A 55,304-nucleotide genomic window follows, 5' to 3' on the forward strand; every position below is an offset into this window, starting at 1 on the left:
CGCCGGTGATCACCGTTTCCTTCTCGACGTCCACGGAGGCGGGGATCGGTGCGCTCTGGTCGGGCGCGGCGCAGCTGTCAGCAACACTCATGGTCAATCTTCTCCCTCTCAGGCCTGGCCGGGCTCGTCGCCCACGGCGACGGGGACGCCGACCAGCGAGCCGTACTCGGTCCACGATCCGTCGTAGTTGCGCACGTCGTCGTGGCCCAGGATCTCCTTCAGGACGAACCAGGTGTGCGAGGAGCGCTCGCCGATGCGGCAGTACGCGATGGTGGCCTTGCCGTTGTCGAGGCCGGCCGCGCCGTAGAGCTCGCTCAGCTCGTCGTCGGACTTGAAGGTGCCGTCCTCGTTCGCGGCCTTGCTCCACGGCACGGACAGCGCGGTCGGGATGTGGCCCGGGCGCTGCGCCTGCTCCTGCGGGAGGTGGGCCGGGGCGAGGAGGCGGCCGGCGAACTCGTCGGGCGAGCGCACGTCGACCAGGTTCTCGACGCCGATCGCCTTGACCACGTCGTCGCGGAAGGCGCGGATCGACAGGTCCTGGTCGTGGGCGGCGGTGTAGGAGGTGGCCGCGCGGCTCACCTCGTCCTTGCTCAGCGGGCGGGCGTCGAGCTCCCACTTCTTGCGGCCGCCGTCGAGCAGCTTGACGTCGCCGTGGCCGTAGAGCTTGAAGTACCAGTACGCGTACGCGGCGAACCAGTTGTTGTTGCCGCCGTAGAGGATGACGGTGTCGTCGTTGCCGATGCCCTTGCTGGACAGCAGCGCCTCGAACTGGGCCTTGTTGACGAAGTCCCGGCGCACCGGGTCCTGCAGCTCGGTCTTCCAGTTGATCTTGACGGCACCCGGGATGTGGCCGCCGTCGTAGGCGGTGGTGTCCTCGTCGACCTCGACGAACACGACGCCGGGCGCTTCGAGGTTCTGCTCGGCCCAGTCGGCCGTGACCAGGGCGGATTCGCGACTCATGGGTGTTCTCTCTCCCAGAAACGTTGTGGTGGGTTCGAGTCGCCACACGGGCAGGGGAAGCCGCGCGCGACCCGAGGGGACGGATCACGGGTTTCGGCGATGGGTCCGTGCGGACCGGTGTTCGCTCGCCGGACAGACCCATCGGTCTGGGGCGCCGCTGCCTCGAGCCGTTACAAGAGCACGCTGCAGGGCCGCACCATCAAGGGCGGCAACACAGGCACGTGGCCACGCGGCACAGGTCGACCGCGCGCCGACGGGTGAGCAGCATGCTCATGGTCTGGCAGCCTAGCATCGCCGAGCGTGGCCGCCCAGGGTCCGCTCGGTCACTGACCGGTGAGCTTGACGTCCGCCGCGGACGCGTTGACCTGCAGCCCGGCGTCGGTGGTCCGGACCGAGTTCACCACCAGGTTGTACGGCAGGCCGGGCAACTTCACCGTGACCTGGAGCCGGTTCTGGTACTGCTTGATGAAGTTGTTGACCTGCGGCGGCAGGTTGCCCTGGTCGGTGGTGACCGACTCCAGCTTGAGCCGGACCTTGCCGGTCTCCACGATCATGCTGCCCTTGGCGATGAGCGTCACGTGGATGTTCTGGTACTGCAGCGGTACCCGCATCTCGATCTGGTTGTTCACGACCCGCAGGTCCACCTGCGAGGGGTCGATCGAGGACGGCAGCCCCGCCACCTCCAGCAGCGGCCGCACGTTGTCCCAGCTCATCGACGCGTTGCCGACCACCTCGCCGGCCACGACGTCGCCCCGGCCGTTGAGCAGGTCCTGCGCGTCGGCCTTGACCGAGCGCGCCTCGACGGTCAGCGTGTCGAGCTTGACGTTGTTCACCTGCGGCCGGGTGAGCGAGATGGTGATCTTCTTGTATTCCCCGGCGAGCACCTGGGTGAGGAACGGGAACCCGTCGATGGAGACCTGCGGATCGCCGTCGTAGTGCACGTCGTTGGCCGCGAGCTGCGTGCGCGTCTCCTGCGTGATGCGATCCGCGGCGGCGTTCGCCGCGATCCGGTCGACGACGAAGAACGCGCCGATCAGGACAACGGCCAGGACGACCAGCGTGATGCCGATCTTGGCCCCTCGACTCGCCGCCACGGCGCTCCCTCCGGTTTCGGTTCCTGCCCGTCGTACCCAAGCATCAGGATTTCCTATCGCGGCAACCACCCGGCCCCGGGCACCGCATTGTGGCGCGAACCCGGGGGAGAAAGGGCCGGGATCAAAGAAGTAGGAACGTGCTGGCGACGTAGGCGGCGGGGGCGGCGAAGGCGATCGCGCCGATCGGGCCCTGGATGTGGCGGGCCAGCCAGAGGGCCGGTTCGTCGCCGTCGATGATGCGGCTGGCCTCGGCGTAGCCCACCGACAGGTCGATCATCACCGCGACGATGGCCGTGGCGAGACCCGCCAGGGCGCTCGGCAGCGGGCTCAGGCCGTCGAGGTAGTTGCCGATGGCGCCGGCCGCGGCGGTGCCCACCATCGCGCCCAGGACCACCCCGGCCCCGCCGCGGGGGACCTGCGGCGCGATGCGGGGCAGGGCGGCGATGGCGTCGGTGAAGCGGGCGACGAACAGCGCCAGTCCGGCCGCCGCCAGGCAGGCCACGATCGCCTGGGTACCGTGTGGGATGCGGCCGAGGACGATCAGGCTCGCGAACGCGACCACGCCGAGCGTGACCAGCAGCGACGAGCCCAGCGACTCGGTCACCCGCTGCCGGCCGGCCGGGCGGGTGAGCTGGCCGACCACGCCGACGATGAAGCCGGCCGCGGTGAGGTAGGCCAGCGGGGCCAGCGACGCCGGGCGGGTCAGCACCGCGGCGACGTCGGTGCCCACGGCCACCGCGATGCCCACGAGGCCGACCACCCGCGGCGCCGGCGGGCGGCTCGCGATCGTCCACACGCCGACGAAGAGGGCCTGGACGCCGAAGATGATGATGGCGTACGACCCGTGGGTGGTCTGGGCGCCGACGATGAGCGCGATCGCCACCAGGGCCGCGAAGCCGGCCACGGCGAGCGACACGAACCGGCGCACCGGCGGCATCGGCCCCGTGTCGCCGGTGACCTCGGTGTCGTCGTCCGCGCCGCCGTCGGGCTGAGCGCCGTCGGGCTGGTGCGGCCCGTTGCCGCGGTGCCCGGCCCGCCCGTTGTCACCCTGCCCGGCGTCATCCCGGCGAAGTGCATCCTCCCGGCGGCCCGCCCGGCCATTCTCCTCGCGGCGGCGGCGACGGGAGGCCGGCTCGGTGGCCGGGGGCCAGGAGCCGAAGTCCTCGGCGGGCGGCGGGGTTGCGGGCACGCACCGATCGTGCCAGAACCGGACCGATCCGCCCCGCGCGGGGAGGACGGACCGGGCTCACCCGCACGAATTGCCCCCCGCGCGCGAATATCATGATGACGGAAACGGTGGGGTGTGGCTCAGCCGACTGTCTCGAACTGCGGTTCGACCGGTCGCAAAACGTGAATACTCCGATATCCTCGTGCGGGATACACCCATAACCTCCCGTCAGAGTTGCCGGGACGACATCGAGCCGCCGCCCTGCGCAAGGGCGCTACCGCGCCCCACTGACCAGGTGCGCCGCGGCCCACGGAGGTGACTCGTGGAGATTCTGCTGCTGACTGCGGCTCCAGCGGGCCAGGTTGTGCTGCCGGGCCTGGACCTGCTGCCTCACACCGTGCGCACCGCCCCCCGCGACGTCCGCACACTCGTCAGCGGGCCGAGCCCCGACGCGGTTGTGGTCGACGCGCGCACCGAGCTCGCCGACGCGCGTGCCACCTGCCGCATGCTGCACGCCACCGGCCTGGGTGTTCCGCTGCTGGCCGTGGTCACCGAGGCGGGCCTGGTGGCCCTGCACGCCGACTGGGGCCTCGACGACGTCATCCTCGCCACCGCCGGCCCGGCCGAGATCGAGGCCCGGCTGCGCCTGGCCGTCGGCCGGCTCAACTCGGCCGCGGCGGCGAGCGGCGGCATGATCAAGGCCGGCGAGCTGTCCATCGACCCCGACACCTACGCCGCCAAGCTCAAGGGCCGCCCGCTCGACCTCACCTACAAGGAGTTCGAGCTGCTGAAGTTCCTGGCCCAGCACCCCGGCCGGGTCTTCACGCGCGACCAGCTACTGCGCGAGGTGTGGGGCTACGACTACTTCGGCGGCACCCGCACGGTCGACGTCCACGTGCGGCGGCTGCGGGCGAAGCTCGGCTCGGAGTATGAGTCGATGATCGGCACGGTCCGTCAGGTGGGCTACAAGTTCGTCGTCCCGCCGGCCCGGCCGCTGCACGATTCGGAGCCCGTAAGGGTCTGACGACCGTTCGTAAGTTACCGCAAGTCTCGGTACATTGATCGAATGACCGTGCATCGCGCCGAGCAGCTCTCTCCCGACCAGGTCGAGCAGGTGCTCGCGCTGATGCGTGCGGCGGGCGACACCGACGGCGTCGCGCCGCTGTCCGAGCACGTGGTCCTGCACCTGCGGCACGGGGGCGAGACCCCGGCCGTGCATCTGCTCGTCCATGACGCGGCGGGGCAGATCGTGGGGTACGCCCACGTCGACACGACGGACGCCGTCGAGGGCGCCTCGGCCGAGCTGGTGGTGCACCCGCTGCACCGCCGCCGGGGGCTGGGCCGCGAGCTGGCGACGGCCGCGATGGCGGTCGCCGACGAGCGCTCCGCGGGCCGGCTGCGGGTGTGGGCGCACGGCGATCATCCCTCCGCCTCGGCGCTGGCCATCCGGCTGGGCTTCGACCGCGTCCGGGTGCTGCTGCAGTTGCGCCGCTCGCTGCTCGCGCCGCTGGACGAGGTGGTGCTGCCGGACGGGGTGCGGCTGCGCGCGTTCCGGCCCGGCGCCGACGACGAGGCGTGGCTCGCGCTCAACGCCGCGGCCTTCGCCGACCACCCCGAGCAGGGCAAGTGGACGCTCGACGACCTGCACCTGCGGCTGGAGGAGCCGTGGTTCGAGGCGGCCGGGTTCCTGCTCGCCGAGGGGGCCGGCGGCCGGCTGCTGGGCTTCCACTGGACCAAGGTCCACGGGGAGCGAACCGCCGACCCGCACGACGGTGAGGAGCCGCGTGTACACGAGGCGATCGGCGAGGTGTACGTTCTCGGGGTGGCCCCCGGCGCGCACGGCGGCGGCCTCGGCCGGGCGCTGACCCTGGCCGGGCTACGACACCTGCGCAACCGCGGGTTGTCGCAGGTCATGCTGTATGTCGACGAGAGCAACACCCGGGCTGTGCAGCTCTACCAGCGCCTGGGATTCGTCCGCTGGTCCAACGACGTGTCGTTCCAGCGCGCCCTTTAGGGGCGAATCCGGACACCACGGATCACCGTTGGGCAGTTCACCCAATGGCCAACTCGCCTCCGACCAGGCGTCATGCGCAGCCCCTGACCTGTTCACCCTGCGTTCACCCCTCTCCAGAGGCCCGGTTACCTCACCCTCCTAGCGTCCCTTGGAGTCGACCACCTGCGTCGGCCTTCCCGACACCTCCCCAGGCAACGGAAGTCGGTCTTATCCCCGACGAAGGGACCGCAGTGAACCTCAAGCGGCACGGCCTCATCGCCGGCATCGCGCTCACCGCGACGCTCGCTCTCGCCGCGTGCGGCTCGGACAACGAAACCTCGAGCTCGCCCACGGGTGGCACCGGCGGCAGTGCTGCGGCCGGCCCCACGTGTGCGACCGGATCGCTTACCGCTCAGGGCTCGTCCGCGCAGAAGAACGCGATGGACGAGTGGATCAAGGGTTACCAGGGCAGCTGCTCCGGCGCCAAGATTGACTACCAGGGCACCGGCTCCGGCGCCGGCATCACCGCCTTCCAGGGCGGCACCGCCGACTTCGCCGGCTCGGACTCCTCGCTGAAGGCGGGCGACGAGTCCACCAAGGCCGCCACCCGCTGCGGCGGCGCCCCGGCGCTCAACCTGCCGATGGTGACCGGTCCGATCGCGATCGCCTACAACATCGACGGCGTCAAGGACCTGCAGCTCAAGCCCGAGACCCTGGCGAAGATCTTCAGCGGCGCCATCACCAAGTGGGACGCCCCCGAGATCAAGGCCGACAACCCGAGCGCCACGCTGCCGTCGTCGGTGATCCTGGCCGTGCACCGCTCGGACTCCTCCGGCACCACCGAGAACTTCACCGGTTACCTGACCTCGACCGCGGCCAGCGCCTGGACCGCGGGCAAGGACAAGGTCTGGAAGGCCCAGGGTGGCCAGGCCGAGAAGGGCTCCGACGGTGTCGCCGCCGCCCTGAAGAAGTCCCCGGGCTCGATCGGCTACGTCGAGTGGTCGTTCGCCAAGGCCAACTCGCTGCCCACCGCCAAGATCTACAACGGCTCCGGTGAGTACACCGCGCTGACCGCCGAGGCGGCCGGCAAGACCATCGCGGGCGCCAAGGTCACCGGCACCGGCGACGACCTGGCCCTGTCGATCGACTACGCCACCAAGGAGGCCGGCGCCTACCCGGTCGTCCTGGTGACCTACGAGATCGTCTGCAGCAAGGGCACCCCGGCCGACAAGCTCCCGCTCGTCAAGGGCTTCCTCGGCTACACGGTCAGCGCCGCCGGCCAGGCCTCGCTGGAGAAGCTGGGCTACGCCCCGCTGCCGGAGACGGTCCGCGCCAAGGTCGAGACCTCGATCAAGAACCTGGCCTGACGGGAAGACTCGTTGAGCCAGCAGACTCTGCCTGCCACCTCCGCCGGTCAGCCCGGCGGAGGTGGCGGTCTTCCGCCGCGCAAGCGGTTCAGCGGGGACATGTTCTTCCGCGGGACCGCGACGGCCGCCGGCTCGATGGTGCTCGTCATCATCGCCGCGATCGCCATCTTCCTGATCGTCAAGGCCATCCCCGCCATCAACAAGGACACGGCGAACTTCTTCACCTACAAGGAGTGGTTCACCGACGGTGACTCGCCGAAGTTCGGCATCGCCGCGACGGTGTTCGGCACGATCCTGACCGCGGCGCTGGCGCTGATCATCGCGGTGCCGGTCGCGCTGGGCATCGCGCTGTGCCTGTCGCACTACGCGCACCGGCGGGTGGCCACCACCCTCGGCTTCGTCATCGACCTGCTCGCGGCGGTGCCAAGCGTCGTGTTCGGTCTCTGGGGCCGCGACTACTTCTACGACCCGATCACCAACCTGTCGAAGTGGCTGCACGACGTGTTCGGCTGGCTGCCGATCTTCGGCAGCGAGGGTCCCTACGGCAAGTCGGTCCTGCTCGGCTCCGTCGTGCTGGCGATCATGGTCCTGCCGATCGTGACGTCGCTGTCCCGCGAGGTCTTCCTGCAGACCCCGCCGGAGAACCAGGAGGCGGCGCTCGCGCTCGGCTCGACCAAGTGGGAGATGATCCGCACCTCGGTGATCCCCTACGGCCGCGCCGGCATCATCGCCTCGGTCATGCTGGGCCTGGGCCGCGCGCTCGGCGAGACCATCGCCCTCGCGCTGACCCTGGGCAGCGTCTTCGCGATCAACTTCGACTTCCTCGGGCCGGGCGGCATCACGATCGCCTCGAACATCGCCAACCGGTTCGGTGAGGCCAACGACGTCGGCCGTGGCGCGCTCATCGCCTCCGGCCTGGTGCTGTTCGTCATCACCCTGATCGTCAACATGGGCGCCCGCGCGATCGTCTACCGGCGCCGCGAGTTCGTCGGAGGCGCCGCGTAATGGCCGTCGAATCTCCTGCCCGCCTGGGCGTGACCGACGCTCACCAGCTGCGGACCAAGTCGCTGCCGGCATGGGGCCCCTGGGCCTCCGCGGTGGTGGCGATCGCCGTGTCGTTCGTGCTGATCAAGCTCACCGGCGCGGGCGGGTGGGTGCTCACCGGCGTCGTGGCGGCGATCCTGTTCGTGGCGTTCATGGGCATCGCGGCGAGCGTCGTGGAGGGTGGACGGTCGGCGCGCAACCGCATGGCGACCGTGCTCATCTACGGCGCGTTCATCCTGGCCCTGCTGCCGCTGCTGTCGGTGGTCTGGACACTGCTCACCAAGGGCAGCGAGCGTCTGGACCTCAACTTCTTCCAGACGTCGATGAACAACATCGGCGCGTTCGACGAGAACGGCGGCGCGTACCACGCCATCGTGGGCACGCTGGAGCAGGCGGGCATCGCCACGCTCATCACGGTGCCGCTGGGCATCCTCGGTGCGATCTACATCGTGGAGTACGGCCGCGGCCTGCTGGCCAACCTGATCCGCTTCTTCGTCGACGTCATGACGGGTATCCCGTCGATCGTCGCCGGTCTGTTCGTGCTGTCGTTCTGGGTGTTCACCATCACCCCGCTGTGGAACCACGGCCGGGCGGCCTACTCCGGCTTCGCGGCGGCGCTGTCGCTGAGCGTCCTGATGCTGCCGACCGTGGTGCGCTCCTGCGAGGAGATGCTGCGGCTGGTGCCCGGGGCGCTACGCGAGGGCTCCTACGCGCTCGGGGTGCCGAAGTGGAAGACGATCACCCGGATCGTGTTGCCCACCGCGTTGCCCGGCATCGTCACCGGTGTCATGCTCGCTGTGGCGCGCGCCGCCGGGGAGACCGCGCCGGTCCTGCTCGTCGCCGGCGGCCTCAACTCGATCAACTTCAACGTGTTCAGCGGCAACCAGTCCTCGCTGTCCCTGTTCATCTTCGAGCAGGCCGGCGTCGCCTCGGAGTTCGCGCCCGGGCGTGCCTGGACGGCGGCCCTCACCCTGGTCGTGCTCGTCCTCGTCCTCACCGTCGCGGCGAAGCTGCTCGCCCGCCGCAACAAGCTCGCCCGATAACTACTGGAGCGCCCCCAATGGCAAAACGCATCGAAGCCCACGGCGTCACCTCGTATTACGGGTCGTTCAAGGCGATCGACTCGGTGTCGATGACGATCGAGCCCAAGTCGGTGACGGCCCTCATCGGTCCGTCGGGCTGCGGCAAGTCCACGTTCCTGCGGTCCATCAACCGGATGCACGAGGTCCTGCCCAACGCGCGGATCGAGGGCAAGCTCCTCATCGACGGGCAGAACATCTACGACCGCGACGTCGACGTCACGGCCGTGCGCCGCATGATCGGCATGGTCTTCCAGCGGCCCAACCCGTTCCCGACGATGTCGATCTTCGAGAACGTCGTCGCCGGCCTGCGCCTCAACGGCGTGCGCAAGAAGTCGGTGCTGGAGGAGGTCGCGGAGAAGGCGCTGCGCAGCGCCAACCTCTGGAACGAGGTCAAGGACCGGCTGGGCCGCCCCGGCGCGGGCCTGTCCGGCGGTCAGCAGCAGCGGCTGTGCATCGCCCGGACGATCGCCGTCGAGCCGCAGGTCGTGCTGATGGACGAGCCCTGCTCGGCCCTCGACCCGATCTCGACCCTGGCGATCGAGGACCTGATCACCGAGCTGAAGAACCAGTTCACGATCGTGATCGTGACGCACAACATGCAGCAGGCGGCCCGCGTCTCGGACCGCACCGGGTTCTTCTCGATCGACAAGACCGGTGAGCCGGGCCGGCTCATCGAGTACGACGACACCGCGAAGATCTTCACCAACCCCTCGGTCAAGAAGACCGAGGACTACATCACGGGCCGCTTCGGTTAGGACGCGGTCGGGCGGATGGCGTCGGCCGGATTGCGGGCCGGCGCCGCCGCCAGGACCCCGTCGATGCCGCCCGTCTCGGCCAGCTCCCGCAGCGTGTGCCTGGTCGGCGGCATCATCGTGAAGCGCCCGTCGGCCGCCGCGGCCGGCGCGCACCACACGGTGTCGTCGGCCTCGCCGCCCACGTCCCGGGGCACCTGGCCCTCGGGCAGCAGGGCCACGAAGAAGTAGGTGTCGAAGCGCCGCGGCTCGAACTCCGGCGTGATCCAGCGCGACCACGGCACCAGCAGGTCGGTGCGCAGCACCAGCCCGCTCCGGCTGAGGAACTCGGCGAAGCCCAGCTCCCGCGCGATCAGCGCCAGCCGCGCCTCCTCCCAGTCCGGCCCGCTCACGTCGCCGACCACGGTGGCCGGGTCCGGCCCGGCCAGCAGCACGCCGGACTCCTCGAAGACCTCCCGCACCGCGGCGCAGACCACCGAGCGGGCCACCGACTCCGCCAGCCCCAGCCGCGCCGCCCACTCCTGCGGCGACGGCCCGGCCCAGCCGGGATGCACGGCCGCGTCGCGCGGGTCGACGCCGCCGCCGGGGAAGGCATACATCGACGCGGCGAACGCCATCGTCGCGACCCGGCGGATCAGATACGCCTCGAACGGCTCCCGCAGCAGCACGACCGTGCTGGCCAGCCGGGGCGTGGCCGGCACGCCGCCCTCCGCGGCGAAGCGCCGGGCCAGTTCGGACAGCGCCGGCGGCAGGTGAAACTCGACCATGGCCCCACGTTACGGCGTGGCCTCATGACCGGCGCGGCCGTGGGTGCGGCGGCGCTCCTTCATCTCCGCCTCGAACAGGTGCCGCCGGCCGCCGGCCACCTGCTCCCGCGCGGCCCGGTCGAGCTCGCGGAACAGCGCGTAGTACCCGTCGTCGAAGTCCTCGACCAGCTGGAACGTCCACCGGCCGGCGACCACGTTGCGGCCGAGCAGTTCGGTCTCGACCCGGCCGGCCAGCTCGGTGTGGCCGGCCTCGCGCAGCAGGGCCACGGCGTCGTCCAGCATCAGGTCGGCGTGCCCGATCAGCTGGTGCAGGTCGTAGAGGCGGCCGCGGGCCCGCTCGACCGTCTCCAGGGCCTCGCTGAGCTTGCCCAGCGCCTCGACCGACTTGTCCGATACGCCGGCCGGGCGGCGGTGCGCGGCGTCGGGGCCGTCACTGGTTGTGCTTGCCATGCTCCTAAGCTACGGGCATGAGTGATCGCATCCGCTGGGGCATCCTGTCGACGGGCAACATCGCGGCCGCCTTCGCGGAGGACCTCCGGCTCCTGCCGGATGCGGAGCTGGCGGCGGTCGGATCCCGCAGTACCGAAGCCGCGGAGACCTTTGCGGCGAAGCACGGCGCGGCGCGGGCGCACGGCTCCTGGCGGGCCCTGGTCGAGGACCCGGACGTCGATGCGATCTACGTCGCCACCCCGCACACCGCGCACTACGAGGCCGCCATGCTCGCGCTGCGGGCCGGCAAGGCGACGCTGTGCGAGAAACCGTTCACGCTCGCCGTCGGCGAGGCCGAGGAACTGGTCGAGACCGCGCGGTCCGGCGGCGTGTTCCTCATGGAGGCCATGTGGATGCGCTGCATCCCGGCGGTCCGGCGGATGATCGAGCTGGCCGGTGACGGCGCCATCGGCGAGGTCGTCTCGGTGCACGCCGACTTCGGCATGCAGGGTCCGTTCCCGGAGACCTCGCGGCTGCGCGACCGGCGGCTCGGCGGCGGCGCCCTCTACGACGTCGGGATCTACCCGGTGACCTTTGCCGATCTGTTCCTGGGCCGGCCGAGCTCGGTGCAGGCGTGGGCGCGGATGAGCGCGGGCGGGGTGGACGAGAACACCGGGATGCTGTTCGGCTACGACAGCGGAGCCGTGGCCGCCCTGACCTGCTCCCTGCTGGGCGACAGCGCCCGCCGCGCCACCGTCACCGGCACGCTGGGGCGCATGGAGGTGGCGCGCGACTTCTTCCACCCGGCGGGATTCACGCTCTGGCGCGGCGAGTCGGCCGAGCACATCGACCTGCCCTTCGAGGGGCGCGGATACCAGTTCGAGGCCGCGGAGGTACACCGCTGCCTGCGTGAAGGTCTGCCGGAGAGCCCGCTCGTCCCGCTGTCCGACACGCTGGCCATTCTGCGGATCCTTCACGAAATTTCCGGGAAAATCGGACTTGACTATTCCAGCTGAGGGCTGAACGGGGCGGACCGACCGTCGCGGCGTTACTACCCTCCGGCGTATGGCTCAGGACCTCCGGGTGGACCCGGACGCGCTGATCGTCCTCGCCGACGCCTGCCTCACCGCGGCCGACGACCTCGGCGAGCACTACCGCACGGCCTTCGGCGACCTGCTGCCGCCGGTCGCCGCCTTCGGCAACACGGTCGCGTCGGCCCGCACGGCGCGCGCCGCCGAGCTGGCCCACGCCGCCGCGGGCGACGCGGTCTGCGGCCACGTCCAGGTGCTGGAGGGCGACGCCGACCGGCTGTTGCAGGCCGCGTTCGCCTACCGCGCCGCCGACCGGGCCGCCGACCAGCGGATGGGCGGCTCTCGCCGCCCAGCCCTGTGATGGGCGCCGAGGCCGCCCCGGTCGCGGTCGACGACCTGTGGGAGCTGGCCGCCCGGCCCGGGGTGCTCGGGCGGGCGGCGCTGGCGTGGCGGGCCGTGGCCGTCGACGCCCGGATCGCCCTCGATGCCTTCGACCGGGCCGCGGCGCCGGTGGTGGGCGGCGACTGGGAGGGCGAGGCCGCCGAGGGCTACCGCGCCCACGCCGGGCGGCTGGGCGAGAGCCTGGAGCAGGCCGCGCGGGCCGCGGAGGAGACGGCGACGGCCCTGGACGGGGCGGCGGCGCTGCTGCGCGCCGGGCAGGATCAGCTCGACACCGCGTGGGAGCGGGTGGCCGCCGCCGTGCCGGGCCGGCGGGGCGGCGGGGCGGTGACGTTCCGCCCGACCGACGCGGCGCAGGCCGCGGCGGTGCGGGCGGCGATCGCCGCGGCGGCGGCGATCCGGGAGGACGTCGAGCGCGGGCTGGCCCGCTACGAGGGGCTGCTCGGCGCGCGCCAGTCCGACTGGGAGCTGCTGGGCAGCGAGTGGGCGGCGGTGGCCACCGGGCGGATCCCCGCCTGGACCCCGCCCGCGGAGGCCGGCGGGATCGACGCGCGGCTGGTCGGCGGGCTGTTTGTGGTGCAGACCGGGGCCGGGGCGGACGAGGTGGTGGTCGGCGACGGCCACGTGGTCGTGGACGGCGAGCGCATCGCGATCCCGGCCGGGGCGCGGCTCGTGCTGCGCACCGGGGCCGGCGACGACACCGTGCGCGCCGACGCCGGCCCGGGCGGCGCGGGCGTGACCGTGCTGGCCGGGGACGGGAGCGACCGGCTGTTCGGCGGTGCGGGCGACGACGTGCTCATCGCCGGCGCCGGCCTGGACGCGGTGGTCGCCGGCGGCGGAGACGACCGGGTGAGCCTGGGCGCGACGGCGAAGGCCGGCGGCGTCGAGCGGGCCGACCTCGGCGACGGCGACGACCGGCTCTGGGGCAGCCTCGGCGACGAGGCCGACGCCGGCGGTGCGGGCGACGACCTGCTCTTCGCCGGTGCCGGCGCGGACCACCTGGCCGGCGGAGCGGGCGCCGACACGCTCGGCGGCGGGGCGGGCCGCGACTACCTCGACGGCGGGGCCGGCGACGACCGGCTCGACGGCGGCGGGGGCACGGACACCCTCTACGGCCTCGGCGGGGCCGACGCGCTGCGCGGCGGCGACGGCGCGGACTACCTCGAGGGCGGCGCCGGCGACGACCGGCTCGACGGCGGGACGGGCGCCGACGTGGTGTCCGGCGGGCGCGGCGACGACGCGATCGACGGCGGCTCCGGCGACGACACGCTGTATTCCGGCGAGGGCCGCGACGCGGTGACCGGCGGCGCCGGCGTGGACCGGCTGCTCGGGCAGGCGGCCGACACCGCGACCGGGGTCGAGCGGCTGACCGCGGCGCCGGCCGGCGGGGATCTCGCCGGGTTCGTGACGGTCGAGGGCGATCCGGCGTACCAGGCCCGGGTGCGGGCCGACCTGGAGCTGCTGGCCGCCTCGCCGGACGGCCGGCGGATGCTGGAGGAGCTGCGCGCCTCCGGCGAGCCGCTGCGGATCGTGCCGACCGGGGAGAACAACGGCTGGGCCAACCCGGGCGACGGGCAGCCGTTCATCCGGTACAACCCCGAATACGACACGATGCTCACCGACACCCCGCCCGTGGTGGTGCTCTTCCACGAGCTGGCGCACGCCTGGGACTTTGTGCACGACACGTCGGCCGGCGGCACGTACGACGGCGGCAGCGGCTCCGACCACTTCGCCGACGGCTCCGCCGTCCCCAACACCGAGCGGCAGGCGGCGGGGCTGCCCATCGACGACGACGGCGACCCGGCCACGCCGGAGCGGATCGACCCCGACCACCCGCTGGAGCTCACCGAGAACGGGCTGCGCGCGGAGATGGGCCTGCGGCACCGGGACCGCTACGCCTACGACTGAGGCCCTACCGGAACAGCGGGCGGGCCGGCAGGTAGGCCAGGATCGCGATCAGGGCGGCGCCGGGGAAGGTGAGCACCCACGCGATCACGATGTTGCCGGCCACCTGCCAGCGCACCGCGGAGAGCCGCTTCGTCGCGCCGACGCCCATGATGGCCGAGGTGATGGTGTGCGTGGTGGAGATCGGCAGGCCCAGCTGCGAGGTGGTGAACAGCACGCCGGCGGCGACCGTCTCGGCGGCGAAGCCCTGCGGCGGGTCCAGGTCGATCACCCGGCGGCCCAGGGTGCGGATGATCCGCCAGCCGCCGGAGTACGTGCCCAGCGCGAGCACCGTCGAGGAGGCCAGGAACACCCACTCCGGGATGTGCGTGCGGTCGTGCTGGTAGCCGCCCGCGTAGAGGGCGAGCACCACGATGCCCATCGTCTTGGCCGCGTCCTGCATGCCGTGGCCGAGCGACATCGCGGCCGCCGAGACGGTCTGCGCGCGGCGGAAGCGGCGGTTGAGCCGCTGGGGGCTGCCGCGGCGGAAGGCCCACACGATGGCGAGCATGAACAGGCCGCCGAGGACGAAGCCGACCAGTGGCGAGGCGACCATGGGCACCAGCACCTTGTCGGCGATGCCGGACCACAGCACCTTGGCGTCGGCGCCGAACCAGGCGGCGGCCAGCGCCGCGCCGACCAGGCCGCCGAAGAGCGCGTGCGTCGACGAGGACGGCAGCCCGAAGTACCACGTCAGGAGATTCCAGGCGATCGCGCCGAGCACAGCCGCGAACACGAGGCCCAGCCCCGGCAGGCCGGTGGGCGGGTCGATGATGCCGCCGCCGACGGTGGCGGCGACCTGGCCGCCCAGGTGGGCGCCGGCGAAGTTGCCGATCGCGGCCATGATGAGCCCGGCCCGGGGACTCAGCGCCCGGGTCGACACCGAGGTGGCGATCGCGTTGGCGGCGTCGTGGAAGCCGTTGGTGAAGTCGAAGACCAGTGCTGCTGCGATGACGGCGAGGACGGCGGCGAGCTGCGCGCTGATGGCTACGACTCCTTGACCACGATGGTCTCGATCGTATTGGCCACGTGCTCGAACGCGTCGCAGGCCGCCTCCAGCTCGTCAACGACCTCCTTCATCTTCAGCACCGTCAGGGCGTCGTACTCGCCGGAGAACAGCCGCACCAGCGCCATCCGGTAGGCGCTGTCGCCCTCGTTCTCCAGCCGGTTGCACTCCACCCAGTACTGCTCGAGGTCCTTCATCGACTTCAGCCGCGGCATGGCCTCGGCGGTGAGGCGGGACTGCTGGTCGAGCACCTTGACGATCTCGTGGATCTCGCGGGGCAGCGACGGCAGCTTGGTGAGGCCGTAGAGATACAGCAGGCTCCCGACCGCCTCCAGGTGGTCCATCACGTCGTCGAGCAGGGAGCCGAGCCGGTAGATGTCCTCGCGGTCGAAGGGCGTGATGAAGCTCGAGTTGATTTTCTTGTACAGCTCGTGCGTGATCGCGTCGCTGTCGTGCTCGACCTCGACCAGCCGCTCGCTCACGCTCGCCACGTCGACGCCCGGCAGGGCCAGCTCGGACAGCAGGTCGGTGCCCTTGACCAGATTCTGCGCGGCGCGGCTGAACAGCTCGTAGAACGAATCGTCGCTGGGACGCAGCCTCAACCGCACGTCGACCTCGAAACGTCAAGTAGCCCGGGAAACCCTTAAACCGAAAATCCTAAGGCCCAGGGATCGGCTTCACCGAACTGTGACCGGTGTGACATTCGGCGATTCATCTACCGTTAACCCAAGATTCAGTTCAGCCCGGGCGATCGTTGCGTGGCGTACTGGACCGGTACCGCCCGGTGTTTGTGCGTGCGCCGGACCGGCCGGCGCAGGAACCGGGCCAGCGGCCCGCGGTGCCGGCTGGCGATCACGTCGACCTCGGCCGCCCGCAGCTCGCGCCAGAAGACGTCGCGCACCCGGCGCGGCGACTCGGGCACGTCGGCGAAGCGGACCCGCCGGCCGTCCGCGTGCGCGGCCCGCACCAGCGAGCGCAGGATGTGCCGCGCCTCGGCCGGGAACTCGGGCCACTCCTCGCGGGCGTCGAAGCCGAGCCGGGCGGCCAGCGGCGCGCTGACCATCGGCGCCACGCCGACCGGCAGCCCGCCCGGCTCCAGGTCGCTGAAGCGGCCCTCGAGGAAGGCATGGCGCTCGTAGGCGCCCAGCAGGTCGGCGCGCGACCAGTGCGCCCCGGTGAGCACCACCGTGATCGCGCCCGGGATCACCCGGCCGCCGAGGAACGTGGTCAGGATGGCCGCGTGCGGGCGCAGCAGCTCGTCGAGGGTTTCGTACTCCCGGCCGGTCGGGCGCACCTCGCCGGTCTCCGGGTCGGGCTCGGGCTCGGCGCGCACCATGAGCAGGAACGGCTCGGCCCGCCGGGGGTGCACCCGGCCCAGCCGGTTGCCGGCCACGCGGGTGGCCAGCGGCGTCAGCACCGCCTGGTCGAAGGTGGGCGCCGGCTCGCCGGGCGGCATGGCACAGGTCAGCCGCAGTGTGGGCGCGGTGGTGTCGGCGTCGATCCGCACGCCGACCTCGACCCCGGCGAAGCCGGCGCGGGCCGCGGTGGCGGCCGGGTCGGTGGGGCCGTCGAGGGCGACGAGCAGGCCGCCCGCCAGGTAGGGCCGGCCCCGGCGGGCCCGGGCCGCGGCGATCGCGCCCAGCGTCCCGCACGTCGCCAGGCCCGCGAGTCCGGTGGCGACGGTCGCCAGGGCGCTGTCCATGGATAAATGGTACTTAAGGTGTATTTCCCGCGCTGGTCGAATCGGCTACGCAACCTGGTCCAGCCATTGGTGGTACACCGAGCCGAACGGCTCCCGCCGGTCGCCGACGGCCGCCAGCAGCCACGCGGCGCTCGCCTCCGCCTCCGCGATCACGTCGGCCGGGTAGCCGTAGCGGACCTGGTGCGCGGCGAACTCGTCCTCGTCGAGCAGCTCGGCCCCGCCGCCGCGGCGCCGGCGCACGTCCAGGTCGAGGTCGATCGCGGTGACCTCGGTCTCGCTCGGCCAGTGCGGGATCGACGTGATGTCGCAATAGATCTCGGTGCGGTGCGGGTGGGCGTTGAAGCACGCCGTCCACCACGCGCGCCGCGGGAAGAGCAGCACGTGGGGCGCCTCGACCGGCCCCGTCCGGGTGGTTCCGCGGAAGACCGGCGTGCCCGTGCCGGCGCCCAGCCAGATGCCGTGCTCGTCCTCGCCGAGCAGGTCGGTCTCGTAGTTCCAGTGCAGGGAACCGTCGAACTTGCGGTACACCACGCGGACGCGCTTCATGGGCACACGGTACCGACGGGGGCGTGGCCGCCGGATTCTGTCGTACGCAGGGGGTAGCGTGCTCGGACGTGACAGCCTCCCCTCAGGCCCGCCGCGCCCGGCCGCAAGTGATCGATCTCCTCGCCGCCGCCGTCGGCGCCGTGCCCGACGGCGCCGAGCGCCCCGGCCAGCAGGAGATGGCGACCGCGATCGAGACCGCGGCCGAGCGCGAGGAGCACCTGCTCGTGCAGGCGGGCACCGGCACCGGCAAGTCGCTGGCGTATCTGGTGCCGTCCCTGCTGGTCGAGGGCCCGGTCGTGATCTCCACCGCGACGCTGGCGCTGCAGTCCCAGCTCGTCGACCACGACCTGCCGCGCCTCGCCGAGGCGGTCGAGCCGCTGCTGGGCCGCCGGCCGACCTACGCGGTGCTCAAGGGCCGGCACCATTACGTCTGCCTGGCCCGGCTGGAGGGCACCTCGGCCGACGAGCCCGAGGACGCGCTGTTCGACGTCGGCGAGGCGAAGCCGACCAAGTGGCTCGGCGAGGCGGGCCGGCTCGGCAAGCAGGTCGACCGGCTGCGCGACTGGGCGATGGAGACCGAGACCGGCGACCGCGACGAGCTCGACCCCGGCGTCGACGACGCGGCCTGGAAGCTGGTCTCGATGCCGGCCCGGGAGTGCGTCGGGGCGCAGCGCTGCCCGTATGGCGCGGAGTGCTTCGCCGAGGCGAGCCGCACCCGGGCCCGCGAGGCCGACATCGTGGTCACCAACCACAGCCTGCTCGCCGTCGACATGCTCACCGGGCGGCAGATCATCCCGCCGCACGAGCTGCTCGTCGTCGACGAGGCGCACGAGCTCGCCGACCGGGTCAGCTCCGCGTCGCAGGCCGAGCTGACCCCCGACCTGCTGGAGCGGGCCGCCCGCCGGTGCCGGCCGTATGTCGACGACGAGGTCGCCGACCGGCTCATGGAGGCCGGCGACACGCTCACCGTCGCCCTCGCCGACGCCCCGGCCGGCCGAGTCGTCGGCGACCTGCCCGACGTGCTGGCCGAGGCGCTGACCCTGCTCGACGCCGGCGGGCGCAAGGCGGTCGAGGCGATCGGCGAGGTCCGGGCCGACGACGCCGACCCGGTCCGCAAGCAGCAGGCCCGCACGATGGTCACCGACCTGACCAAGGTCGCGCAGCGGATGATCGCCAACGCCGAGCACGACGTCACCTGGGTCGAGCGCGACGATCGAGGCCGCCGCGCGGTCGTCATCGCCCCGCTCTCCGTCGCCGGCACGCTGAGCTCCCACCTGTTCAGCGAGCGCACGGTCGTGGCCACCTCGGCGACGCTGGCCCTCGGCGGCCAGTTCGACACCGTGGCCCGCTCCCTCGGCCTGCCGGTCGCCGTCGAGCGCCCCGCCGCCGCGGCGAGCCCCGCCGAGGAGGCCCGCGCCGCGGTCGTGCGGGCCGACGAGGCCCGCGACACGGCCGGCCTGGCCTGGAGCTCGCTCGACGTCGGCTCCCCGTTCGACTACGCCAAGCAGGGCATCCTGTATGTCGCCGCGCACCTGCCGAAGCCGCAGACCTCGGGGTTGTCCGAGCCGGCCGCCAACGAGATGGTCGAGCTCGTGCAGGCGCTCGGCGGCCGCACCCTCGGGCTGTTCTCCTCGCGCAAGGCGGCCGAGCGGGCCGCCGAGGTGCTGCGCGCCCGCACGCCCGGCATCACGATCCTGCTGCAGGGCGAGGAGTCGCTGCCGATCCTGGTCCGCAAGTTCCGCAACGATCGCACCAGCTGCCTGCTCGGGGTCATGTCCCTGTGGCAGGGCGTCGACGTGCCCGGCGACGCCTGCCAGCTCGTCGTCATCGACCGGCTGCCGTTCCCGCGCCCCGACGAGCCGCTGTCGGCGGCCCGCTCCGACGCGGTGCAGGCGGCGGGCGGCTCCGGCTTCGCCGCGGTGAGCGTGCCGATCGCCGCCGTCCGGCTGGCCCAGGGGGTCGGCCGGCTGATCCGTTCCCGGGCCGACCGGGGCGTGGTGGCGGTTCTCGACTCGCGCCTGGAGCACGCCACCAGCTACGGCCCGTTCCTGCGCAAGTCGCTGCCCCCGTTCTGGTATACCACCAAGCCCGACGTCGCCCGCGGCGCCCTACGCCGCCTGGCCTCCTCGTAGCTTCCGCGGCAGGGTCAGGACCACGCCGAGCAGCAGCAGGCCGCACGCGACCTGCTCGAGCTTCAGCCACAGTGGAAACAGCCCGGGGATCGCCACGATGACCGTGATCGCGATCACCATGACGATGGCGAAGATCCGCAGCCGGCGCGCCTGGCCCCGGGCCGCCAGCACGTTGGTGACCACGGCGCTGGCGGCGACGATCGTGGCCCGGACCCACACCGCGTCGGTGACCACGCCCGGATGGTGGCGCAGCGCGACGATGACGGCCAGGGTCGCCAGGCTCAGCACCAGGTAGCCGGCGGCGAGCAGTCGTGGGGTTCGCATCATGGCCGCCAGCCTGCTTGCCGGCGCCGCCCCCGCGCATCGGCGCCCGGGTAGAGGCGCGGCTCCAACCCCGGTTGGATGCGGGCGCCCGCCCGGTGCGGGTTCAATGGCCGGTGTGACCTCTCCCGCGCTCGCCACGCTGGACGCGGTCCGGGCGCAGCGGACCGCCGTCGCGCGCTGGCTGCGGCCGCTGGTCCCGCTCGTCATGGCCGCCGTGGTCTGGGCCGCCTGGACCGCGCGGCCCCACCCGGCGCTCACCGGCGCCGGCCGCCCGGTCCTGCTCGCCCTGATCGCCTTCGTGCTGGCCGGTCTCGGCGCGCTGGCCGGCTCGACCCGCGGCGGTCCCGTGCACGCGGTCTGCGTCGCCGCGCTGCTGGCCGCCTCGGCCGCCCTGGTCTGGCTCCAGCCCGACGGCGTCGGCGTGGCCGGCATCTTCATCGGCGTCTCCTTCCTGGCCGGCCTGCTGCGCGGCCACCTGTGGATCCCGATCACGGTGATCGCCCTGGTGCTGCTCGCCGTCGCGATCACGACCGCCCGGCACGACTCCCTCGTGAGCGGCCTGCTCGACGCGGTCATGGTCGGCGCGTTCTACGGCATGCTGGTCTTCGCGATGCGCCTCGGCGAGGCCAACCGGCAGGCCGAGCGGTTGGTCGAGGAGCTGGAGCGGGGCCGGGCCGCGCAGGCCGAGGCGGCGAGCCTGGCCGAGCGGCAGCGCCTGGCCCGCGAGATGCACGACGTGCTGGCCCACTCGCTGTCCGGCCTGATGCTGCAGCTGGAGGGCGCCCGCCTGCTGGCCCGGCGCAGCCCGGACGACCCGCGCCTGCCGGCCGCGATCGAGCGCGCCCAGCAGCTGGGCCGGGCCGGCCTGGACGAGGCCCGCCGGGCGATCGGCCTGCTGCGCGACGACGGGCTGCCCTGGCTGTCCGATCTGGCCGCGGCCTTCGCCCACGACCACGGCGTGCCGTGCGACTACACCGAGGCAGGGCCGCCCCGCCCGCTGCCGTCACCGGCCCGGCTGGCGGTCTACCGGGTCGCGCAGGAGGCCCTGACCAACGCGGCCCGGCACGCCGCCCCCGAGCGCGTCGCGGTTTCGCTGTCGCACCTCCCGGCGGCGGTACGCCTGATCGTCGAGGACTTCGGCGCCCCGGCCGCCGCTCCCGCACCAGGTGCCGGCTACGGGCTGACCGGCATGCGGGAGCGGGCGGAGCTGCTGGGCGGCACGTTGACGGCGGCCCCGACCGGCACCGGCTTCCGCGTGGAGCTGGAGGTGCCGGCATGACCGCGCGCCCGGGCATCGACCATCTGTGGCCCGGAGATATCCGCCACTTCGTGACGGATATCTCCGATATGTCGGTGTTCGAGGGGCCCTGCGGGGCGGGTGGGTCGTTGCCGACGTTGGCTGCGGTGGGGGGTGGGCGGTGAGCGTGCGGGTGCTGGTGGCGGACGACCAGCGAGTGGTGCGCGAGGGGCTCACGCTCGTGCTCGGGCTGCTGCCCGACATCGAGGTGGTCGGGGCCGCGGCGGACGGGGCCGAGGCGGTGGCGCTGGCCGAGCGGCTGCGCCCCGACATCGTGCTCATGGACCTGCGCATGCCGCGCTGCGACGGGGTCGAGGCCACCCGGCTGCTGCGCGAGCGGCGGCCCGAGGTCCGGGTCGTCGTGCTCACCACCTACTCCGACGACCGCTCGGTGCTCGACGCGCTGCGGGCCGGTGCCCGGGGGTATCTCACCAAGGAGGCCGGCGGCGAGGAGATCAGCGCGGCGCTGCGCCGCGTGCTGGAGGACGGCGCCGCCATCGACCCGGCGGTGCAGCACCACGTGCTCAACGCGCTCGCCCGCCCCGAACCCGAGCCGCACGAGCGGCTGACCCCGCGCGAGGCCGAGGTGCTGGGCCTGATCGCGCAGGGGCTGTCCAACGCGGAGATCGCCGGGCGGCTGTACATCGGCGAGGCCACGGTCAAGAGCCACATCAACCATCTGCTGGCGAAGATCGACGCGCGGGATCGAGCCCAGGCGATCGCCTATGCCTATCGCAACGGACTGGCCGTACCGGGCGAAACCTGAGTTCTCGCGTAGGCTCCGTGTCCGTGGGACAGGTGCGATCGGCCGGGTCTGAGTTTCTGCTGGGGCTGCAGCTGCTGGGTCGGGGCTTCGCGCGGTACGGGCGCAATCCGCGCCTGCTGCTGCTCGGCGCGATCCCGGCGTTCATCACGTTCGTGCTGTTCGCCGTCGGCTGGGTCTTCCTGATCATCTACATCGACGATCTGGCCGCGGTCGTGACGTGGTTCGCCGACGGCTGGGCGGACGGGTTGCGCCAGGTGATCCGGTTCGGGGCGGGGCTGGGCATCCTCGTGGCGGCCGCCCTGCTCTCGGCGCTCACCTTCACCGCGCTCACGCTGCTCATCGGCGACCCGTTCTACGAGGTCATCTCGGAGAAGATCGAGGACGGGCTGGGTGGGACGCCCGGTGCGGTCGACCTTCCGTGGTACCGCACCCTCTGGCCGAACCTCGTCGACTCCCTGCGGCTCATCCTGCTCGGCATCGCGATCGCGATCCCGATGTTCCTCCTCGGCTTCGTGCCGATCGTCGGGCAGACCGTCGTGCCGGTGCTCAACGCGATCATCGGCGGCTGGCTGATCGCCGTCGAGGTGACCGGCATCCCGTTCAACCGCCGCGGCCTGCGCCTGCGCGACCGCCGCAAGATCCTGCGCGCCCACCGGGCGATGGCGCTGGGCTTCGGCATCCCGGTCTTCCTGGTGCTGCTGCTGCCCGTGGTCGCGATCATCGTCATGCCGGCCGCGGTGAGCGGCGGCACCCTGCTCACCCGCCGCACGCTCGGCCTGAGCATCGCAGAGGAGGAGCCGGCCCGTGCCCCTCACGCTATTGCGGGGTGACATCACCCACCAGTCCGTCGACGCCATCGTCAACGCGGCCAACGCCACCCTGCTCGGCGGCGGTGGCGTGGACGGCGCCATCCACCACCGCGGCGGCCCCGCGATCCTGGCCGAGTGCCGGGCCTTGCGCGAGGGCGAGTATCCCGACGGCCTGCCCGCCGGCCAGGCCGTCGCCACGACCGCCGGCTGGCTGCCCGCGCGCTGGGTGATCCACACCGTCGGGCCGGTCTATCGCGCCGGAGAGGACCGGTCGCCGACGCTGCGCGCGTGCTACACCAACTCGCTGCGCCTCGCCGCGGAGCTGGGCGCGGAGTCGATCGCGTTTCCGCTGATCTCGTCGGGCGCCTTCGCCTGGCCGGTGGACGACGCGATCCGCCAGGCCCTCACGGCCATCGCCGAGGAGCCATTTCCGGGAGTGGTACTCCTCGTGCTCTACGACGAGCAAACGCGCCGCCGGGCCGAGCGGATCCGCCTCGAGCTCGGCTGATCAGGCGAGCAGGCCGCGCAGGAGGGTCGCGTCGCCGCTGACCAGCAGGGTGTCGAACGGCACCCGGCCCCACAGGGCCAGGGCGAGGTCGCTGGCCGGGCCGCTGGCGGTGGCCCGCTCGTGGTGGTCGTCGGAGTCGAGCAGCGTGTCGGTGTCCAGCAGGGCGATGCCGGCGCCGCGGAGCCGGACATACCACACCTGGTCGAGGTCGGTGGCGTGCAGCGCGATCATGCCGGCCCGGTCGACCGGCCCGCTGCGCCGGCCCGCGGGCAGCCAGGTGTCGAGGACCTCGGTGACGTTGTCGCCGGCCAGCCGCGCCTCGATCGGCTCGGCCAGGCCGCCGGCCATCTGCGCGTCCCAGCGGTGGATCGCGGTCTCGTGCGCCATGCGGCGGTGCCAGAAGGCCGCCTTCTTCGCCTGGGGCGCGAAGTTCCACGCCGGCAGCTCCGGGTCGACCGCGTCGAGCGTCGCCACCAGCTCGGTGAAGGCGTCGGTCCACGCCACGGTCGCGTCGACGCCCTCGGGCAGCGGGTCGGTGCGCCGGGGCGCCGGCTGCTCGAGCCCGCCGCGCGCGACATGACCGGTGACGTACGAATACACCAGGCTCAAATGCCACGCGAGATCGGCAAGGCTCCACCCTGGACAGCTCGGCACCGGCGCGTCGAGGGGCGTGCCGCTGTTGAGCGCGGCGCGGAAGGCGTCGCCCTCCGCGCGTAGGGCGGCCAGCCAGATGTCCTTGGTGAGCTGAGGCTTGCTCATAGCCAACAACATTAGGGCACCGCCTAGGCTGGTGCCGTGCACGAACCCGCGACCCTCGCCGCGTTCACGACCCTGCGCCTCGGCGGCCCGGCCGGCCGGCTGATCGAGGCCACGACCGAGGCGGAGACGCTGGCCGCCCTTCGCCTCGGCGGCGACCAGCTCATCCTCGCCGGCGGCAGCAACGTCGTCGTGGCCGACGAGGGCTTCCCCGGCACCGTCGTGCTCCTGCGGGAGCGCGGGATGCGCACCGAGATTCACGACGGCGGGGTAAGCCTGACGGTCGCCGCCGGCCACCCTTGGGACGAGGTCGTCGCGGCCGCGGTGTCCAGCGGATGGTCCGGGATCGAGTCGCTGTCCGGCATTCCCGGCTCGGCCGGCGCCACCCCGATCCAGAACGTGGGCGCCTACGGCCAGGAGGTCGCCGAGACCATCACCGAGGTCCGCGTCTACGACCGCGAGCGCGACGAGATCGTGGCGATTCCGGCGGCCGGGTGCGGGTTCGAGTACCGCAGCAGCATCTTCAAGCATCGCGCCCGGTTCGTGGTGCTGGCGGTGACCTTCCGGCTGACCGTCGCCGCCGACTCCCGGCCGATCGCCTACGCCGAGCTGGCCCGCACCCTGGGCGTCGAGCCGGGCGCCACGGCGCCGCTGGAGGAGGTGCGCTCGGCGGTGCTCAAGCTGCGCGCCGGCAAGGGCATGGTCCTCGACCCGGCCGACCCCGACACCTACTCGGTCGGCTCCTTCTTCACCAACCCGATCGTGCCGGCCGTGGACTTCCCGCGGGTCTGCGCGCTGGCCGCCGAGTTCGGCACGCCACCGTCGTGGCCGGCGCGCGACGCGGTGAAGCTGAGCGCGGCGTGGCTGATCGAGCGGGCCGGTTTCGTCAAGGGGTACGGCGACCAGGCCACCGGCGTGACACTGTCGGGCAAGCACACCCTGGCGCTGACCAACCGCGGCACCGGCACCACGGCCGCCCTGCTCGACCTGGCCCGCGAGATCCGCGCCGGCGTCCGGGCCCGCTTCGGCGTCGAGCTCCACCCCGAGCCGGTCCTGGTGAACTGCGCCCTCTGACGCCCGCTCGGCACCGGTCAACCCCGCATTCCGCCCGCGGCACACGGATGTTCCGACCTCGATGCCGGCGAGTCCCGCGCGGGCGGATGTTTCCGTGATCATGGCTGGTGCCGTGCCGCACCGCGGGTTTTCCATGATCGCGGAGACATTTGGTACACGGGTGTACATGTTTCTTCCGTGATCATGAGAAACCGGTGGTGTCGACGCCGGTCCGGCATGATCGCGGAGACTTTCGGTCGCGGCGGGCTCCAAGTCGGCGGTGGTGGGCGAGCCGCGCATAAACTCGCATAACCGAAATGTCGGATATGTCAGTCACGGAGTGGCGGACATATCCGGAATCAGGGGGCGACCGACGAGTACCGCAGCGTGACCTCGCCGAGGCGCCACCGTGACGGGCGGTCCAGGATCGGCCAGCCCGCGGCCTTGGCCGACTCGACGGTGCGCCGCCAGCGCTGCCGCGGGCCGAACACGGACAGCGGCGCCGCCGCCCGCCAGCCCTCGTCCAGGGCCGTGAACAGGGCGTGGATGCGCTCGCCCGGCACGTTGTGATGGATCAGCGCCTTCGGCAGGCGCTCGGCGAGGGTGCTCGGCGTGTCCAGCGACGCCAGGCGGCCGGCCAGCGTGAGGGTCTGCGGGCCGGCGGGGGAGACCAGCACCCAGGACGCCAGCCGGCCCAGCTCGTCGCAGGTGCCCTCGACCAGCAGCGCGCCGGTGGCGGTCATGGCGGCCCAGGCGGCCGGGACGTCGGCCTCGTCGTACTGGCGCAGGACGTTGAACGCGCGGACCAGCGTCGGGCGCAGGCCCGCCAGCTCGAAGCCGCCGCGGCGGAACCGCAGGGTATCGGTCGCGAAGGGCTGGGCGGCGGCCACCCGGGCCGGGTCGATCTCCAGGCCGACGACCGGGACGCCGAGGCGGGCGTGCAGCTCGATCGCGGTGATGGGCGAGGCGCCGTAGCCGAGGTCGACCACGAGCGGGTCCGGCGCCCGGCGGAGCACCCCGCCGAGCGTCGCGGCGATCCAGTTGTCGACCCTCCGCAGGCGGTTGGGGTTGGTGGTCCCCCGCGTGATCGACCCGAGATGCCGGGCCGTCAATGGACCCGGTGCACCTTGTGCTGCGCGGCCTGGGCGAGCGGGCGCACCACGAGCCGGTCGATGTTGACGTGGTGCGGGCGGGTCGCCGTCCAGGCGATGCAGTCGGCGATGTCCTCGGCCACCAGCGGCTCGGCCACGCCCGCGTACACCGCGGCGGCCTTGTCCGCGTCGCCGTCGAAGCGCTTGAGGGCGAACTCGTCGGTCCGCACCATGCCGGGGTCGATCTCCACGACCCGGACCGGGCGGCCGTTGAGCTCCAGGCGCAGCGTCTCGGCCACCGCGGTCTGTGCGTGCTTGGCCGCGGTGTACCCGCCGCCGCCCTCGTAGACGATCAGGCCCGCGGTCGAGCTGAGCACCACGATCGTGCCGCGGCCGGAGTGCTCCAGCAGCGGCAGCAGGGCCTTGGTGACCCGGACCGTGCCCAGCACGTTGACGTCGAACATCCACTGCCAGCCGGCCAGGTCGGCGCCCTCGACCGGGTCCGCGCCGACGGCCCCGCCCGCGTTGTTGACCAGCAGTTCGACGATGCCGTTGTGCTCGGCGGCCAGGCCGGCGACGGTGTCGGCGAGGGCGGCGACGGACGCGTCGGAGGTCACGTCGGCGACCACGGCGGTCGCCGCGGCGAGCGAGCCCACCAGGTCCCTGAGCCGGTCCTCCCGGCGGGCGACGGCGACGACGTGGAAGCCCTCGGCGTCGAGGCGGCGGGCGGTCGCGGCGCCGATGCCGCTGGAGGCGCCGGTGACCACGGCGATACGAGTAGACATGTGGCCATCCTGCACGAAGTTGTCCGCCGCGCAGTGACCAACGCAACGGTGGGTAGACCGGCGCCCGCGAGGGAACATGGACGGTTGGGAAGATGTAACCCTCAGGCAACAGACAGGAGCACGACGTGGCGCGGGTCGACTCGCTGCATGGTCACACCCCGCAGTCCCGCCGTAGCCTACCCAGACGCGTAGCCACACTCTCCGTGCACACTTCACCACTGGACCAGCCGGGCACCGGCGACGCCGGCGGCATGAACGTGTACATCGTCGAGGTGGCCCAGCGGCTGGCCCGGGCCGGCGTCGAGGTCGAGATTTTCACCCGGGCCACCACCAGCGAGCTGCCCCCCGTCGTCGAGATGGCACCCGGCGTGCTGGTCCGGCACGTGATCGCCGGGCCGTTCGAGGGGCTGGCCAAGGAGGACCTGCCCGCACAGCTGTGCGCGTTCACCGGCGGCGTGCTGCGCGCCGAGGCGGCCCGCCCGTCCGGGTGGTACGACCTGATCCACTCCCACTACTGGCTCTCCGGCCAGGTCGGCTGGGTGGCCAAGGACCGCTGGGGCGTGCCGCTCGTGCACACCGCGCACACCCTGGCCAAGGTCAAGAACCTGCTGCTCGCCGACGACGACAAGCCCGAGCCGATGGCCAGAGTGATCGGCGAGGAGCAGGTCGTCGCCGCCGCCGACGGGCTGGTGGCCAATACGCCGGCCGAGGCGGAGGATCTCATCCAGTTGTACGCCGCGGAGCCGCGCAAGGTGTCCGTCGTGCCGCCCGGCGTAGACCTGGACCGGTTCGCGCCGCGCCCGCACCTCAAGCGGGCCCTCCGGGAGCGCTTCGGCATCCCCGCCGACGCGCACGTCGTCGCGTTCGCCGGCCGGATCCAGCCGCTGAAGGCCCCCGACGTGCTGCTGCGGGCCGCCGCCGAGTTGCGCCCGTGCGACCCGAAGCTGCTCATCGTCATCTGCGGCGGGCCCAGCGGCTCCGGGCTGGACCGCCCCACCGCGCTCATGGACCTGGCCCGCGACCTGGGCATCGCCGACATCGTGCGGTTCCTGCAGCCGCAGCCGCGCGAGGCCCTGGCCGACCTGTTCCGCGCCGTCGACGTGGTCGCGGTGCCCAGCTTCAACGAGTCGTTCGGGCTGGTCGCGATCGAGGCGCAGGCGTGCGGTACCCCGGTCGTCGCGGCATCGGTCGGCGGACTGGTGACCGCCGTGCGCGACGGCGTCTCCGGCATCCTCGTGGACACGCACAAGCCGGTCGACTGGGCGGCGGTGCTGGGGCCGCTGCTGGCCGAGCCGGCCCGGCGCGCGGCGATGTCCCTCGGCGCGGTCCGCCACGCCCGGGAGTTCTCCTGGGCGCACACGGCGAGCGGCCTGCTGGCGGCCTACCGCGACGCGCTGGAACTGCACCGCGAGATGGTGGCGGCATGACCGGCAAGCCGGACATCTGCGCGCTCATCGAGCGGGTCGCGACCGAGCGCGACATCGCCTGGGACAAGACCGGCGAGCACGCCTACGTGGTGACCCTGCCCGGGACGCACAAGCAGAAGACGAACTGCAACCTCATCGTCGGCGAGCACACGCTGCGCATCGAGGCGTTCGTCATGCGCCACCCCGACGAGAACCGCGAGGCCCTGTGGGAGTGGCTGCTGCAGCGCAACGCCCGCATGTACGGCGTCGCGTTCAGCGTCGACGCGGCCGGCGACGTCTACCTCATGGGCCGCCTGCCGCTGCACGCGGTGACCGAGGACGAGCTGGACCGGCTGCTCGGCGCGGTGCTGACCTACGCCGACGAGAGCTTCGACCCGATGCTGGAGATCGGCTTCGGCTCGGCGATCCGCCGCGAGTGGGAGTGGCGGGTCAAGCGGGGGGAACCCTTGGACAATCTCCGGGCTTTCACCGCGTTCGTGCATCGACCGGCCTAGCTACGCTCTTGGGGTGTGATCGAGAGGCCCCCTCTGGCGTGGAAGCCCGTCGGCGCGGTCGCCGGCGGCGTGGCACTGGCGCTGCTACTCACCATCAACCGGTACGACTACCACCGCGACGAGTTGTACTTCCGCATGGTCGGCGCGCACCCGAAGTGGGGCTACGTCGACCAGCCGCCGTTCACGCCCCTGCTGGTGCGGCTCTGCATCACCGTCTTCGGCGACACCGTGTGGGCGATCCGCATCCCCGGCGTGCTGTATATCGCCGCCGCCGCGATCCTGCTCGCCTGCGTCGCCCGCGAGGTGGGCGGCGGCGCGGTCGCCCAGTCCCTCGCCGCGGCCGGCACGCTCACCACGTTTCCCCTCGTGGCCGGGCACGTCACCATCACCGCGGCGCCCGACCTGGTGCTGTGGCTGCTGGTCATCCTGTGCCTGATGCGTGCGCTGCTGCGGGACCGGCCGCGGTACTACCTGCTGGCCGGGCTGCTGGCCGGCCTCGCGCTGTACAACAAGCACCTCATCATCCTGCTGCTGCTCACGTTCGCGGCCGGGCTGCTGATCGCCGGGCCGCGCCGGGCCCTGGCCTCGCCCTGGCTGTGGGCGGGCGCCGGGATCGCGGTCGTGGTCGGGCTGCCCAACCTGCTGTACCAGATCGCCAACGACTTTCCCCAGGTGTCCATGGCCAACGCCCTCGCCGAGGACAAGGGCGAGGACGCCCGCATCACGTTGGTACCCCTGCAGATCGTCTGGCTGGGCGTGTTCCTGGCCCCGGTGTGGATCTCCGGCATCGTGGCCCTGCTGCGCCGCCCGGAGCTCCGCCCGATCCGCGCGTTCGGCGCGGCCTACCCGCTGATGCTCGTGCTGCTGTTCGTCATCGCCGGGCAGCCGTACTACAGCTTCGGCCTGCTGGCCATGATGTACGCGATCGGCGCGGTGGCGGCGGAGCGCTGGCTCGCCGCGAGCCGGCCCCGCCGCGCGCTGCTCGGCACGGCGGTCGGGCTCAACATCGTGTTCGCGCTGCTCACCGCGCTGCCGGTGCTCCCGATCGACGTCGTGGGCCGCACGCCGATCCCGGCCATCAACCAGGGCATTTCGGACGAGGTCGGTTGGCCACGGTACGTCGCTCAGATCAAGGCGGTGTACGACGCCCTGCCGGCCGCGGACAAGCCCAACACGGTGCTGCTCACCGGCAACTACGGCGAGGCCGGCGCGCTGGACCGCTACGGCCGCCCGCTCGGCCTGCCCGCTGTCTACAGTGGACAGAACGAGCTGTGGTACCAGGGCCCGCCGCCCGAGTCGGCAACCATCGTGATCTGGGTCTCGGAGGGTGACGAGACCAGGTCGCCGGCGTTCGGCTCTTGCGTCGAGCGCGCGGCCCTCGACAATGGTTACGGCGTAGACAACGAGGAGCAAACAGCTCATGTCTACGTCTGCCGCGACCGCACCGGCACCTGGCCCGACCTGTGGCCACGCTTCCAACACTTCGATTGATTTGGATTATTTCGAGTATGTGAGCGAGCCGACATCCCGTTTACTTGTCGCTCGAATCAAGCCCCCAGTAACGTCGTCCTCGGATCCGACGATTCCTGAAGTTGGGGAGCGGCGGGGGTGTTCCGGGCCGCAAGGCCCACATTGCGGTGACGCGTCCGGGCGGGGCACGTCATCGCCAACCGGCGGCACGCGCGGTCTTTTTCGACTGTCGCAAAGCGGGTGTCGTGGACTGGGGGTGCACGACACCCGGCCGCCGGCGTGGGTGGACCCTGCTCGCGCGCCTTCGGCGTGCTCGCCGGTTCGCCGGCGGATTTATCGCGCTCGCTTCGCTCGCTCCAGGCGGGGGGCTTCGCCACCCCGCGCCCCCCATGTCGTCGGTCGCTCTTCGTGCTTCTCTCGCTCGCCCCGGGTGGGCGCCCTCCTGTCGGGGTTGCTCTTCGTGCGTTTCTTGCTCGCTCCGGGTGGGCGTCCTCTTGTCGTGGTCGGTCTTCGTGCGTTTCTTGCTCGCTCTGGGTGGGGCGTGTTCGCTGGTGTGGTGTGGTGTGGTGTGGTGTGGGAGGGCTGGGCGGATGTGGATGTCGCACTCGCCGGGTGCGATCTCCGATCCGCGCGGCGGGCCGGGCGTATGTCTCCGTGATCATGATGTTCGCGGTGACCGCACACTGGGTTTGTCATGATCCCGGAGAGTTGTGGTACACGGGGGTACATCAGCGCTCCGTGATCATGAAAAACCGTTGGTGTCGGTGCCAGTTGCGCATGATCACGGAGACTTCCGGTTGCTCCGCGTCGGGCACCGCCCCACCGGCGGAGCGCAACCGCCACCGAATCGACCGCCGCCGCACAGCGACCACCACGAAGAGCGGCCGGCCACCTCATACGCCACGCTGGCGGACGTGACGGTCCTTGTCGCGGGTTGCGCTCTGTGCGTTTTCCTTGCGGCAGATGCTGGGTGTCTCGGGGTGGAAACTTAAGGGGGGCGTAAAGACCTGGTGGTGGTGTTCGTCGTAGGTTCCTCGGGTGGTTAGCGTTCGGGTGGGGTGGCTGGTGGGGGTTGGGCTGTTGCTGGGGGCGCTTGCGGGGTGTGGGGGGAACGGGGTTGGTGGGGTGGCGCCGTCTGGGGGTGCTGGGGCGGTGGTGCCGTCCGATACTGAGGACGGCGGGTCTGGTGCGTTGGCGGCGGCTGGGGCGAAGCCGTCGGCTGGTAGCTCGTCGCCGGCGGCGGGGGGTAAGGCGCCCACGCAGACGTTGGCGGTGACGTCCGTCTCGTATACGTTCTCGCGCGACGGGCGGAAGCTGCGGACCGTCGTCTGGTATCCGAAGGTGGCGGGGCGGTATCCGCTGGTGCTGTGGAGTCACGGGCTGCACGGGTCGCCGGAGGTGTATGCCGAGATCATTCAGAAGATCGCGGTGGCCGGATTCGTGGTGGCGGCGCCGGCGTACCCGGGGACCAATGACAAGGCCAATCCGTTCGACGGCAACGACGTGGCGAACCAGCCGGCCGACGCGTCGGCGGTCATCAGCGAGGTGCTGAAGCTCGATGCGCAGGCCGGATCGCCGCTGGCCGGCAAGATTGACACCGCGCGGGTCGGGGCGGCCGGGCACTCGGCGGGTGGGTACACCACGGCCGGGCTGCTGTCGGGCAAGACCCGCGACGCGCGGCTCAAGGGGGCCGTCATCGTCTCGGGCGGGGCGCTGGGCGGCAAGTTCTCCGGGGCCTCGACGCCCGTGCTGTTCGTGCACGGGGATGCGGACGCCACCGTGGCGTACAGCAACGGAAAATCGCTCTATGACAGCTGTGTGTGGCCGAAGGGCTTCCTGACGCTGCTCGGCGGGGACCACTCGGCCGCGCTGACGGGCAAGACGCCGGCCGCCACGGCGGTGAGCAAGACGGTGCTCGACTTCCTGCGGTACAGCCTCTACGGCGACACCGCGGCCAAGTCCCGGCTGCGCGGCGAGGCCACGGTGAGCGGCGTGGCGAAGTACGAGGGGAACCTGTGAGCGGCGGTCAGGCGCGGGGCAGGGCGAAGACGTCCAGCAGGCCGGTCAGCTCCAGCTGGGCGTAGGCCAGCGGGCGCGGGTTGCGCAGCCGCAGCGTGCAGCCGGCGCCGTTGGCCAGCTTCCAGCAGCCCACCAGGGCGCCGATGCCGGCCGAGTCGAGCAGCGTCACCTCGTCGAGGTCCAGGACCAGGGCGGCGGGGCGGAAGGCCGGCAGGACGGCGCGCACCGCCTCGGTCACCTGCTCGCGGGTGGCGAGGTCCAGCTCGCCGGCGAGCCGGATCACGACGGTGGCCGGTGGCGTGGTCTCCAGGGTCGCCGACAAGCCGTCCAACTCCGCCTCCGCTCATCGTGGAGCGGCGCCACTACCCGGCCACCGGCACCGCAAACCTTTCCGCCGCAAGCTGTTCTGCCACCCGGCGCTCGCGGGCGGGCTGGATCAGCAGGTGGCCGGCGGCGGCGAGCAGGCCCAGCGCGCCGCAGACGACCCAGTGCCAGTCGCCGAGGTAGCGCAGGCTGAGCCCGCCGGTGGCCGGCGCGATGAAGCCCGCCGCCGGGAAGACCAGATAAAAGACGCTTTGGTACCGCCCGCGCAGTGCCTCCGGCGACAGTTCGGCGATGACCGCGGCGTTGGGCGGGGCGGCGATCATCGAGCCGATCGTCCACACCGAGGCCGCCGCCAGGTAGCCGGGCAGGCGGTCGGCCAGCGACACCGCGGCGAAGCCGAGGCCCAGGAAGACGTTGGCGACGGCGAGCGCGGTGCCCTTGCGCCACCGGTCGATGAGCCGGGGGACGAAGAGCTGGCCGACGACGATGAGCAGGGCGGCGTAGGCGACGACCGAGCCGTAGGCCGACGGCCGCAGCCCGTCGCCGGTGATCGCCAGCGGCAGGATCGTCGAGGTCTGTGTGCTCAGCACGGCCAGCAGCAGCGACAGGCCGACGAAGAGCAGGTACGCCCGGTCGGTCAGCGCCGTGTGCAGGCCGCCCGGCGCGTGGTGCGAGCGGGCCCGGGCCGGGCGGGTCTCCGGCACCGTCCAGAGCAGCAACAGCGCGGTCACCAGGGTGCCGGCGGCGTCGACGGTGAACAGCAGCGTGAAGCTCACCTCGGCCAGGGCGCCGGCGAGCACCGAGGCGACCGCCATGCCCAGGTTGAACGCCCAGAACTGCAGGTTGAACGCGCGGCTGCGGTCCGCGTGCGGGGTCACGTCGACGATCGCGGCGACGAACGCGGGGCCCGGCATCGCGTGCATCAGGCCGAGCAGCGCGGCCAGCCCGGCGATGAGCGGGACGGGCCGGGCGAACGTGAGGGCGGCCAGCACCGCCACCGCGCCGAAGTGCGCCAGCAGCAGCGTCGGGCGGCGGCCCCAGCGGTCGGCCAGCACGCCGCCGAGCAGCACGCCCGCGATGCCGCCGATGCCGTAGGCGCCGACCACGAAGCCGGCGACGGGCAGCGCCAGGTGCTGGGCGGAGGTGAGGTACAGCGACAGGACCAGCGCGACGAAGCCGCCGACGCGGTTGATGAGCATGCCGGTCCAGAGGTACCAGTACAGCCTGGGGAGCCCGCCGATCGTGGATCGGTACCAGTTGCGCACGTGTCAGCCCCCAGAATCGTTAAGGCTCCTTACAGTTCGATCTTAGTCAGGGCGGTTTCGGCGGCGGGAGGGGCCAGGGCGGCCATGCGCCGGTCGCGCGCGGGCGCGGCCAGCAGGCTCCAGGCGGCGGCGACGAGCCCGGCGCCGAGGCAGCCCAGCCAGAGCGCGGTGTTGCCGGCGTGGTCGCGCACCGCGCCGCCGACGGTCGGCGCGAGGAACGACGCCACCTGCCAGGAGAGGCTGAACGCGCCCTGGTAGCGCCCGCGCATCGCGACCGGGGACAGCCCGGCGAGCAGAGCCGCGTTGGAGGGGGCGTTGAGCATCTCGCCGAGCGTCCAGACGATGACTGTCCCGGTGTAGGCCAGCGGGGTGTGCGCGAACGCGGTGAGCCCGAAGCCCAGCCCGATCATCACCGCCGACAGCGGCATGACCAGGGCCGGGCGGCGGGCCGCGAGCAGTCGGCTCACCCCCAGCTGCCCAGCCACGATGAGCACCCCGTTGACGGCGATCACCAGGCCGAAGGTCTCGCTGGAGAGCCCGTCGGAGATCATCGCCAGCGGCAGCATCGACGTGTGCTGCATCATCATCAGGGCGACCAGCAGGTTGCAGGCGACGAAGCCGAGGAAGACCCGATCCCGCAGCACCGTCCGGACGCTGCCCTGCTCGCGGGTGTGCTCGACGACCGCGGGCCGGGTCTCGCGGATGCGCCAGGCGATGAGCACCGCGGCCGCCGCCGTGGTGGCGGCGTCGACGGCGAAGAGCGTGAAGTATCCGGCCCGGGCCGCGAAGCCGGCCGCCACCGCGGCCACCGTGAAGCCCAGGTTGATCGCCCAGTAGTACGTGCCGAACGCGCGCATCCGGTCCTCGTCCGGCACGATGTCGGTGATCATCGCGCCCAGCGCCGGGCGCGCGCCCTCGGCGGCGGCGCCGAGCAGCAGTGCGGCCGCCATGATGGCGGCGGGCGCGTGGACCAGGCCCAGGACGAGCATGAGGACGCAGGACGCGCCGAGGGTCAGCAGCGCGACCGGGCGGCGGCCCCAGCGGTCGGTGAGGTGTCCGGCGACGGTCACGCCGACCGCGCCGCCGACGCCGTAGAGGCCGATCACGAGGCCGGCCGCGGACTCGCTGAAGCCGCGCCGGGTGGTCAGGTAGATCGTCAGGAAGATGATGACGAACCCGCCCGCGCGGTTGATCAGCGTGGCCGCCCACAACACCCAGAACTGGCCCGGCAGCCGCCGCTTCGCCGGTGTCCGCGTAATGCCTGCCACGGTGACGCATCCTTACACCCGGAGCCCTGTGATGTCGAAGGGATTCGGTGCGGGAGGATGAGGTCATGAGCGAAGTCGGGACGCTGGTGCTCTTGCGGCACGGTGAGAGCGAGTGGAACGCGAAGAACCTGTTCACCGGCTGGGTCGACGTGGACCTCAGCGCCAAGGGAGAGGCCGAGGCCCGGCGGGGCGGCGAGCTGATCCGTGAGTCCGGTCTGCTGCCGGATGTGGTGCACACGTCAGTGCTGCGCCGTGCCATCCGTACCAGCGAGATCACCCTGCACACCGCCGACCGGCACTGGATTCCCGTCCAGCGCACCTGGCGGCTCAACGAGCGGCACTACGGCGCCCTGCAGGGCAAGAACAAGAAGCAGACGATGGAGGAGTTCGGCGAGGAGCAGTTCATGCTCTGGCGCCGTTCCTACGACGTGCCCCCGCCGCCGATCGCCGACGACGACGAGTACTCGCAGGTGGACGACGCGCGCTACGCGGTCCTGCCGCCGGAGGCGCGCCCGCGGACCGAGTGCCTCAAGGACGTCGTGGCGCGGATGCTGCCTTATTGGTACGACCAGATCGTCCCGCAGCTGCTCGACGGCAAGACGGTGCTCATCGCCGCGCACGGCAACTCGCTGCGTGCGCTGGTGAAGCACCTCGACGGCATCTCCGACGCGGCGATCGCCAAGCTCAACATCCCGACCGGCATCCCGCTGCGCTACGACCTGGACGCGGCGCTGCGCCCGGTGACGCCCGGCGGCACCTACCTCGACCCGGAGGCGGCCGTCGAGGCGGCCGCGGCCGTGGCCAACCAGGGCCGGTAGTCCGGCACGGCAGCACGACGGCAGGGGAGGGGCCGCGGCCCCTCCCCTTTGCGCTCACTGGCCCCGGGTGTCCAGGGTCTCGCCCGTGACGAGGAACACCACGTGCCGGCCGGCGTTGACCGCGTGGTCGGCGTAACGCTCGTAGAAGCGTCCGAGCAGCGCCGTGTCGACGGCGGCCTCGGTGCCCTCGGTCCACTTCGGCCCGAACATGGTGGCGAACAGGTCGCGGTGCAGCTTGTCCATCGCGTCGTCGTCGCGCTCGAGCTGGGCGGCGGCCACGATGTCGAGGGTGGAGATGGCGGTGGAGATCTTGCCGGCGATCCGGTCGGCGATCGCTCCCATCTGCTCGAATGTCTCGACCAGGGCCTCGGGCACCGCGCGGGCGGGGTGGCGGCGCAGGGCGGTCTTGGCCACGTGGTCGGCGAGGTCGCCCATCCGCTCGAGGTCGGCGGCGAGGTGCAGGGCGGTCAGCACGACCCGCAGGTCGGAGGCGACCGGTGCCTGGCGGGCGCACAGGTCGTACACCTTGTCCTCGACGAGCCGGTACAGCGCGTTGACCTCGGCGTCGCGGGCGATGACCTCTTCGGCGTCCGTCTGGTCGGCGTTGAGCAGGGCGTTGGTGGCCCGGGACATCGCCGAGCGGACGGCGTCGGCCATCCAGACGAGCAGCTTGTTGACCTGCAGCAGATCGGCACGGTATTCGTCGCGCATAATGCTCCAATCCTGTGGTACCTCACCGTAGGGCCCTTGGTTGTCGGTGCCGATGAACGCTGACCGCCACCAGGGTGAACACTGGGCATCGTGAGCCCGATTCGTGCCTCTGTGCGCTCTCGATGCGGTAACAGGTCTCCTACCATCGGATCGTGGATTGGAAGTTCCGGCAGCCGAAGGCCGACGGTCCAGCGATGACCGACGTCCTCGACGCGCTGCAGGTCGGGGTGCTCGTCCTGGACGAGGACGACAAACCCGTCCTCGTCAACGCGGCGGCGCGCGAGATGGGTCTCGTGCGCCAGCGTCAGGGTGCGGGCTCGACCCCCACCGACGAGGCGCACACGATCGTGCGGACCCTCGCCGGCCAGGTGCGGCGCACGGGCATCACCCGCGTCGTCGAGCTGGACCTGCCCCGCCTGACCCACGGCGAGCCCCTCGGCGTCAACGTGCGCGCGGTCGCGCTCGACGGCGGCCGGGTCGCGATCGAGGCCGCCGACGTCACCGAGGCGCACCGGGTCGCCCGGGTGCGCCGGGACTTCGTCGCCAACGTGAGCCACGAGCTCAAGACCCCGGTCGGCGCCCTGCAACTGCTCGCCGAGGCGCTGCTGGACGCCACCGACAAGGACCCCGCCGCGGCGATCCGCTTCGCCGAGCGGATCAAGCACGAGTCGACCCGGCTCGGCCGGCTCGTCTCCGAGCTGCTGGAGCTGTCCCGGCTGCAGGGCGCCGAGCCGCTGCCCGAGCCGGAGCCGGTCGACGTCGACAAGATCACCGCCGAGGTGCTGGACCGGGCCAAGACCCCGGCCGCGGCCAAGGAGATCGAGCTGCGCTTCACCGGCACCCGCGGGCTGACCGTCTACGGCAACGAGAATCAGCTCGTCACCGCGATCGTCAACCTGCTGGAGAACGCGATCGCGTATTCGCCGGAGCGGACCACGGTCACCGTGACCACCAGCGAAGACCAGGGCTATGTCGAGATCGCGGTCGCCGACCAGGGGATCGGCATCGAGCCGCGCGACATCGACCGCATCTTCGAGCGGTTCTACCGCGCCGATCGGGCGCGCTCCCGGGCCACCGGCGGCACCGGCCTGGGCCTCGCGATCGTCAAGCACATCTCCACCAACCACGGTGGCCGGGTCACGGTGACCAGCACCGTAGGAGTTGGCTCGACGTTCACGTTGCGGCTGCCATCGCGTCCGACGGAGGCCGCGCTGGCGCTACCGCCGTCAGTTGAGATCGGAGGGTCCCCATGATCGTTATGCAACAGCAATCTCCACCCCGCGGTTCGCAGCGCAGTGCGGCTCCCCGGCAGCTACGAAAGGACAGCACGTTGGCGCGCGTACTCGTGGTCGAGGACGAAGAATCGATCTCCGACCCGTTGTCGTACATGCTCCGTCGCGAGGGATTCGAGGTGTCCATCGCGGCGACCGGCACCGAGGCCCTGACCGAGTTCGACCGCACCGGCGCGGACATCGTCCTGCTCGACCTGATGCTGCCCGAGATGTCCGGCACCGAGGTGTGCCGGCAGATGCGGCAGAAGTCCAACGTCCCGATCATCATGATCACGGCGCGGGACAGCGAGATCGACAAGGTGGTCGGGCTGGAGATCGGCGCCGACGACTACGTCACCAAGCCGTATTCGCCCCGCGAGCTCGTCGCCCGCATCCGCGCGGTGCTGCGCCGCCAGGTCGACACCGTCGGCGAGCTGGCCCCGCCGACCCTGTCGGCCGGCCCGGTCCGCATGGACGTCGACCGGCACGTGGTCACCGTCGCCGGCGACGCGGTCCAGCTGCCGCTGAAGGAGTTCGAGCTGCTCGAGCTGCTGCTGCGCAACGCCGGCCGGGTGCTCACCCGCGGCCAGCTGATCGACCGGGTGTGGGGCGCCGACTACGTGGGCGACACCAAGACCCTCGACGTGCACGTCAAGCGGCTGCGCTCGAAGATCGAGCCGGAGCCCTCCGCGCCGCGGTACATCGTCACCGTCCGCGGCCTGGGCTACAAGTTCGAGCCGTAGGGATCGCTCAGCCCGCGTTCGCCACCGATTCGCGGTTGCGCCTGCGCTCCTCCATCTCGCGGCGCAGGACGTAACCGCGGATCGCGCGCCCCATGATCTCGTTCGTCTCATACGTGATGATCACGTCGTAGGTGGCGTTCTCGTGATCCCGGCGGACGAAGAGCACGATCCCGCGCAGCGCGAGCGCCCCGGTGTCGAGCTGCACCCGCACGTCGACCCGGTCGTCGCGGTCGAAGCGGTCGTCCTCCATCCGGCACCGCACGCCGCCCTCGGACAGGTCGACCACCTTGCCCTGGTAGGCGACGCCGCCGAGGGTCACCTCGACCTCCTCGCCGCCGCCGCCCCGCACGTAGTTGCGCCGGGTCTGCAGCCGGATCGAGCCCACCGCCTCCAGCGACCAGCGCGGCGGCCGCTCGCGGGTGAGCTCGGCCAGCCGGACGTCGACGGCGTGCCGGCGGTCGCCGGCGACCCAGGCCAGTTCCATGATGGAGCCGACCTCGGGCACGTCGGCGGAGTTCACCCCGAAGGGGGCGGCAACGGTCAGGCGCTTACCGTCGGCGTCCTCGACGCGGGACTGATAGGCCTCGCCGTCCATCAGCACCACGTCGACCAGGGTGTTGATCGCCGGCAGCCCGTCCTTTCCCGAATCGTTCACCCCAGAACCTTCGGCGCACCCGGGCGAGACTTGAGGAGTCGCGCCGCAACGACCCGGCCGTGTCGCTCGGGCGCTCGCGGTCAGACGGGACGAATCGGGATGAGTTTGAGCGCTGCGGTGGTGGCCGGGTGCGGGGCGACCAGGCCCTGGGCGGCGCGGGCCGCGCACAGCTCGGCCAGCCGCGCATAGGCCGCCTTGCCGATCAGTGCGGTGAGCTCCGGCTCGTACTCCTGATACAACAGCCGCGCGCCCACGTGGGCCTCCGGCGAGGAGGTGCACCACCAGTGCAGGTCGTGGCCGCCCTCGCCCCAGCCCCGGCGGTCGAACTCGCCCAGCGTGGAGACCAGCACCTTCGTGCCGTCCGGGCGCTTGCGCCAGTCCTGGTCCCGGCGGACCGGCAGCTGCCAGCAGACGTCGGGCTTGTATTCCAGCGGGTGCACGCCGTCGCGCAGCGCCTGGCCGTGCAGGGCGCAGCCGCCCCCGCCCGGGAAGTCGGGGTCGTTCTGGAAGACGCAGCCGCCGTCGGGCCGGGTGGCCGTGCGCAGGGCCTTGCTCTTGCCGTCGATGGTGTCGACTTCCGTATACCGCTTGAAGCCCCGGCGGTAATACTGCCAGTGCTCGGGCGTCAGCTTCTTCACCGCGGCGCGCACCCGCTGCTGGTCGTCGTCATCGGTGAAGAAGGCGCCGTGCGAGCAGCAGCCCTCCTCGGCCCGGCCCTCGATGATGCCGTGGCAGCCGCGTCCGTAGACGCAGGTCCACTTGGACAGCAACCAGGTCAGGTCGGCGCGGACGAGGTGGTCGGCGTCGGCCGGGTCGGCGAACTCGAGCCACTCGCGCGGGAAGTCGAGGTCGACCTCGAGGCTGCGCGGGTCGTCCTGGTCCGGGCCGTCGCCGTCGACCTCTACCTCGACGTAGATGTCCATTCGACGAAGCCTACGCCGTCCTGCGAACGGGACCGAAACCCCACGCGGCTACCGTGAACGGATGCGACTCGGCGTGCTCGACGTGGGCTCCAACACGGTCCATCTCCTGGTTGTTGACGCACACCACGGCGCACATCCGTGGCCGGCCCACTCGCAGAAGGCGGAGCTGCGCCTCGCCGAGCGCATCGGCAAGGACGGCGAGCTGTCCAGGGCCGGCGCCGACAGCCTCATCGCCAGCGTGGCGCAGGCCCGCGACGCCTCCGCCAGTCTGAAGACCGACGACCTGCTCGCCTTCGCCACCTCCGCGGTGCGCGACGCGAAGAACTCCGCCCGGGTGCTCAAGCGCGTGCGCGAGGAGACCGGCGTCGACCTGCAGGTGCTCTCCGGCGAGGCCGAGGCGATCATGACGTTCCTGGCGGTGCGCCGCTGGTTCGGCTGGTCGGCCGGGCGGCTGCTCGTGATGGACATCGGTGGCGGGTCCCTCGAGCTGGCGGCGGGGATCGACGAGGAGCCGGATGTGGCGTTATCGGTACCGCTCGGTGCCGGCCGCCTGACCCGCGAACGACTGCACGGCGACCCGCCGCCGGCGGCGTCGGTCGACGCGCTGTATGAGTACGCCCAAGCCGAAGTGGCGAAGACGGCCAAGCGCCTGCTGGACAGCGGGTGGGACCGCCCGGTCGCCACCTCGAAGACCTTCCGCACCCTGGCCCGGCTGGCCGGGGCCGCGCCGTCGAGCGCCGGGCCGCGCGCCGTGCGCAAGCTGACCCGGACCGGCCTGCACCAGGTGCTGTCCTTCATCCGCCGGATCCCGTCGGCCGGCCTCGCCGAGATCGACGGGGTCAGCCCCGGCCGCGCCCACCAGATCCTGGCCGGCGCCGTGGTCGCCGAGGTCACGATGCGGACCCTGGGCATCGACGAGGTCGAGCTGTGCCCCTGGGCCCTGCGTGAAGGGGTGATTCTTCGCCGGCTGGAAGTCTTGGAGTCGAGTTGATCGACAGGAGACGCTACCTGGCTCGGGCTAGCCTGGTGGTGTGAGTCGTCAAGTTCCGGTCCTCTTGTCCACCTCCTCGGTCTTCCCCGAGCCCACCGCCGCCGGTTTCGAGGTGGCGGCCGCGCTCGGCTACGACGGGGTCGAGGTCATGGTCTGGTCGGACGCGGTCAGCCAGGACGCCGGCGCACTGACCGGTCTCATCAAGCACTACGGCGTGCCGGTGCGCTCCGTGCACGCGCCCTGCCTGATGGTCACGCAGCGGGTCTGGAGCCCCGACCCGTGGGAGCGCCTGCGCCGCGCCGCCGAGCTGGCCGACGCCCTGGGCGCGCCGATCGTGGTCGTGCACCCGCCATTCGCCTGGCAGCGCGACTACGCGCGCTCGTTCCAGTCCGGGCTGTTGCGGCTGGGCCGGCAGTACCCACGCATCCGCTTCGCGGTGGAGAACATGTTCCCGCTGCGGGGCGTGGGCCGGGAGTTCGTGCCATACGCTCCGGGCTGGGACCCGACCTTGACCGGGTTCGACGCCTACACGCTCGACCTGTCGCACTGCGCCGCCTCGCGCAGCGACGCGATCGCCATGGCCGACACGATGCAGGGCAGCCTGGCCCACGTCCACCTGGGCGACGGCACCGGCAAGGGCCGCGACGAGCACCTCGTCCCCGGCCGCGGCAACCAGCCCTGCGCGCAGCTGCTGGCCTCGCTGGACGCCCGCGGCTTCACCGGCTCGGTCGCGGTCGAGGTCGGCACCCGCCGGGCGGGCAGCCGCGCCGAGCGCGAGGCCGACCTGGCCGAGGCGTTGCGCTTCGCCCGCCAGCACCTGGCCACCCCGTCACCGGTCGCCTGACTCCGACCAGTCCACCTGCCCTTTCGAAAAGTCGGGCACTCCGTGCCACGACTTTTCGGACTTATGCCCTGACAGGCGAAAAATCCGGTAAGTCATGACGTCGCCAGGCGTCGTGACTTATCGGCCCACTTGTGGCCGCATTTGACTTGCAGCCCGCAGGCGGAGCGAACGAATCCATCCGTGATCATGCGAATCTCATCGGCGTGCGGCGGGTTTCTCATGATCACGTAGACATATGGTACCTATAGGTACATATTTCTTCCGGGATCATGGAAAACGCGTGATACGGCGGCGACTACAGCATGATCGCGGAGAGTTCTGGTCGCGATGCCGGCTACCGCTTCGCTCCCCACGCGGACCCTGCCCGCGGAGTGAGGCCGGTGGGGCCGGATCGCCAGGCCAGGAAGCCGGCGCCAGTTCCGGCCGGACGCTGCCGGGTTCGTCGAACGGGGCAAAATCGGCGCCATTTGGGGCAAAACGGCGCAGTGCGAGGCGAGGAGCTGGGCTGGGCCGGGCTGGGACCGGCGGGGCTGGACCGGGACGGGCCGGGCGGGGCCGGGCGGGCGGGGCCGGGCGGGCGGGGCCGGGCGGGCGGGGCCGGGCGGGCGGGGCCGGGCGGGCGGGGCCGGGCAGGCGGGGCCGGGCAGGCGGGGCCGGGCAGGCGGGGCCGGGCGGGGCCGGGCAGGCGGGGCCGGGCGGGGCCGGGCAGGCGGGGCCGGGCGGGGAAGCCGGGACGGGCTCCGGCCGTGAGGTGGGTGCTAGGGGGCGGCCCCGGCCGCGGGTGGCGCGGGCCGGGGCCGGGAAGTCGGATATCAGATTTTGCGGACGGACTCGGCCTGGGGGCCCTTGGGACCCTGCTTGATCTCGAATTCGACGCGCTGGTTCTCGTCGAGGCTGCGATAGCCTTCTGCGACGATCGCGGAGAAGTGGACGAAGACGTCGTTGCCGCCGTCGACGCTGATGAAGCCGAAGCCCTTCTCAGCGTTGAACCACTTCACGGTTCCCTGGGCCATGGTGCTGTTTCTCCTTCGTAGGGCGTTGTGATCCGGTGACGTACCCGGTGTCGGGGGCCGGCCAACCAATCTCCGGCCCCGCATCGCCCAAACGCGCACGTCCGACTTGTCGGACGCGCGGTAAAGCGAACCACATGACGCAAGATATGCCGAAGTCACCAGCGTCGGAGTGGTTTTCCGGTACTTACGCGGTGACGACTGCCCGATCGGCTTCGTCCACCGCCAGCTGCGGCGCGACCGGCGAGGCGCCCGTCTCCGCCGCGCGCTTGCGGGCCCGGTGGGCCGCGACGTGCGAGCGGGTGGCGCAGCGCTCCGAGCAGAACCGGCGGCAGCAGTTCGAGGACGTGTCCAGGTAGACGTTGCCGCAGCGCTCGTCGGCGCACACGCCGAAGCGGGTGCTGCCGTGCTCGCACAGCCACACGGCCAGGCCCCACGCGGCGCCGGCCAGCAGCTCCGAGCTGACCGACGAGCCCCGGCCGGTCACGTGCATGTGCCAGTCGTGGGTGTCGTGCCCGGAGATCCGCGGCTGCATCGGGTAGGCCTCCAGCAGCGCGTTGAGCTCGGCCACCGCGGCCACGTCGCGACCGGAGGAGCCGTGCTCGAACACCTCCCGGAGCCGTTTGCGGGCGCGGCGGAAGGCGACCAGATCGCGCTCCGTCGCCTCCGCGGTCTGCCAACTGTCCTCGCCGAAGAGTGCGACGAGGTCCTGCATGCTTTCGAGCGGCGCGTTGACGATGTCGACGGCGGTCCGCGCATACGCGTCGAAGTCCACCCGACCAAGGTAGTCAAGAAATGCCACACTGGCGACCAGGCGTCACCGGACGTCTCCGGTTCTGTTTACGCTCGGCTCATGCTCAGATCGGCCATCCTTGCCGCCGCCCGCTCGGACCGGGTGGAGCGGCTCGTTGAAACCGCCCCGGTCAGCCGCGCCATCGTGCGCCGCTTCATCGCCGGGGAGCACGCGGCGGACGCGCTGGAGCGCACCCGCGAACTCGCCGCGGAGGGCCTCGCCGTCACGATCGACTACCTGGGCGAGGACACCGCCAACCCGCAACAGGCCGAGGCGACCCGGGACGAGTACGTCAAGCTCCTCGACGCGCTGCACTCCGCCGAGCTCACCCCCGACGCCGAGATCAGCGTGAAGCTGTCCGCGCTCGGCCAGGCCTTCGACGAGAAGCTCGGCTTCGCCAACGCCCGTGCGATCTGCGCCAAGGCCGCCGAGGCCGGCACCACGGTCACGCTCGACATGGAGGACCACACCACCACCGACTCCACGCTGGAGATGCTGGCCCGGCTGCGCGCCGAGTTCCCGACCACCGGCGCGGTCCTGCAGGCCTACCTGCGCCGCACCGAGGCCGACTGCCGGGAGCTGGCCGGGGAGGGCTCCCGGGTCCGGCTGTGCAAGGGCGCCTACAACGAGCCCGAGTCGGTGGCGTACCAGAGCCGCCTGGACGTCGACAAGTCCTATGTGCGCTGCCTCAACGTGCTCATGTCCGGCGACGGCTACCCGATGGTCGCCACCCACGATCCCCGCCTGATCGCCATCGGCGAGGATCGGGCCAAGTGGTTCGACCGCTCCGCGGACGAGTTCGAGTTCCAGATGCTCTACGGGGTGCGCCCGGAGGAGCAGCGGCGCCTCGCCCGGCTGGGCTACACCGTCCGGGTCTACCTGCCGTACGGCACCCAGTGGTACCCCTACATGATGCGCCGCCTCGCCGAGCGCCCGGCGAACGTCGGCTTCCTGGCCAGGGCCCTGCGCTCCAAGAGCTAACGGCGGCCTGTCCGGAACGCACCGGTTCTCGTCCGTAAGGGCGACGCGACCTCTTGACCGGGTCGCGTACGGTCCGGCGGTGATGGACAGGGACGGGCTCCGATACCCCGGCGAGCACGACGCCGTGGCGGGTCAGCCGATCCCTCCGCGGCCGCGGGGCCGCCGACCGGCGCACGCCGCGCCGAGCGGGGCCGCCTTCCGGGTGGCCCTCGTCGCCGCCATCGCCGTGCTGCTGCTCGCCCCGCCGGCCGCGGTCGCCTACGCCACCGCGCGGGAGGGCCGCGCCGTCACGCTGACCGGGCAGGGCCTGGCCGGCGCGCCCGGGCGCGACGTGGCCGGGCGGCCCGACGCGGCGGCCGGGGCCGGCCGGCAGCCCGGCCCGGGCGCGACCCGCGGCCCGGCGCCGACCACCGCCGAGGGCAAGATCCAGCTGGCCCTGCAGGACCAGAGCGCGGCGTTGCTGACCGGCGACGAGGACGCGTTCCTCTCCGTGGTCGACCCGAGCGCGGCCGGGCTGCGCGAAGACCTGGCCCGCCGCTTCGGTTCACTGCGCCAGCTGCAGGTCAAGCTCTGGCAGGCGGTGCTCTCGGGCAAGCCGCGCACCGCCGGGGGCACGGCGACGGCGACCGTCTACGTGAAGTACTGCTTCGTCGTCACGACCTGTGACCCGATGGACTTCGAGACCACCACGAAGTGGAACGTCGCCGGGCAATCCGTGACGCTGCTGGAGTTCGGCACGGCCGACCAGCTCGGGCCGCGGCCGTGGGAGGCCGCCGAGCTGCACGCGGTGGTCGGCAACCGGGTCGTGATGGCGGCCAGCGCGAAGTACGCGGCCCGGCTGCCGGCGATGCTCGCCGCCGCGGAGCGGGCCGCCGCGCTGACCGACACGTTCGCCCGCTGGGGCGAGCCGCCCGCGCGCTATGTCGTCTACCTGGCCGGCCCGGACGAGTGGTCGTCGTGGTACGGCATCCATCAGCAGCCCTGGGTCGCGGGCTTCGCGCTGCCGCTGACCGCGAGCGCGACCGAGATCGTGCTCAACGCCTCCCGGGTCGACGCCCGGCAGACCGTCGACGTGCTGCGCCACGAGTTCACCCACGTGGTGACGCTGGCCGGGGTGGAGCGCGCCTACCCGCACACCTGGTGGCTGGTCGAGGGCATCGCGGAGTACGTGCGGGTCAAAGGCGGCGGCAAGTCGTTCGACGGGCTCGGGGAGGTGCGCACCTACGTGCGCAGCGGGCACTGGAACGGCGAGATCGCCATGGACGACCCGCCGGACGGGTCGACCACCGCCGACGTGAGCGGCCGCTACGGCGTGGCGTACCTGTCGCTGCAGCACATCGCCGACCGCTTCGGCGAGGAGCGGCTGCTGAGCTTCTTCGACTACGCCGCCCGGCAGGGGCTGCCGCTGAGCGACGCGGCGCCCAAGGCGCTCGGCGTGAGCTGGGACGACCTGGAGGCGGACTGCGCCAAGGCGGTGCGGGGCCGAATCTGAGTCGCCGGCGTATCTAGACTTGCGGCGTGCACCGCGTCCCCCCGCGCACAACGGCCCTGGCCCTCTTCATCGTCGTCTCGCTCACCGGCGCGTCCTGCACCGGGCACGACACCGACGTCGGGCTGGGCAGCGCGGCGCGCGGCGATGTCGTCGAGGTGGTGGACGCGCCGGCCACCGTCACCGCCCGCGCCGCCGCGACGCTCACCGCGGCCGCCGACGGCACGCTCGCGAGCCTCAGCGTCAAGCCCGGCGACACGGTCGCCGTCGGCCAGGTGCTCGGCATCGTCGACTCGCCCTCGGCCCAGCAGCGGCTCAAGGCGGCGAGCGACGCCCTCGACGCGCTGAACCGCTCGGGCGGCGGCACGGTCGGCGTCAAGAACCTCTCGGCGCAGCAGAAGCGGACCGACGACGCGGCGGCGAAGGCGTTCGCGGATGCGCGCTCGGCCGCCGCCCAGATCGCCGACGTCACCGTCCGCACCACGCTGACCACCCAGATCGACCTGGCCGAGCGGACCTACCAGGAGGCCGCCGCCTCGGCCCGGGCCGTGATCCAGAGCGTGCAGCGCGGCCTGGCCAGCGTCTCGCAGGCGATGGCGGCGCTCACCCAGGCGCAGAAGGCGCAGGCGCAGTCCGCCTACGACCTGGCCAGGTCCACCGTCGACGAGCTGATCCTGCGGGCGCCGGTCGCCGGGGTGGTACAGCTCGGTGGCACCTCGGCGGCGAGCGCGCCCTCGATCACCGATCTGCTCGGCGCGGCGAGCGGTGGCCAGGCGCCCGCCGCGGTGCCGACGGGCGGGGCCGGGCTCGGGGTGGATCCCGCCGTACCCATCGGAGGAAAAGTGGCGGCGGGAACGGCCATCCTGACCGTCGTGGACACCTCCCAGCTGGGGCTGATGGCCGAGATCGACGAGACCGACGTCCTGCTGGTCCAGCCCGGCGTGACCGCCCGGGTCGAGCTCGACGCGGCACCGGGCGCGTCCTACGAGGCCACGGTGACCTCGGCCGACGTGCTGCCGACCACGTCCGCGCGGGGCGGCGTCGCCTACCGCTCGCGGCTCACCCTCGGCCCCGGCCGCTACGACGACGGCCGGCCCGCGCCGGCGCCCCGCCCGGGCATGAACGCCGTGGCCCACCTGCAGGTCCGCTCGATCACCGACGCGGTCACCGTGCCCGCCGCGGCGGTGTTCAACGTCGGCGGCAAGGACGTGGTGTGGCTGGTCCGCGGCGGCAGGGCGGTCCAGCAGCCGGTCAGCATCGGCGTCTCCGGGCAGGACCGGGTGCAGGTGGTCAGCGGCCTGAGCGACGGCGACCGGCTCGTCGTGCGCGGCACGGACAAGGTCAAGCAGGGCATGGAACTGCCGCAATGACCGCGGCGCTCGTCGCGCAGGACGTGACCCGCCACTACGCGCTGGACGGGGTCAGCGTGCCCGCGCTCAAGGGGGTCAGCTTCACCGTCGACGCGGGCGACTACGTGGCGATCATCGGCCCGTCCGGCTCGGGCAAGTCCACGCTCATGCACCTGCTCGGCGGGCTGGACCGGCCCACGTCGGGCCGGCTGCTCATCGGCGGGCGCGACGTGGCCGGCCTCGGCCCGCAGGAGCTGGCCCGGCTGCGCAACGAGACCATCGGGTTCGTCTTCCAGTCCTTCCACCTGCTGGCCCGCACCAGCGCGGTCGACAACGTCGCTCTCCCGCTGGTGTACCGCGGGATGAGGGCCGGCGAGCGGCGCCGGCGCGCGGTGGCGATGCTCGAGCGGGTCGGCCTCGGCCATCGCCTCGACCACCGCCCCAACCAGCTCTCCGGCGGCGAGCAGCAGCGGGTCGCGATCGCCCGGGCGCTGGTCACCGACCCGCAGGTGCTGCTGGCCGACGAGCCGACCGGCAACCTCGACACGAAGAACGGGCAGGCGGTGCTCGCGCTGCTGGAAACGCTCAACCGGGAGCACGGCGTGGCCCTGGTGATCGTCACCCACGACCGCGAGGTGGCGGCCCGGGCCGGGCGGCAGATCGTCATGCGCGACGGCGAGGTCGTGGAGGCGGCGCCGTGAGGCTGGCCGAGGCATGGCGGGTCGCCATCGACGCGCTGCGGGCCAACCGGCTGCGCAGCATCCTGACCATGCTGGGCGTGATCATCGGGGTCGCCGCCGTCGTCGTTTTGGTGGCCATCGGTACCGGCACGAAGCAGGAGATCGAGCAGCAGGTCGAGGGGCTGGGCTCCAACCTGCTCATCGTCGTGCCCGGCGAGGTCAACATCGGCGCGGCGCCGACGGTGTCGCGGATGGACCTCTCCGACGTCGACGCGGTGTCGAAGATCGTCGGCGACCGCCAGCGGGTCGCCGTCACCGTGGCCTCCGGCGAGACGGTGGCGGCCGGCAACGCCGAGATGTTCGCCAGCATCAACGGCGTCATCGAGACGACGCCGCAGGTGTTCGTCCGCCATCTGGCCCGCGGCACGTACCTCACCCGCTCCGACGTCGACACCCAGCGCCGGGTGGCGGTGCTCGGCTGGAGCGTGGCCCGCACGCTCTTCGGCGACCGGGACGCGGTCGGCCAGCAGATGACCATCGCCGGCGTGCGGTTCCGGGTCATCGGGGTGTTCGAGCCGCTCGGGCAGAGCCTCGGCATCGACCGCGACACCGAGATCCACGTGCCGATCACCACCGCGCAGCGGCTGCTGTCCACCAACCGCGTGGACGGGATCGCGGTCAAGGCGCCCAACCGCGACGAGATCCCCGACCTGTCCGCGCGGATCGTGGCCGAGCTCAGCCGCCGGCACCCGGGCACCCAGTTCAGCGCCGTCACCCAGGAGCAGATCCTCGGCGTGCTCGGCGACATCCTGGGCGTGCTGACCGGCGTGCTCGCCGCGATCGCCGGCATCTCGTTGCTGGTCGGCGGGGTCGGGGTGTCCAACATCATGCTCGTCTCGGTGCGCGAGCGAACGAAGGAGATCGGGCTGCGCAAGGCGGTCGGGGCCCGCCCGCGCGACATCGGCGTGCAGTTCCTGCTGGAGGCGGTGCTGCTCACCACGCTGGGCGGGTTCGCCGGGATGGCGCTGGGCATCGGCGCGGCCCTGCTCGTGGCCGCCCTGTCGCCGGTGCCGGCCGCGATCACGTGGTGGTCGCTCGCGCTCGCGTTCGGTGTCTCGGCCGGGGTGGGGATCATTTTCGGAGTGGTACCCGCACAGCGCGCCGGGCGATTGGACCCGGTTGTGGCGCTGAGAACGGAATGATCTTCTTCGGAAAGATTCCGACGAAGTCAGGGTGCAAGTCACAGCAGTACCGTTACCGTACTGATAACACGCTGATTGAGTAACGCTCAGTGCAGGTCGGCTGCACGGAGCGTATGGGCGAGCACGCTGGTCGGAGGTCGCGATGTCGAGCACGCCACACACCACCGAAGGCCGGTTGGGCGAGGTCAGGTTCCTGACCGTCGCCGAGGTGGCCACCCTGATGCGGGTGTCGAAGATGACCGTGTACCGCCTTGTACACGCCGGCGACCTCACCGCGGTACGCGTTGGACGGTCGTTCCGGGTTCCCGAGCACGCGGTCGACGCGTACCTCCGTGAAGCGTTCCGTGAGAGCGCATAGCGGGGTCGTTTTCCGATCTCGCGGCGGTGCGGCTACCCTTGAACGGCTAACCATGTCTTCGGCGTGCCAGCGATGGCACGCGTTCCGCTGTATCGAGGAGATGCTCGTATGGGCTCGGTGGTCAAGAAGCGCCGCAAGCGTATGGCCAAGAAGAAGCACCGCAAGCTGCTGCGCAAGACCCGCGTCCAGCGTCGTCGTCTCGGCAAGTAGCGTTCCGGCTCGTCACGCGGTGACCGGCCCTCCGATGTGGGGCCGGGTCGCCGCGGGTCGTGCCGTGGTTTGTGCGATCGGAGCCGCGTGACCGCGCCGCCAAGCGTCGTGCTGGTGACCGGAGTGAGCCGCTATCTCGGCGCCCACCTGGCCGCCCGGCTCGCCGCCGACCCGCGCATCGACCGCGTTGTCGCCATCGACACCGCGGCACCTGCTGGCGACCTCGCCGAGGTGCTCTCCGCGGGCGGGTCCAAGATCGACGTGCAACAGCTCGACCTGCGCACCCCGGGGGTGCTGCGGGTGATGGTCGATGCCCGCGTGGAGGCGGTCGCGCACCTCGCCGTGGCCACCGCGACCGACCAGCACGGCGGCCGGGCGGCGATGAAGGAGCTCAACGTCATCGGCTCGATGCAGCTGCTGGCCGCCTGCCAGCAGGCGCCCCGGCTGCGCAAGCTGATCGTGCGCTCCTCGACGGCGGCGTACGGCGCCTCCTTCCGCGACCCGGCGATCTTCACCGAGGACACCGAGCCCCGCGAGGTGCCGCGCGGCGGGTTCGCCAAGGACGTGCTCGACATCGAGGGGTACGTCCGCGGCTTCCGGCGCCGCCGCCCCGACGTGGCGGCCACCGTCCTGCGGTTCGCGCCGTTCATCGGCTCGGCCGTCGACACCCGGCTGACCCGGTATTTCGCCCAGCCGATCGTGCCGACCGTGCTCGGCCGCGACCCGCGCCTGCAGTTCGTGCACGTGGACGACGCGTTCGAGGTGCTCGAGCGCTCGGTCACCGAGGCGCACCCGGGCACGTTCAACGTGGCCGGGTCCGGCACGCTGACCCTGTCGCAGGCGGTGCGCCGGGCCGGCCGGGTCACCATGCCGGTCCTGGAGCCAGGCCTCAACGCGCTGGCCGGCCTCGGCCGCGGCCGGGTCACGCTGGACCAGCTCGACCTGTTCGTGCACGGCCGGGTGGTGGACACCGCGAAGCTGATCCGCGAGTTCGGCTTCGTGCCGCGCACGACAGCCGAGGCGTTCACCGAGTTCGTAGCCAGCCGCCGCGAGCGGGAGCTGCTCAGCGCGGATACGATTCGGTCGGTTGAGCAAGCATTGCTCGACGGCTTCCGCCGGACGCGAGCGGCCCGGGCCGCGTTGGAGAGTGGCGATGACTGATCCTGGTCTCCCTGATGTCTGGGACGACCGGGTTGCCGGTGCGCTCGCCTTCCTCCGCGAGCGGCTGACCGGTGACTACGAGATCGACAACTTCGGCTTCGACCGCCACCTGACCGATGGCGTGTTCCTGCCGCTGCTGCGCCCTATCTACCGGCAGTGGTTCCGCACCGAGGTCTTCGGCACCGAGCACCTGCCGAAGGAGGGCGCGGCCCTGGTCGTGGCCAACCACTCCGGCACGCTCGCCCTCGACGCCATGATGCTCTCCGTCGCCGTCCACGACGAGACCGCCGCCCGCCGCCACCTCCGCCTGCTCGGCGCCGACCTGGTCTTCCGCCTGCCCTTCCTGTCGGAGGTGGCCCGCAAGTCCGGCGCGACGCTGGCCTGCAACCCCGACGCGGAGCGCCTCCTGGCCGAGGGCGAGCTCGTCGGCGTCTTCCCGGAGGGCTTCAAGGGCATCGGCAAGCCTTTCGCGGAGCGCTACAAGCTGCAGCGCTTCGGCCGGGGCGGCTTCGTCTCGGCCGCCTTGCGCACCGGCACCCCGATCGTCCCGGTCTCGATCGTCGGCGCCGAGGAGATCTATCCGCTGCTGGCCAACATCCGCCCGCTGGCCCGGCTGCTCGGCGCCCCGTATTTCCCGGTCACCCCGACCTTCCCGTGGCTCGGCCCGCTGGGCCTGGTGCCGCTGCCGAGCAAGTGGCTGATCGAGTTCGGCGAGCCGATCCAGACCGAGGACTACACCGACTCGGCCGACGACCCGATGGTGGTCTTCAACCTGGCCGACCAGGTGCGCGAGACGATCCAGCAGACGCTCTACAAGCTGCTGGACCGCCGCCCTGACGCTTTCTCCGCCTGACCTCTGCCGCCTCGTCTTATCGCCCGCTCCCGCGCGGGCGTGTCCCGAGGGGGGCAAATCGGGCATCCGCGCCCGATTTCGGGCGACCGCCGATTGGCTCACGTGAGCCTCGCGAACGGATGTCTCCGTGATCATGCGCGTTGTCGCGCCGCACCACGGGTTTGCCATGATCACGGAGACTTTCGGTACTCGGGTGTACATGTTCGCTCCGTGATCATGGAAAACGGGTGGTGTCGGCGGTGGGCTCGGCATGATCACGGAGACTTACGGTCGCCCACTCCGGCGCTTGCGTGCTCAGCCGCCGGGTTGCCCCATCCGCGGCCTGTCGTTTTCGAAAAGTCGGGCGCTCCGCGCCGCGACTTTTCGGACTTATACCCTGACAGGCGAAAAATCCGTTAAGTCGTGGCGCGGAGCGCCCGACTTAACGGAAACCGGCCCTGCTCGGCGCCCCGGACGACTGGGGCTGCCCCTTGCACTTCGCGCGGCAGCGTGAAGCGCGCACGGCGGCGACGCACGGCCGGGCGGGGCGCGGGCGAGTGCGGCGCAGGCGGGTGCGGGTGGAGCGGACGTGGCGGGGCGGCCCGGGGCGGCGGCCGCCCACCGATCGAGACCCCCGCCGACCCGGCCGCGGACACCCCCGCCTTCGCGGCCGACCCCGCGACCGCCTCTCCCGACGGCAGGGGTGGGGCGGCAGGGTGGGCGGGCTGGGAGGGTTAGGGGGTTTCTGAGTCGCTGCCGGGGCGTGGGGTGGGGAGCTGCCCGGACTTGCCGGAGCCGGAGCGTGGGCGCGGGACCACGCCGATGGCGCGGCGGCGGCGTTTGCGCATGGCGCTGTAGGTGGCCACGCCGCCGATCAGGACGCCCGTGGCCAGGGCGGCGGGGACCGCGATCTTGGCGGCCTTGCGGCCCGTGCGGAAGTCGCGGATCTCCCAGCCGCGCTTGCGGGCCTCCCGGCGCAGGGCCGGGTCGGGGTTCACCGCCACCGCGTAGCCGACCGTGGAGAGCATCGGGGCGTCGTTGATCGAGTCGCTGTAGGCCGCGCAGCGGGTCAGGTCCAGGCCCTCGGCCAGGGCCAGGGTGGTGATGGCGGACGCCTTCTCCGGGCCGTGCATCAGGTCGCCGACCAGGCGGCCGGTGTAGACGCCGCCGGAGATTTCCGCGACGGTACCGATAGCGCCGGTCAGGCCCAGGCGGGCGGCCATGATCCGGCCGAGCTCGACGGGAGCGGCGGTGACCAGCCACACCCGCTGGCCGGCGTCGAGGTGCAACTGGGCCAGGGCGAGCGTGCCCGACCAGATCCGGTCGGCCATGAGTTCGTCGAAGATCTCCTCGCACAGCCGCTCCATGTCCTCGACCTTCCAGCCCGCGATGAAGGCCAGGGCGGTGGACTTGGCGTTGGAGACCGTGCCGGCGTTCTCGGAGGCGAGCAGCCGGAAGCGCGCCTGCTGGTAGGCGAAGCGGGCCAGGTCGCGGCTGGTGAAGTATTTGCGCTTGGCCAGGCCGCGGGCGAAGTAGTAGATCGACGCGCCCTGCATCATCGTGTTGTCGACGTCGAAGAACGCCGCGGCGGCGGGGTCGGCCGGCACCTCCAGGGCGGCCTCCACCTCGGCGGCGGCCCAGCCGGCGGCGGACACGACGATGCGGCCGTTCGGCCGTCTGCGCCGCAGGACCGAAGGTCGGATCGGCATCTGCTCTCTGCTCCCTTCATCGGCGGCGCTGATCGAACATTTCATCGGACTGACCAACGGTACCGGCAACGAACAGCAACAGGGCCCGGTGACGCTCACCGGGCCCTGTCATGTCGTTTATGTGTCGGTGCGTTGAATCAGTGCAGCAACCAGTCGATCAGGCCCGGCTTCTCCGACTTGGTTGGGGTTGGGGCCGGCGTGGTGCCGGCGTTCTTGTCCGCCGGAGCGGACTCGGTGGCGGAGGAGTCCACCGTCACGGCGGCCGGGCCGCTGGTGGTCGGCACGGCGCCGGCCTGGCCCGGGTTGTTCGGGACGGGGGTACTCGGGGGCTGGGTCGTAGTGGCGCCGTTGCCGACGGGCTTGTTGCCGGTCCGGCAGGCGGCGCCGCCCGGCACCGGGCCGAGCGTGTCCGGGGCGGTGACCGCGGTCGAGCCGCACTTGACCAGGGGGCGCAGGGCCTTGGAGCGGCGGTCGATCTGGTCGAGCAGGGTGACCGACTTGGTCGCCCGGGCGCGGGCGTCGCCGCCGGTCGTGGCCTTGAGCTTCTCGGCGGCCCCGCGCTGGTTGGTGACGAAGCCGTCGATCGCGTCCAGCGCGGCGGTGTCCTTGCGGGCCACGGCGGTGGCGGTCAGGAGGCGTACCCCTTCCAGCGTCTCGCCGTCCATGTCGTCCAGCACCGACGTGAGCCCGGTCGGGTCCTTCACCGCCTGGGCCTCGTCGAGGCGGGTGCGGGCGAACTCGAGGTAGAGCTGGCCCTTGCTGATGTCCGAGCCGGCCAGCGCGAGCTGGGCCTTCTCGGTGGAGCGCTTGACCGAGTAGAGCGCGTCGCCGGGGATGGCGTCGCCGCTCGCGGCCGACATTCCGGACAGGGCCAGGGTGCCGGCCGCGAGGCCGACGACGATGGCACCGCGGGTGCGGGTCCGGCGGCTGACCGCCGGGCGGCTGCCCGCGGGCCGGCGCAGCGAGCGCAGGCTCAGCCGGCCGGCCGGCTCGGGTGCGGTCTCCTTCGCGGTGGCTCCGATGCCCTCGCGATCGATCGTGGCCATGAGCATGGCCCGCAGACCGTCGCGGAACTCCGGCTGCGCCTCCACCCGGACCGGCAGCTCTCCGAGCCGCTGGCCGACCGACACCAGGTCGGTGAGGGAGTCGTCGAGCGTGGACCTCATGCGGTGTCGTCGAGCCCCAGTGGCCTCGTCGAGAAGCTGGGCGAACCGCTCAGCCCGTCGACGTTGGAAGACGGAGCCAATCACCAGAGGCACCCCCCTTCGCTGATCGCGTCACTCAGGCGCGGCAGGGCAGCGGGATGGTGGGCCACCGCGTCCGCCGTGCGCCATGCCGACGGTCGCACCAGGTCCAACGGTGTAAGGCGGAGGCTGGTTACGGCGCCTGGCAGGGCACTGCAACCGAAGGTGACAACCGTCACGGCTGGAATCCGTCAGGCAGCAGCCGGGCGAGCGCGCGGACGGCGCGGTACTGCAACGCTTTGATCGCTCCCTCGTTCT

At 72.1% G+C, this 55,304-nt stretch carries 58 protein-coding genes and 1 pseudogene (2 of these 59 only partly in view); 33 read left to right on the forward strand and 26 right to left on the reverse strand.

Annotated features, from left to right (window positions below; all coding sequences use genetic code 11):
* From ACQPXD_RS02920 to ACQPXD_RS02940, 5 genes are all read right to left on the reverse strand, one after another.
* Positions 1–91, reverse strand: partial view of a DUF1416 domain-containing protein gene (locus ACQPXD_RS02920; protein WP_432834514.1) — the start only. Its footprint begins 221 nt before the window's first position; 91 of the gene's 312 nt are visible here — the first part of the coding sequence; its start codon is at positions 89–91; the stop codon falls past the left edge of the window.
* A 17-nt stretch (positions 92–108) separates the two neighbouring features.
* Entirely contained in the window at positions 109–960 is an 852-nt protein-coding gene (locus tag ACQPXD_RS02925; RefSeq protein WP_432834516.1) for a sulfurtransferase, read from the reverse strand.
* A 199-nt stretch (positions 961–1,159) separates the two neighbouring features.
* Positions 1,160–1,252: an Ms5788A family Cys-rich leader peptide gene (locus ACQPXD_RS02930; RefSeq protein WP_432834518.1), complete on the reverse strand. Its 93-nt coding sequence runs from the start codon at positions 1,250–1,252 to the stop codon at positions 1,160–1,162.
* A gap of 31 nt (positions 1,253–1,283) precedes the next feature.
* Complete coding sequence (locus ACQPXD_RS02935) at positions 1,284–2,054, reverse strand: LmeA family phospholipid-binding protein (protein ID WP_432834520.1); 771 nt, start codon at positions 2,052–2,054, stop codon at positions 1,284–1,286.
* A 121-nt stretch (positions 2,055–2,175) separates the two neighbouring features.
* On the reverse strand, positions 2,176–3,243 hold the full coding sequence (locus ACQPXD_RS02940; RefSeq protein WP_432834522.1) for a hypothetical protein: 1,068 nt from the start codon (positions 3,241–3,243) through the stop codon (positions 2,176–2,178).
* A 301-nt stretch (positions 3,244–3,544) separates the two neighbouring features.
* Here ACQPXD_RS02940 and ACQPXD_RS02945 point away from each other — a divergent pair, with 301 nt between their 5' ends.
* The 6 genes from ACQPXD_RS02945 to pstB all read left to right on the forward strand — a co-directional run bounded on the left by ACQPXD_RS02945 (position 3,545) and on the right by pstB (position 9,463).
* Positions 3,545–4,246 (forward strand): winged helix-turn-helix transcriptional regulator, encoded by a 702-nt coding sequence (locus tag ACQPXD_RS02945; RefSeq protein ID WP_432834524.1) that lies wholly within the window; start codon positions 3,545–3,547, stop codon positions 4,244–4,246.
* Positions 4,247–4,288: 42 nt separating this feature from the next.
* Positions 4,289–5,236: a mycothiol synthase gene (mshD, locus tag ACQPXD_RS02950; RefSeq protein ID WP_432834526.1), complete on the forward strand. Its 948-nt coding sequence runs from the start codon at positions 4,289–4,291 to the stop codon at positions 5,234–5,236.
* A 230-nt stretch (positions 5,237–5,466) separates the two neighbouring features.
* Positions 5,467–6,582 (forward strand): phosphate ABC transporter substrate-binding protein PstS, encoded by a 1,116-nt coding sequence (gene pstS / locus ACQPXD_RS02955; protein ID WP_432834528.1) that lies wholly within the window; start codon positions 5,467–5,469, stop codon positions 6,580–6,582.
* A gap of 99 nt (positions 6,583–6,681) precedes the next feature.
* Complete coding sequence (gene pstC / locus ACQPXD_RS02960; RefSeq protein ID WP_432843594.1) at positions 6,682–7,587, forward strand: phosphate ABC transporter permease subunit PstC; 906 nt, start codon at positions 6,682–6,684, stop codon at positions 7,585–7,587.
* Positions 7,587–8,669, forward strand: coding sequence for a phosphate ABC transporter permease PstA (gene pstA, locus ACQPXD_RS02965; RefSeq protein WP_432834530.1), 1,083 nt, complete (start codon positions 7,587–7,589; stop codon positions 8,667–8,669). Before pstC ends, pstA begins: the two co-directional genes overlap by 1 nt.
* 17 nt (positions 8,670–8,686) lie before the next feature.
* A complete protein-coding gene (gene pstB / locus ACQPXD_RS02970; protein WP_432834532.1) occupies positions 8,687–9,463 on the forward strand; it encodes a phosphate ABC transporter ATP-binding protein PstB in 777 nt (258 codons plus the stop codon).
* Here pstB and ACQPXD_RS02975 read toward each other — a convergent pair.
* Positions 9,460–10,227: an NUDIX hydrolase gene (locus ACQPXD_RS02975; protein ID WP_432834534.1), complete on the reverse strand. Its 768-nt coding sequence runs from the start codon at positions 10,225–10,227 to the stop codon at positions 9,460–9,462. The two genes, pstB and ACQPXD_RS02975, sit on opposite strands and share 4 nt — an antisense overlap.
* 9 nt (positions 10,228–10,236) lie before the next feature.
* The gene (locus ACQPXD_RS02980; protein ID WP_432834536.1) at positions 10,237–10,677 is read right to left on the reverse strand and encodes a hypothetical protein; all 441 of its coding nucleotides are present in this window, start codon (positions 10,675–10,677) and stop codon (positions 10,237–10,239) included.
* Positions 10,678–10,694: 17 nt separating this feature from the next.
* Between ACQPXD_RS02980 and ACQPXD_RS02985 the strand changes: the two genes are divergently transcribed.
* Genes ACQPXD_RS02985 through ACQPXD_RS02995 form a run of 3 tightly spaced genes read left to right on the forward strand, consistent with a single transcriptional unit; the run spans position 10,695 to position 13,994 of the window.
* Complete coding sequence (locus ACQPXD_RS02985; protein WP_432834538.1) at positions 10,695–11,672, forward strand: Gfo/Idh/MocA family protein; 978 nt, start codon at positions 10,695–10,697, stop codon at positions 11,670–11,672.
* A 49-nt stretch (positions 11,673–11,721) separates the two neighbouring features.
* The gene (locus tag ACQPXD_RS02990) at positions 11,722–12,048 is read left to right on the forward strand and encodes a hypothetical protein (RefSeq protein WP_432834540.1); all 327 of its coding nucleotides are present in this window, start codon (positions 11,722–11,724) and stop codon (positions 12,046–12,048) included.
* A complete protein-coding gene (locus tag ACQPXD_RS02995) occupies positions 12,048–13,994 on the forward strand; it encodes a M91 family zinc metallopeptidase (protein WP_432834542.1) in 1,947 nt (648 codons plus the stop codon). The genes ACQPXD_RS02990 and ACQPXD_RS02995 overlap by 1 nt, the downstream gene beginning before the upstream one ends.
* Before the next feature lie 4 nt (positions 13,995–13,998).
* On the opposite strand, the gene ACQPXD_RS03000 is transcribed toward ACQPXD_RS02995, so the two are convergent.
* The 4 genes from ACQPXD_RS03000 to ACQPXD_RS03015 form a co-directional block, all read right to left on the reverse strand.
* A complete protein-coding gene (locus tag ACQPXD_RS03000; protein WP_432843596.1) occupies positions 13,999–15,015 on the reverse strand; it encodes an anion permease in 1,017 nt (338 codons plus the stop codon).
* Between the two features lie 2 nt (positions 15,016–15,017).
* Positions 15,018–15,644 (reverse strand): DUF47 domain-containing protein, encoded by a 627-nt coding sequence (locus tag ACQPXD_RS03005; protein ID WP_432834544.1) that lies wholly within the window; start codon positions 15,642–15,644, stop codon positions 15,018–15,020.
* A gap of 125 nt (positions 15,645–15,769) precedes the next feature.
* Complete coding sequence (locus tag ACQPXD_RS03010) at positions 15,770–16,738, reverse strand: hypothetical protein (RefSeq protein ID WP_432834546.1); 969 nt, start codon at positions 16,736–16,738, stop codon at positions 15,770–15,772.
* A 45-nt stretch (positions 16,739–16,783) separates the two neighbouring features.
* Positions 16,784–17,290 (reverse strand): DUF402 domain-containing protein, encoded by a 507-nt coding sequence (locus ACQPXD_RS03015; RefSeq protein ID WP_432834548.1) that lies wholly within the window; start codon positions 17,288–17,290, stop codon positions 16,784–16,786.
* Between the two features lie 170 nt (positions 17,291–17,460).
* On the opposite strand from ACQPXD_RS03015, the gene ACQPXD_RS03020 reads away from it, so the two are divergent.
* Entirely contained in the window at positions 17,461–19,416 is a 1,956-nt protein-coding gene (locus ACQPXD_RS03020) for an ATP-dependent DNA helicase (RefSeq protein ID WP_432843598.1), read from the forward strand.
* Here ACQPXD_RS03020 and ACQPXD_RS03025 read toward each other — a convergent pair.
* Positions 19,393–19,743: a hypothetical protein gene (locus ACQPXD_RS03025; protein ID WP_432834550.1), complete on the reverse strand. Its 351-nt coding sequence runs from the start codon at positions 19,741–19,743 to the stop codon at positions 19,393–19,395. The genes ACQPXD_RS03020 and ACQPXD_RS03025 overlap by 24 nt on opposite strands.
* Positions 19,744–19,855: 112 nt before the next feature.
* On the opposite strand from ACQPXD_RS03025, the gene ACQPXD_RS03030 reads away from it, so the two are divergent.
* The 4 genes from ACQPXD_RS03030 (at position 19,856) to ACQPXD_RS03045 (ending at position 23,120) form a co-directional block, all read left to right on the forward strand.
* Positions 19,856–21,019 carry a sensor histidine kinase gene (locus tag ACQPXD_RS03030; RefSeq protein ID WP_432834552.1) on the forward strand — a complete coding sequence of 388 codons (1,164 nt, stop codon included), beginning with the start codon at positions 19,856–19,858 and terminating at the stop codon, positions 21,017–21,019.
* A gap of 139 nt (positions 21,020–21,158) precedes the next feature.
* Positions 21,159–21,803 carry a response regulator gene (locus ACQPXD_RS03035; RefSeq protein ID WP_432834554.1) on the forward strand — a complete coding sequence of 215 codons (645 nt, stop codon included), beginning with the start codon at positions 21,159–21,161 and terminating at the stop codon, positions 21,801–21,803.
* A gap of 23 nt (positions 21,804–21,826) precedes the next feature.
* Positions 21,827–22,633, forward strand: coding sequence for an EI24 domain-containing protein (locus ACQPXD_RS03040; protein WP_432834556.1), 807 nt, complete (start codon positions 21,827–21,829; stop codon positions 22,631–22,633).
* Positions 22,608–23,120 carry an O-acetyl-ADP-ribose deacetylase gene (locus ACQPXD_RS03045; RefSeq protein ID WP_432834558.1) on the forward strand — a complete coding sequence of 171 codons (513 nt, stop codon included), beginning with the start codon at positions 22,608–22,610 and terminating at the stop codon, positions 23,118–23,120. The genes ACQPXD_RS03040 and ACQPXD_RS03045 overlap by 26 nt, the downstream gene beginning before the upstream one ends.
* Here ACQPXD_RS03045 and ACQPXD_RS03050 read toward each other — a convergent pair whose 3' ends face one another.
* On the reverse strand, positions 23,121–23,879 hold the full coding sequence (locus tag ACQPXD_RS03050) for a maleylpyruvate isomerase family mycothiol-dependent enzyme (RefSeq protein ID WP_432834560.1): 759 nt from the start codon (positions 23,877–23,879) through the stop codon (positions 23,121–23,123). It lies immediately after the preceding gene.
* A 36-nt stretch (positions 23,880–23,915) separates the two neighbouring features.
* Between ACQPXD_RS03050 and ACQPXD_RS03055 the strand changes: the two genes are divergently transcribed.
* A complete protein-coding gene (locus tag ACQPXD_RS03055) occupies positions 23,916–24,950 on the forward strand; it encodes a UDP-N-acetylmuramate dehydrogenase (RefSeq protein WP_432834562.1) in 1,035 nt (344 codons plus the stop codon).
* Between the two features lie 338 nt (positions 24,951–25,288).
* Here ACQPXD_RS03055 and ACQPXD_RS03060 read toward each other — a convergent pair whose 3' ends face one another.
* Positions 25,289–26,041, reverse strand: a complete 753-nt coding sequence (locus tag ACQPXD_RS03060; protein WP_432834564.1) for a class I SAM-dependent methyltransferase — start codon at positions 26,039–26,041, stop codon at positions 25,289–25,291.
* Entirely contained in the window at positions 26,038–26,805 is a 768-nt protein-coding gene (locus tag ACQPXD_RS03065) for an SDR family oxidoreductase (RefSeq protein WP_432834566.1), read from the reverse strand. Before ACQPXD_RS03065 ends, ACQPXD_RS03060 begins: the two co-directional genes overlap by 4 nt.
* Positions 26,806–26,948: 143 nt before the next feature.
* On the opposite strand from ACQPXD_RS03065, the gene mshA reads away from it, so the two are divergent.
* The 4 genes from mshA (at position 26,949) to ACQPXD_RS03085 (ending at position 32,215) form a co-directional block, all read left to right on the forward strand.
* A complete protein-coding gene (gene mshA, locus ACQPXD_RS03070) occupies positions 26,949–28,232 on the forward strand; it encodes a D-inositol-3-phosphate glycosyltransferase (RefSeq protein WP_432843600.1) in 1,284 nt (427 codons plus the stop codon).
* Entirely contained in the window at positions 28,229–28,726 is a 498-nt protein-coding gene (locus tag ACQPXD_RS03075) for a YbjN domain-containing protein (RefSeq protein WP_432834568.1), read from the forward strand. Before mshA ends, ACQPXD_RS03075 begins: the two co-directional genes overlap by 4 nt.
* A 15-nt stretch (positions 28,727–28,741) precedes the next feature.
* Positions 28,742–30,217 (forward strand): glycosyltransferase family 39 protein, encoded by a 1,476-nt coding sequence (locus tag ACQPXD_RS03080; RefSeq protein WP_432834570.1) that lies wholly within the window; start codon positions 28,742–28,744, stop codon positions 30,215–30,217.
* Positions 30,218–31,468: 1,251 nt separating this feature from the next.
* Positions 31,469–32,215 (forward strand): alpha/beta hydrolase family protein, encoded by a 747-nt coding sequence (locus tag ACQPXD_RS03085; protein WP_432834572.1) that lies wholly within the window; start codon positions 31,469–31,471, stop codon positions 32,213–32,215.
* A 7-nt stretch (positions 32,216–32,222) separates the two neighbouring features.
* Here ACQPXD_RS03085 and ACQPXD_RS03090 read toward each other — a convergent pair whose 3' ends face one another.
* Genes ACQPXD_RS03090 through ACQPXD_RS03100 form a run of 3 tightly spaced genes read right to left on the reverse strand, consistent with a single transcriptional unit; the run spans position 32,223 to position 35,072 of the window.
* Positions 32,223–32,546, reverse strand: coding sequence for an STAS domain-containing protein (locus ACQPXD_RS03090; protein ID WP_432834574.1), 324 nt, complete (start codon positions 32,544–32,546; stop codon positions 32,223–32,225).
* A gap of 31 nt (positions 32,547–32,577) precedes the next feature.
* Entirely contained in the window at positions 32,578–33,804 is a 1,227-nt protein-coding gene (locus ACQPXD_RS03095; protein ID WP_432834576.1) for an MDR family MFS transporter, read from the reverse strand.
* 29 nt (positions 33,805–33,833) lie between these two features.
* A complete protein-coding gene (locus ACQPXD_RS03100; protein WP_432834578.1) occupies positions 33,834–35,072 on the reverse strand; it encodes an MFS transporter in 1,239 nt (412 codons plus the stop codon).
* Between the two features lie 65 nt (positions 35,073–35,137).
* On the opposite strand from ACQPXD_RS03100, the gene ACQPXD_RS03105 reads away from it, so the two are divergent.
* Complete coding sequence (locus tag ACQPXD_RS03105; RefSeq protein ID WP_432834580.1) at positions 35,138–35,890, forward strand: phosphoglyceromutase; 753 nt, start codon at positions 35,138–35,140, stop codon at positions 35,888–35,890.
* Positions 35,891–35,944: 54 nt separating this feature from the next.
* Here ACQPXD_RS03105 and phoU read toward each other — a convergent pair whose 3' ends face one another.
* Positions 35,945–36,601 (reverse strand): phosphate signaling complex protein PhoU, encoded by a 657-nt coding sequence (phoU, locus tag ACQPXD_RS03110; protein WP_432834582.1) that lies wholly within the window; start codon positions 36,599–36,601, stop codon positions 35,945–35,947.
* Between the two features lie 194 nt (positions 36,602–36,795).
* Between phoU and ACQPXD_RS03115 the strand changes: the two genes are divergently transcribed.
* Positions 36,796–37,854, forward strand: coding sequence for an ATP-binding protein (locus tag ACQPXD_RS03115; protein ID WP_432843602.1), 1,059 nt, complete (start codon positions 36,796–36,798; stop codon positions 37,852–37,854).
* Between the two features lie 77 nt (positions 37,855–37,931).
* A complete protein-coding gene (locus ACQPXD_RS03120) occupies positions 37,932–38,615 on the forward strand; it encodes a response regulator transcription factor (protein ID WP_363332644.1) in 684 nt (227 codons plus the stop codon).
* A gap of 7 nt (positions 38,616–38,622) precedes the next feature.
* Here ACQPXD_RS03120 and ACQPXD_RS03125 read toward each other — a convergent pair whose 3' ends face one another.
* Together ACQPXD_RS03125 and ACQPXD_RS03130 are read right to left on the reverse strand one after the other, a co-directional pair.
* Complete coding sequence (locus tag ACQPXD_RS03125) at positions 38,623–39,270, reverse strand: PilZ domain-containing protein (RefSeq protein WP_432834584.1); 648 nt, start codon at positions 39,268–39,270, stop codon at positions 38,623–38,625.
* A gap of 80 nt (positions 39,271–39,350) precedes the next feature.
* Positions 39,351–40,193 carry a hypothetical protein gene (locus ACQPXD_RS03130; RefSeq protein ID WP_432834586.1) on the reverse strand — a complete coding sequence of 281 codons (843 nt, stop codon included), beginning with the start codon at positions 40,191–40,193 and terminating at the stop codon, positions 39,351–39,353.
* Between the two features lie 61 nt (positions 40,194–40,254).
* Here ACQPXD_RS03130 and ACQPXD_RS03135 point away from each other — a divergent pair, with 61 nt between their 5' ends.
* Together ACQPXD_RS03135 and ACQPXD_RS03140 are read left to right on the forward strand one after the other, a co-directional pair.
* Entirely contained in the window at positions 40,255–41,184 is a 930-nt protein-coding gene (locus ACQPXD_RS03135; protein ID WP_432834588.1) for a Ppx/GppA phosphatase family protein, read from the forward strand.
* Positions 41,185–41,224: 40 nt separating this feature from the next.
* Positions 41,225–42,028, forward strand: a complete 804-nt coding sequence (locus ACQPXD_RS03140) for a sugar phosphate isomerase/epimerase family protein (RefSeq protein WP_432834590.1) — start codon at positions 41,225–41,227, stop codon at positions 42,026–42,028.
* An 812-nt stretch (positions 42,029–42,840) separates the two neighbouring features.
* Here ACQPXD_RS03140 and ACQPXD_RS03145 read toward each other — a convergent pair.
* Positions 42,841–43,041, reverse strand: a complete 201-nt coding sequence (locus tag ACQPXD_RS03145) for a cold-shock protein (protein ID WP_432834592.1) — start codon at positions 43,039–43,041, stop codon at positions 42,841–42,843.
* Positions 43,042–43,225: 184 nt separating this feature from the next.
* The gene (locus tag ACQPXD_RS03150) at positions 43,226–43,813 is read right to left on the reverse strand and encodes a CGNR zinc finger domain-containing protein (RefSeq protein WP_432834594.1); all 588 of its coding nucleotides are present in this window, start codon (positions 43,811–43,813) and stop codon (positions 43,226–43,228) included.
* Between the two features lie 78 nt (positions 43,814–43,891).
* Here ACQPXD_RS03150 and ACQPXD_RS03155 point away from each other — a divergent pair, with 78 nt between their 5' ends.
* The 9 genes from ACQPXD_RS03155 (at position 43,892) to ACQPXD_RS03195 (ending at position 52,114) form a co-directional block, all read left to right on the forward strand.
* Entirely contained in the window at positions 43,892–44,812 is a 921-nt protein-coding gene (locus ACQPXD_RS03155) for a proline dehydrogenase family protein (protein WP_432834596.1), read from the forward strand.
* An 82-nt stretch (positions 44,813–44,894) separates the two neighbouring features.
* Complete coding sequence (locus ACQPXD_RS03160) at positions 44,895–46,304, forward strand: basic secretory protein-like protein (RefSeq protein ID WP_432843604.1); 1,410 nt, start codon at positions 44,895–44,897, stop codon at positions 46,302–46,304.
* Between the two features lie 26 nt (positions 46,305–46,330).
* The gene (locus ACQPXD_RS03165; protein WP_432834598.1) at positions 46,331–47,671 is read left to right on the forward strand and encodes an efflux RND transporter periplasmic adaptor subunit; all 1,341 of its coding nucleotides are present in this window, start codon (positions 46,331–46,333) and stop codon (positions 47,669–47,671) included.
* Complete coding sequence (locus ACQPXD_RS03170) at positions 47,668–48,351, forward strand: ABC transporter ATP-binding protein (RefSeq protein WP_432834600.1); 684 nt, start codon at positions 47,668–47,670, stop codon at positions 48,349–48,351. The genes ACQPXD_RS03165 and ACQPXD_RS03170 overlap by 4 nt, the downstream gene beginning before the upstream one ends.
* The gene (locus ACQPXD_RS03175) at positions 48,348–49,532 is read left to right on the forward strand and encodes an ABC transporter permease (RefSeq protein ID WP_432834602.1); all 1,185 of its coding nucleotides are present in this window, start codon (positions 48,348–48,350) and stop codon (positions 49,530–49,532) included. The genes ACQPXD_RS03170 and ACQPXD_RS03175 overlap by 4 nt, the downstream gene beginning before the upstream one ends.
* Before the next feature lie 142 nt (positions 49,533–49,674).
* The gene (locus tag ACQPXD_RS03180) at positions 49,675–49,890 is read left to right on the forward strand and encodes a helix-turn-helix domain-containing protein (protein ID WP_432834604.1); all 216 of its coding nucleotides are present in this window, start codon (positions 49,675–49,677) and stop codon (positions 49,888–49,890) included.
* A gap of 108 nt (positions 49,891–49,998) precedes the next feature.
* Positions 49,999–50,100 (forward strand): 30S ribosomal protein bS22, encoded by a 102-nt coding sequence (locus tag ACQPXD_RS03185; RefSeq protein WP_007465623.1) that lies wholly within the window; start codon positions 49,999–50,001, stop codon positions 50,098–50,100.
* 87 nt (positions 50,101–50,187) lie between these two features.
* Positions 50,188–51,261, forward strand: coding sequence for an NAD-dependent epimerase/dehydratase family protein (locus ACQPXD_RS03190; protein WP_432834610.1), 1,074 nt, complete (start codon positions 50,188–50,190; stop codon positions 51,259–51,261).
* Entirely contained in the window at positions 51,254–52,114 is an 861-nt protein-coding gene (locus ACQPXD_RS03195) for a lysophospholipid acyltransferase family protein (RefSeq protein ID WP_432834612.1), read from the forward strand. Before ACQPXD_RS03190 ends, ACQPXD_RS03195 begins: the two co-directional genes overlap by 8 nt.
* Before the next feature lie 713 nt (positions 52,115–52,827).
* On the opposite strand, the gene ACQPXD_RS03200 is transcribed toward ACQPXD_RS03195, so the two are convergent.
* The 3 genes and pseudogenes from ACQPXD_RS03200 to ACQPXD_RS03210 all read right to left on the reverse strand — a co-directional run.
* Positions 52,828–53,652 (reverse strand): HAD family hydrolase, encoded by an 825-nt coding sequence (locus ACQPXD_RS03200; protein ID WP_432843606.1) that lies wholly within the window; start codon positions 53,650–53,652, stop codon positions 52,828–52,830.
* A gap of 524 nt (positions 53,653–54,176) precedes the next feature.
* Positions 54,177–55,061 (reverse strand): annotated as a pseudogene (locus tag ACQPXD_RS03205) (DUF5667 domain-containing protein); the annotation flags it as partial.
* Between the two features lie 160 nt (positions 55,062–55,221).
* Positions 55,222–55,304, reverse strand: partial view of a sigma-70 family RNA polymerase sigma factor gene (locus tag ACQPXD_RS03210; protein ID WP_432834614.1) — the 3' end only. It continues 874 nt past the right edge of the window; only the last 83 of its 957 coding nucleotides appear in the window; its start codon lies beyond the right edge, outside the window; its stop codon occupies positions 55,222–55,224.

The sequence above is a fragment of the Dactylosporangium sp. CA-092794 genome (assembly GCF_050948465.1).
GTDB lineage: Bacteria > Actinomycetota > Actinomycetes > Mycobacteriales > Micromonosporaceae > Dactylosporangium.

What these genes read in the sequence shown, in the direction of transcription:
- ACQPXD_RS02925 (WP_432834516.1), bottom strand. Translation starts at nt 960, where the DNA reads ATGAGTCGCGAATCCGCCCTGGTCACGGCCGACTGGGCCGAGCAGAAC.
- ACQPXD_RS02930 (WP_432834518.1), bottom strand. Translation starts at nt 1,252, where the DNA reads ATGCTAGGCTGCCAGACCATGAGCATGCTGCTCACCCGTCGGCGCGCG.
- mshD (WP_432834526.1), top strand. Translation starts at nt 4,289, where the DNA reads ATGACCGTGCATCGCGCCGAGCAGCTCTCTCCCGACCAGGTCGAGCAG.
- pstC (WP_432843594.1), top strand. Translation starts at nt 6,682, where the DNA reads ATGTTCTTCCGCGGGACCGCGACGGCCGCCGGCTCGATGGTGCTCGTC.
- pstA (WP_432834530.1), top strand. Translation starts at nt 7,587, where the DNA reads ATGGCCGTCGAATCTCCTGCCCGCCTGGGCGTGACCGACGCTCACCAG.
- pstB (WP_432834532.1), top strand. Translation starts at nt 8,687, where the DNA reads ATGGCAAAACGCATCGAAGCCCACGGCGTCACCTCGTATTACGGGTCG.
- ACQPXD_RS02975 (WP_432834534.1), bottom strand. Translation starts at nt 10,227, where the DNA reads ATGGTCGAGTTTCACCTGCCGCCGGCGCTGTCCGAACTGGCCCGGCGC.
- ACQPXD_RS02980 (WP_432834536.1), bottom strand. Translation starts at nt 10,677, where the DNA reads ATGGCAAGCACAACCAGTGACGGCCCCGACGCCGCGCACCGCCGCCCG.
- ACQPXD_RS02985 (WP_432834538.1), top strand. Translation starts at nt 10,695, where the DNA reads ATGAGTGATCGCATCCGCTGGGGCATCCTGTCGACGGGCAACATCGCG.
- ACQPXD_RS02990 (WP_432834540.1), top strand. Translation starts at nt 11,722, where the DNA reads ATGGCTCAGGACCTCCGGGTGGACCCGGACGCGCTGATCGTCCTCGCC.
- ACQPXD_RS02995 (WP_432834542.1), top strand. Translation starts at nt 12,048, where the DNA reads ATGGGCGCCGAGGCCGCCCCGGTCGCGGTCGACGACCTGTGGGAGCTG.
- ACQPXD_RS03010 (WP_432834546.1), bottom strand. Translation starts at nt 16,738, where the DNA reads ATGGACAGCGCCCTGGCGACCGTCGCCACCGGACTCGCGGGCCTGGCG.
- ACQPXD_RS03020 (WP_432843598.1), top strand. Translation starts at nt 17,461, where the DNA reads ATGGCGACCGCGATCGAGACCGCGGCCGAGCGCGAGGAGCACCTGCTC.
- ACQPXD_RS03025 (WP_432834550.1), bottom strand. Translation starts at nt 19,743, where the DNA reads ATGATGCGAACCCCACGACTGCTCGCCGCCGGCTACCTGGTGCTGAGC.
- ACQPXD_RS03050 (WP_432834560.1), bottom strand. Translation starts at nt 23,879, where the DNA reads ATGAGCAAGCCTCAGCTCACCAAGGACATCTGGCTGGCCGCCCTACGC.
- ACQPXD_RS03065 (WP_432834566.1), bottom strand. Translation starts at nt 26,805, where the DNA reads ATGTCTACTCGTATCGCCGTGGTCACCGGCGCCTCCAGCGGCATCGGC.
- ACQPXD_RS03075 (WP_432834568.1), top strand. Translation starts at nt 28,229, where the DNA reads ATGACCGGCAAGCCGGACATCTGCGCGCTCATCGAGCGGGTCGCGACC.
- ACQPXD_RS03105 (WP_432834580.1), top strand. Translation starts at nt 35,138, where the DNA reads ATGAGCGAAGTCGGGACGCTGGTGCTCTTGCGGCACGGTGAGAGCGAG.
- phoU (WP_432834582.1), bottom strand. Translation starts at nt 36,601, where the DNA reads ATGCGCGACGAATACCGTGCCGATCTGCTGCAGGTCAACAAGCTGCTC.
- ACQPXD_RS03115 (WP_432843602.1), top strand. Translation starts at nt 36,796, where the DNA reads ATGACCGACGTCCTCGACGCGCTGCAGGTCGGGGTGCTCGTCCTGGAC.
- ACQPXD_RS03130 (WP_432834586.1), bottom strand. Translation starts at nt 40,193, where the DNA reads ATGGACATCTACGTCGAGGTAGAGGTCGACGGCGACGGCCCGGACCAG.
- ACQPXD_RS03135 (WP_432834588.1), top strand. Translation starts at nt 40,255, where the DNA reads ATGCGACTCGGCGTGCTCGACGTGGGCTCCAACACGGTCCATCTCCTG.
- ACQPXD_RS03145 (WP_432834592.1), bottom strand. Translation starts at nt 43,041, where the DNA reads ATGGCCCAGGGAACCGTGAAGTGGTTCAACGCTGAGAAGGGCTTCGGC.
- ACQPXD_RS03155 (WP_432834596.1), top strand. Translation starts at nt 43,892, where the DNA reads ATGCTCAGATCGGCCATCCTTGCCGCCGCCCGCTCGGACCGGGTGGAG.
- ACQPXD_RS03160 (WP_432843604.1), top strand. Translation starts at nt 44,895, where the DNA reads ATGGACAGGGACGGGCTCCGATACCCCGGCGAGCACGACGCCGTGGCG.
- ACQPXD_RS03170 (WP_432834600.1), top strand. Translation starts at nt 47,668, where the DNA reads ATGACCGCGGCGCTCGTCGCGCAGGACGTGACCCGCCACTACGCGCTG.
- ACQPXD_RS03180 (WP_432834604.1), top strand. Translation starts at nt 49,675, where the DNA reads ATGTCGAGCACGCCACACACCACCGAAGGCCGGTTGGGCGAGGTCAGG.
- ACQPXD_RS03185 (WP_007465623.1), top strand. Translation starts at nt 49,999, where the DNA reads ATGGGCTCGGTGGTCAAGAAGCGCCGCAAGCGTATGGCCAAGAAGAAG.
- ACQPXD_RS03195 (WP_432834612.1), top strand. Translation starts at nt 51,254, where the DNA reads ATGACTGATCCTGGTCTCCCTGATGTCTGGGACGACCGGGTTGCCGGT.
- ACQPXD_RS03200 (WP_432843606.1), bottom strand. Translation starts at nt 53,652, where the DNA reads ATGATGCAGGGCGCGTCGATCTACTACTTCGCCCGCGGCCTGGCCAAG.